The 56,931-nt window shown below is 64.7% G+C and carries 50 protein-coding genes, 2 tRNA genes and 3 rRNA genes (2 of these 55 only partly in view); 27 read left to right on the top strand and 28 right to left on the bottom strand.

Features of this window, described 5'->3' with window-relative positions; translation table 11 throughout:
- The 8 genes from R9B84_RS02620 to R9B84_RS02585 all read right to left on the bottom strand — a co-directional run.
- Positions 1 to 361 carry the start of a long-chain fatty acid--CoA ligase gene (locus tag R9B84_RS02620; RefSeq protein ID WP_423759107.1) on the bottom strand. The gene continues 1,313 nt to the left of window position 1, outside the view, so only the first 361 of its 1,674 coding nucleotides appear in the window; it begins with the start codon at positions 359 to 361; its stop codon lies beyond the left edge, outside the window.
- Between the two features lie 137 nt (positions 362 to 498).
- Positions 499 to 2,574 carry a molybdopterin-containing oxidoreductase family protein gene (locus R9B84_RS02615; RefSeq protein ID WP_423759106.1) on the bottom strand — a complete coding sequence of 692 codons (2,076 nt, stop codon included), beginning with the start codon at positions 2,572 to 2,574 and terminating at the stop codon, positions 499 to 501.
- A gap of 461 nt (positions 2,575 to 3,035) precedes the next feature.
- Positions 3,036 to 3,148, bottom strand: a 5S ribosomal RNA gene (rrf, locus tag R9B84_RS02610).
- Between the two features lie 182 nt (positions 3,149 to 3,330).
- Positions 3,331 to 6,212, bottom strand: a 23S ribosomal RNA gene (locus R9B84_RS02605).
- 290 nt (positions 6,213 to 6,502) lie between these two features.
- Positions 6,503 to 6,578 (bottom strand) — tRNA-Ala (locus R9B84_RS02600).
- A gap of 87 nt (positions 6,579 to 6,665) precedes the next feature.
- A tRNA-Ile gene (locus R9B84_RS02595) sits at positions 6,666 to 6,742 on the bottom strand.
- Positions 6,743 to 6,805: 63 nt separating this feature from the next.
- Positions 6,806 to 8,338 (bottom strand): 16S ribosomal RNA (locus R9B84_RS02590).
- The 16S, 23S and 5S rRNA genes sit together here with 2 tRNA genes alongside, the layout of an rRNA operon.
- A 571-nt stretch (positions 8,339 to 8,909) precedes the next feature.
- A complete protein-coding gene (locus R9B84_RS02585; protein ID WP_423759105.1) occupies positions 8,910 to 9,686 on the bottom strand; it encodes an enoyl-CoA hydratase in 777 nt (258 codons plus the stop codon).
- A gap of 129 nt (positions 9,687 to 9,815) precedes the next feature.
- Here R9B84_RS02585 and paaN point away from each other — a divergent pair, with 129 nt between their 5' ends.
- From paaN to R9B84_RS02555, 6 genes are all read left to right on the top strand, one after another.
- Positions 9,816 to 11,522: a phenylacetic acid degradation protein PaaN gene (paaN, locus tag R9B84_RS02580; protein WP_423759104.1), complete on the top strand. Its 1,707-nt coding sequence runs from the start codon at positions 9,816 to 9,818 to the stop codon at positions 11,520 to 11,522.
- 87 nt (positions 11,523 to 11,609) lie between these two features.
- Positions 11,610 to 12,812: a 3-oxoadipyl-CoA thiolase gene (gene pcaF / locus R9B84_RS02575; RefSeq protein ID WP_423759103.1), complete on the top strand. Its 1,203-nt coding sequence runs from the start codon at positions 11,610 to 11,612 to the stop codon at positions 12,810 to 12,812.
- Between the two features lie 43 nt (positions 12,813 to 12,855).
- A complete protein-coding gene (gene paaG / locus R9B84_RS02570; RefSeq protein WP_423759102.1) occupies positions 12,856 to 13,647 on the top strand; it encodes a 2-(1,2-epoxy-1,2-dihydrophenyl)acetyl-CoA isomerase PaaG in 792 nt (263 codons plus the stop codon).
- A gap of 1 nt (position 13,648) precedes the next feature.
- On the top strand, positions 13,649 to 14,101 hold the full coding sequence (paaI, locus tag R9B84_RS02565; protein WP_174382041.1) for a hydroxyphenylacetyl-CoA thioesterase PaaI: 453 nt from the start codon (positions 13,649 to 13,651) through the stop codon (positions 14,099 to 14,101).
- 38 nt (positions 14,102 to 14,139) lie between these two features.
- On the top strand, positions 14,140 to 15,438 hold the full coding sequence (gene paaK / locus R9B84_RS02560; RefSeq protein WP_423759101.1) for a phenylacetate--CoA ligase PaaK: 1,299 nt from the start codon (positions 14,140 to 14,142) through the stop codon (positions 15,436 to 15,438).
- Between the two features lie 112 nt (positions 15,439 to 15,550).
- A protein-coding gene (locus R9B84_RS02555) for an IS3 family transposase (protein ID WP_423759100.1) occupies positions 15,551 to 16,917 on the top strand; the annotation gives its coding sequence in 2 pieces (ribosomal slippage) (positions 15,551 to 16,025 and positions 16,025 to 16,917; 1,368 coding nt in all).
- A 214-nt stretch (positions 16,918 to 17,131) separates the two neighbouring features.
- Here R9B84_RS02555 and R9B84_RS02550 read toward each other — a convergent pair.
- A complete protein-coding gene (locus R9B84_RS02550) occupies positions 17,132 to 18,256 on the bottom strand; it encodes a murein transglycosylase A (RefSeq protein ID WP_423759099.1) in 1,125 nt (374 codons plus the stop codon).
- 28 nt (positions 18,257 to 18,284) lie between these two features.
- On the opposite strand from R9B84_RS02550, the gene R9B84_RS02545 reads away from it, so the two are divergent.
- Positions 18,285 to 18,428 (top strand): hypothetical protein, encoded by a 144-nt coding sequence (locus tag R9B84_RS02545; RefSeq protein ID WP_423759098.1) that lies wholly within the window; start codon positions 18,285 to 18,287, stop codon positions 18,426 to 18,428.
- Positions 18,429 to 18,442: 14 nt separating this feature from the next.
- Here the strand turns inward: R9B84_RS02545 and apaG are convergent, their stop codons facing one another.
- Positions 18,443 to 18,817, bottom strand: a complete 375-nt coding sequence (gene apaG / locus R9B84_RS02540) for a Co2+/Mg2+ efflux protein ApaG (protein WP_047899700.1) — start codon at positions 18,815 to 18,817, stop codon at positions 18,443 to 18,445.
- A 183-nt stretch (positions 18,818 to 19,000) separates the two neighbouring features.
- On the opposite strand from apaG, the gene rpe reads away from it, so the two are divergent.
- From rpe to R9B84_RS02500, 8 genes are all read left to right on the top strand, one after another.
- The gene (gene rpe, locus R9B84_RS02535) at positions 19,001 to 19,687 is read left to right on the top strand and encodes a ribulose-phosphate 3-epimerase (protein ID WP_069221879.1); all 687 of its coding nucleotides are present in this window, start codon (positions 19,001 to 19,003) and stop codon (positions 19,685 to 19,687) included.
- A 4-nt stretch (positions 19,688 to 19,691) separates the two neighbouring features.
- On the top strand, positions 19,692 to 20,456 hold the full coding sequence (locus R9B84_RS02530; RefSeq protein WP_423759097.1) for a phosphoglycolate phosphatase: 765 nt from the start codon (positions 19,692 to 19,694) through the stop codon (positions 20,454 to 20,456).
- A 358-nt stretch (positions 20,457 to 20,814) separates the two neighbouring features.
- Positions 20,815 to 22,308: an anthranilate synthase component I gene (trpE, locus tag R9B84_RS02525; RefSeq protein ID WP_423759096.1), complete on the top strand. Its 1,494-nt coding sequence runs from the start codon at positions 20,815 to 20,817 to the stop codon at positions 22,306 to 22,308.
- A 13-nt stretch (positions 22,309 to 22,321) separates the two neighbouring features.
- A complete protein-coding gene (locus tag R9B84_RS02520) occupies positions 22,322 to 22,912 on the top strand; it encodes an aminodeoxychorismate/anthranilate synthase component II (protein WP_423759095.1) in 591 nt (196 codons plus the stop codon).
- Between the two features lie 13 nt (positions 22,913 to 22,925).
- Positions 22,926 to 23,957, top strand: coding sequence for an anthranilate phosphoribosyltransferase (gene trpD, locus R9B84_RS02515; RefSeq protein WP_423759094.1), 1,032 nt, complete (start codon positions 22,926 to 22,928; stop codon positions 23,955 to 23,957).
- A gap of 29 nt (positions 23,958 to 23,986) precedes the next feature.
- Positions 23,987 to 24,772 carry an indole-3-glycerol phosphate synthase TrpC gene (gene trpC, locus R9B84_RS02510; RefSeq protein WP_423759093.1) on the top strand — a complete coding sequence of 262 codons (786 nt, stop codon included), beginning with the start codon at positions 23,987 to 23,989 and terminating at the stop codon, positions 24,770 to 24,772.
- Entirely contained in the window at positions 24,772 to 25,398 is a 627-nt protein-coding gene (locus R9B84_RS02505) for a CYTH domain-containing protein (RefSeq protein ID WP_423759092.1), read from the top strand. Before trpC ends, R9B84_RS02505 begins: the two co-directional genes overlap by 1 nt.
- 13 nt (positions 25,399 to 25,411) lie before the next feature.
- The gene (locus tag R9B84_RS02500; protein WP_423759091.1) at positions 25,412 to 26,311 is read left to right on the top strand and encodes a uracil-DNA glycosylase; all 900 of its coding nucleotides are present in this window, start codon (positions 25,412 to 25,414) and stop codon (positions 26,309 to 26,311) included.
- A 109-nt stretch (positions 26,312 to 26,420) separates the two neighbouring features.
- Here R9B84_RS02500 and R9B84_RS02495 read toward each other — a convergent pair whose 3' ends face one another.
- The 4 genes from R9B84_RS02495 to R9B84_RS02480 all read right to left on the bottom strand — a co-directional run bounded on the left by R9B84_RS02495 (position 26,421) and on the right by R9B84_RS02480 (position 31,064).
- Positions 26,421 to 27,017: an FMN-dependent NADH-azoreductase gene (locus R9B84_RS02495; RefSeq protein ID WP_423759090.1), complete on the bottom strand. Its 597-nt coding sequence runs from the start codon at positions 27,015 to 27,017 to the stop codon at positions 26,421 to 26,423.
- A 147-nt stretch (positions 27,018 to 27,164) separates the two neighbouring features.
- Positions 27,165 to 28,964: a M61 family metallopeptidase gene (locus tag R9B84_RS02490; RefSeq protein ID WP_423759089.1), complete on the bottom strand. Its 1,800-nt coding sequence runs from the start codon at positions 28,962 to 28,964 to the stop codon at positions 27,165 to 27,167.
- A 102-nt stretch (positions 28,965 to 29,066) separates the two neighbouring features.
- Positions 29,067 to 29,795, bottom strand: coding sequence for a DsbC family protein (locus R9B84_RS02485; protein ID WP_423759088.1), 729 nt, complete (start codon positions 29,793 to 29,795; stop codon positions 29,067 to 29,069).
- 90 nt (positions 29,796 to 29,885) lie between these two features.
- Positions 29,886 to 31,064 carry a UbiH/UbiF family hydroxylase gene (locus R9B84_RS02480; protein ID WP_423759087.1) on the bottom strand — a complete coding sequence of 393 codons (1,179 nt, stop codon included), beginning with the start codon at positions 31,062 to 31,064 and terminating at the stop codon, positions 29,886 to 29,888.
- A gap of 246 nt (positions 31,065 to 31,310) precedes the next feature.
- Here R9B84_RS02480 and ychF point away from each other — a divergent pair, with 246 nt between their 5' ends.
- Positions 31,311 to 32,405, top strand: a complete 1,095-nt coding sequence (gene ychF, locus R9B84_RS02475; protein ID WP_096472355.1) for a redox-regulated ATPase YchF — start codon at positions 31,311 to 31,313, stop codon at positions 32,403 to 32,405.
- 73 nt (positions 32,406 to 32,478) lie between these two features.
- Here the strand turns inward: ychF and R9B84_RS02470 are convergent, their stop codons facing one another.
- The 6 genes from R9B84_RS02470 to R9B84_RS02445 all read right to left on the bottom strand — a co-directional run bounded on the left by R9B84_RS02470 (position 32,479) and on the right by R9B84_RS02445 (position 38,246).
- Positions 32,479 to 33,498 (bottom strand): radical SAM protein, encoded by a 1,020-nt coding sequence (locus R9B84_RS02470; RefSeq protein WP_423759086.1) that lies wholly within the window; start codon positions 33,496 to 33,498, stop codon positions 32,479 to 32,481.
- On the bottom strand, positions 33,495 to 34,364 hold the full coding sequence (locus R9B84_RS02465; RefSeq protein ID WP_423759085.1) for an alpha/beta fold hydrolase: 870 nt from the start codon (positions 34,362 to 34,364) through the stop codon (positions 33,495 to 33,497). Before R9B84_RS02465 ends, R9B84_RS02470 begins: the two co-directional genes overlap by 4 nt.
- A gap of 172 nt (positions 34,365 to 34,536) precedes the next feature.
- A complete protein-coding gene (locus R9B84_RS02460) occupies positions 34,537 to 34,677 on the bottom strand; it encodes a hypothetical protein (protein WP_423759084.1) in 141 nt (46 codons plus the stop codon).
- 61 nt (positions 34,678 to 34,738) lie between these two features.
- Positions 34,739 to 36,130, bottom strand: a complete 1,392-nt coding sequence (gabP, locus tag R9B84_RS02455; RefSeq protein ID WP_423759083.1) for a GABA permease — start codon at positions 36,128 to 36,130, stop codon at positions 34,739 to 34,741.
- A gap of 415 nt (positions 36,131 to 36,545) precedes the next feature.
- Positions 36,546 to 36,890, bottom strand: a complete 345-nt coding sequence (locus R9B84_RS02450; protein ID WP_423759082.1) for an MmcQ/YjbR family DNA-binding protein — start codon at positions 36,888 to 36,890, stop codon at positions 36,546 to 36,548.
- An 81-nt stretch (positions 36,891 to 36,971) separates the two neighbouring features.
- Complete coding sequence (locus tag R9B84_RS02445) at positions 36,972 to 38,246, bottom strand: MFS transporter (protein WP_423759081.1); 1,275 nt, start codon at positions 38,244 to 38,246, stop codon at positions 36,972 to 36,974.
- 193 nt (positions 38,247 to 38,439) lie between these two features.
- Between R9B84_RS02445 and gcvA the strand changes: the two genes are divergently transcribed.
- From gcvA to ettA, 3 genes are all read left to right on the top strand, one after another.
- Positions 38,440 to 39,357 (top strand): transcriptional regulator GcvA, encoded by a 918-nt coding sequence (gene gcvA, locus R9B84_RS02440; protein ID WP_423759080.1) that lies wholly within the window; start codon positions 38,440 to 38,442, stop codon positions 39,355 to 39,357.
- A gap of 102 nt (positions 39,358 to 39,459) precedes the next feature.
- Entirely contained in the window at positions 39,460 to 39,768 is a 309-nt protein-coding gene (locus R9B84_RS02435; protein ID WP_065500859.1) for a DUF3761 domain-containing protein, read from the top strand.
- Between the two features lie 184 nt (positions 39,769 to 39,952).
- Positions 39,953 to 41,620 (top strand): energy-dependent translational throttle protein EttA, encoded by a 1,668-nt coding sequence (gene ettA, locus R9B84_RS02430; protein ID WP_423759079.1) that lies wholly within the window; start codon positions 39,953 to 39,955, stop codon positions 41,618 to 41,620.
- 139 nt (positions 41,621 to 41,759) lie between these two features.
- Here ettA and R9B84_RS02425 read toward each other — a convergent pair whose 3' ends face one another.
- Genes R9B84_RS02425 through R9B84_RS02410 form a run of 4 tightly spaced genes read right to left on the bottom strand, consistent with a single transcriptional unit; the run spans position 41,760 to position 45,074 of the window.
- Complete coding sequence (locus R9B84_RS02425; protein ID WP_423759078.1) at positions 41,760 to 42,383, bottom strand: HAD family hydrolase; 624 nt, start codon at positions 42,381 to 42,383, stop codon at positions 41,760 to 41,762.
- On the bottom strand, positions 42,380 to 42,931 hold the full coding sequence (locus R9B84_RS02420; RefSeq protein WP_423759077.1) for a cysteine hydrolase family protein: 552 nt from the start codon (positions 42,929 to 42,931) through the stop codon (positions 42,380 to 42,382). The genes R9B84_RS02425 and R9B84_RS02420 overlap by 4 nt, the downstream gene beginning before the upstream one ends.
- Positions 42,932 to 42,986: 55 nt before the next feature.
- Positions 42,987 to 44,801 (bottom strand): aminopeptidase P family protein, encoded by a 1,815-nt coding sequence (locus R9B84_RS02415; RefSeq protein ID WP_423759076.1) that lies wholly within the window; start codon positions 44,799 to 44,801, stop codon positions 42,987 to 42,989.
- An 18-nt stretch (positions 44,802 to 44,819) separates the two neighbouring features.
- Positions 44,820 to 45,074 (bottom strand): hypothetical protein, encoded by a 255-nt coding sequence (locus R9B84_RS02410; RefSeq protein ID WP_034183709.1) that lies wholly within the window; start codon positions 45,072 to 45,074, stop codon positions 44,820 to 44,822.
- A 171-nt stretch (positions 45,075 to 45,245) separates the two neighbouring features.
- Between R9B84_RS02410 and R9B84_RS02405 the strand changes: the two genes are divergently transcribed.
- The 7 genes from R9B84_RS02405 to R9B84_RS02375 all read left to right on the top strand — a co-directional run bounded on the left by R9B84_RS02405 (position 45,246) and on the right by R9B84_RS02375 (position 51,345).
- Positions 45,246 to 46,007, top strand: a complete 762-nt coding sequence (locus tag R9B84_RS02405) for a response regulator transcription factor (RefSeq protein WP_423759075.1) — start codon at positions 45,246 to 45,248, stop codon at positions 46,005 to 46,007.
- Positions 46,008 to 46,033: 26 nt separating this feature from the next.
- Positions 46,034 to 47,332 (top strand): glutamyl-tRNA reductase, encoded by a 1,299-nt coding sequence (gene hemA / locus R9B84_RS02400; RefSeq protein ID WP_047899676.1) that lies wholly within the window; start codon positions 46,034 to 46,036, stop codon positions 47,330 to 47,332.
- Positions 47,333 to 47,409: 77 nt separating this feature from the next.
- Positions 47,410 to 48,492: a peptide chain release factor 1 gene (gene prfA, locus R9B84_RS02395; RefSeq protein ID WP_423759074.1), complete on the top strand. Its 1,083-nt coding sequence runs from the start codon at positions 47,410 to 47,412 to the stop codon at positions 48,490 to 48,492.
- Between the two features lie 7 nt (positions 48,493 to 48,499).
- A complete protein-coding gene (gene prmC / locus R9B84_RS02390; protein WP_423759073.1) occupies positions 48,500 to 49,342 on the top strand; it encodes a peptide chain release factor N(5)-glutamine methyltransferase in 843 nt (280 codons plus the stop codon).
- Between the two features lie 67 nt (positions 49,343 to 49,409).
- Entirely contained in the window at positions 49,410 to 49,721 is a 312-nt protein-coding gene (gene grxD, locus R9B84_RS02385) for a Grx4 family monothiol glutaredoxin (protein WP_047899673.1), read from the top strand.
- A 24-nt stretch (positions 49,722 to 49,745) separates the two neighbouring features.
- Entirely contained in the window at positions 49,746 to 50,342 is a 597-nt protein-coding gene (locus R9B84_RS02380) for a UbiX family flavin prenyltransferase (RefSeq protein WP_047899672.1), read from the top strand.
- A 211-nt stretch (positions 50,343 to 50,553) separates the two neighbouring features.
- Positions 50,554 to 51,345, top strand: coding sequence for a DODA-type extradiol aromatic ring-opening family dioxygenase (locus R9B84_RS02375; protein WP_423759072.1), 792 nt, complete (start codon positions 50,554 to 50,556; stop codon positions 51,343 to 51,345).
- 110 nt (positions 51,346 to 51,455) lie between these two features.
- Here R9B84_RS02375 and R9B84_RS02370 read toward each other — a convergent pair whose 3' ends face one another.
- Positions 51,456 to 53,054, bottom strand: a complete 1,599-nt coding sequence (locus tag R9B84_RS02370; protein WP_423759071.1) for an APC family permease — start codon at positions 53,052 to 53,054, stop codon at positions 51,456 to 51,458.
- A 420-nt stretch (positions 53,055 to 53,474) separates the two neighbouring features.
- Here R9B84_RS02370 and R9B84_RS02365 point away from each other — a divergent pair, with 420 nt between their 5' ends.
- Entirely contained in the window at positions 53,475 to 53,678 is a 204-nt protein-coding gene (locus tag R9B84_RS02365; protein ID WP_006477070.1) for a cold-shock protein, read from the top strand.
- Positions 53,679 to 53,776: 98 nt separating this feature from the next.
- On the opposite strand, the gene R9B84_RS02360 is transcribed toward R9B84_RS02365, so the two are convergent.
- The 3 genes from R9B84_RS02360 to R9B84_RS02350 all read right to left on the bottom strand — a co-directional run.
- Entirely contained in the window at positions 53,777 to 55,027 is a 1,251-nt protein-coding gene (locus R9B84_RS02360; protein WP_423759070.1) for an Hsp70 family protein, read from the bottom strand.
- Between the two features lie 188 nt (positions 55,028 to 55,215).
- Positions 55,216 to 55,821: a nitroreductase family protein gene (locus R9B84_RS02355; RefSeq protein ID WP_423759069.1), complete on the bottom strand. Its 606-nt coding sequence runs from the start codon at positions 55,819 to 55,821 to the stop codon at positions 55,216 to 55,218.
- 156 nt (positions 55,822 to 55,977) lie between these two features.
- Positions 55,978 to 56,931: the 3' portion of an MFS transporter gene (locus tag R9B84_RS02350; protein WP_423759949.1), read on the bottom strand. Its footprint extends 330 nt past the window's final position; the window shows 954 of its 1,284 coding nt (coding positions 331-1,284); its start codon lies beyond the right edge, outside the window; the stop codon is at positions 55,978 to 55,980.

The following is a 56,931-nucleotide window of genomic DNA, read 5'->3' as shown; positions in this document are numbered from 1 at the left end:
CGCCGCTGTCCTTCAACTGATGTTCGAGCTCGCGCGGCGTGTAGAGCGGATTGACGTTGACGACGGTGTAGCCGGCGCGCAGTACCGCGGCAATCGTCACCGGGTACTGCAGCACGTTCGGCATCATGAGCGCGACGCGCGCACCGCGCGCGAGACCACGGGATTGCAGCCACGCGCCGAACTGGCGCGACAGCTTGTCGAGTTCGCCGTACGTGATGCCCTTTCCCATGCAGACGAACGCCGTGCGGTCGCGATACTGCCGGAAGCTTTCGTCGAGGAGGTCCGGGACAGACGGATAAGGAGACGCGTCAATTTCGGCTGGAACGCCGGGTGGGTACGATTTCAGCCAAATTTTTTCCATACTGCGCGTCTCCTCACAGATTTTCGAATGGTCGTGCTAAAACGCATCGTAACGGCTCGCCCGCCCCGATACAACAGGGTTAGATGTCCACTTCGAACTTCCGCGTCAATTTGTCTGATCATACGGAGGGTATTCGATCAAATTCGCTCAACTTCCACAAGGCAATCGTAAAACGTCGCCGAATTGCCGAGATCGGTCAACGCCTGGCTCGTCACCTCGTTTGCGTTCCGGCCGTCCGGCGACAGCTTCTTCCACCAGATCGACAGCCCGACAACGAGCCCTGCGCGTGCGCGATCGGTAATTCTCGCAAGCGCCTGCATGGATCCGCGGTCGTTGAAGATGCGTACGACGTCACCCTCCGCGATACCGCGCGCATCGGCGTCGGACGGGTGCATGTCGAGGTGCGGCTCACCCTCCGTGGTGCGCAGGCTATCGACGTTCACGAACGTGCTGTTCAGGAAGTGGCGCGCCGGCGGTGAAATCATTGCGAGCGGATAACGTGCGGCGAGTTCGGGCGCGGACTCTGCCGATTCGAATGGCGGCAGGTAATCGGGAACGGGATCCATGCCCATCTGCTCGAGCCGCGGGCTATAGAACTCGCACTTGCCTGACGGCGTACGGAACCCGCCATTCGCGAACGGCGCGTCCGGCAGCTTGAGCTTCAGCCAGCCTTCCCGCTTCAGCGTCTCCCAGTCGCTGTCGAGCGTTGGATCGTCCCACCTGAGCGCCGCACGCGCGACCTCTTCGTCGCTGTGATACAGCGCGGGCTCGTCGAGCCCCATGCTGTGCGCGATGCCGCGAAAAATCTCAGTGTTCGGCCGTGCGTCTCCGACCGGCGGAATCGACGGCAGGTTCGCCATCACGTAGGTGTGGCCGTACGATTTGTGGACATCCAGGTGCTCCAACTGCGTGGTCGCCGGCAGCACAATATCGGCGAAATCGACGGTATCTGTCTTGAAGTGCTCCAGAACGACCGTGAACAGATCTTCTCGCGCGAATCCTGCTGCGACCTTCGAAGAGTCCGGCGCGACTGCCACCGGATTCGAGTTGTACACGATCACCGCTTCGACCTTCGGCCCGAACGTTGCATCGCCAGCGTGCAACAACGCATCGCCGATCGCGTTCATATTGATGATGCGCGGCAGTTTGTGCGGCCAACCCGGCATCAAATCCGGGCGCAGCAGCGCTTCCTGGTTGACCGGCGCGGATTCCGACGACGAGAGCAACAGCCCGCCAGCCCGATCCCGCCATGCCCCCGTCAACGCCGGCAGGCTCGCAATCGCGCGAACGGCGTTGCCGCCGCCGCGTACGCGCTGCATGCCGTAGTTGAGGCGAATCGACGCCTTGCGGGTGGTGCCGTAGCGACACGCAAGGTCGATCAGTTCCGACGCGTCGATGTCGCAGATCTGCGCAACGCGTTCCGGCGGATAGGACATCGCCCGCGCCTTGAGCGCATCGAAGCCGAGCGTATGGCTGGCGATGTAGTCGTGATCGAGCAGGTCTTCGGCAATCAGCACGTGCATCATGCCGAGCGCAAATGCGCCGTCGGTACCCGGCTTTAACGCGATGTGCTGATGACATTTCTCCGCTGTCAGCGAGCGATACGGGTCGATCGCGACAAGACGCGCGCCGCGGCGCTTCGCTTCCTGCGCACGTGTCCAGAAATGCAGGCTCGAGGCGATCGGGTTCGCGCCCCAGATCAGAATCAGTTCACTTTCCTCGAAATGCTCGAGGTGCATGCCGAGCCTGCCGCCATACGTGTAATCCAGCCCCGCTGCACCGGCTGCCGCGCAGATCGTGCGCTCGAGCTGTGATGCGCCGATCTTGTGAAAGAACCGCTGGGCAATGCCCTCGCCCTGCACGAGCCCCATCGTCCCCGCGTAGCTGTACGGCAGGATCGCTTCCGGCGCGCGCGCGGCGATTTCGCCGAGGCGACGGCCGATCTCGTCGAAGGCTTCGCTCCAGCTAATCGGCACGAAGCGCCCTTCCCCCTTCGCGCCGACACGCTTGAGTGGAACCGTCAGGCGATCAGGATGATGAACCCGATCGGCATACCGGCTGACCTTCGTGCACAAGACGCCCTGCGTCGGCGGGTGGTCGGGATCGCCCGTGACCTTGATCGCCTTGCCGTTCTCGACGGTCACACGCATGGCGCACGTGTCCGGACAATCGTGCGGGCAAACGGCCCGGACTACCTGTGTGGCGGCGTTCATCGTTTTGAATGCAGAGATGGGGATTCGCAAATTTTACGTGGACACGCCGAATAAAGCGTTCCTTTCGTACGGATCTTGGGTTATTTGACCAGAGAGCGATGCGGGAGCGGGAGAGCTGGCTTTAGCGGCGATGCGCGTCTCTTGCAGAGGGAGAACTGTGCCGTCAACCCAGTACTCGTCGTGGACGATGGGAAATTGATCACGTCCGATCGCGCCCGTCGATGCATGAAGCGGAGGGAATTGCGACTATGATCGACGATGCAAGCAATAAGCCGATGAATCGCTAAAGATATCGACTATTGAGAAAATGTAGCACTGCAATTGGGCGTTAGGGGAGGGGCGACTTGGATGCCTTCGGCACCCCAGCTCCGAGCGCACTGCCCGTTGCCCGGCCAACCTGCATGTTGTCCGCGCCAATGCAAAAACCCCCGCCTTTCGGGCGGGGGTTCTTGGCTTAGGGAGCCTGACGATTACCTACTTTCACACGGGAATCCGCACTATCATCGGCGTAGAGTCGTTTCACGGTCCTGTTCGGGATGGGAAGGGGTGGGACCGACTCGCTATGGTCATCAGGCAAAGAGGGTTGTCGCGCTGCTTCGCAACGCGACCAATCGGGAAGAAGCAGTAATTTTGGGTTGTGAGCTGTATCTCACACGTACGCGGTTGCTCAACCGTCGTACGTCGAGTGCCTCGCACTCGACGCTCGATATCCGTAAAGCGCTGAAGCGCTAACGGCTATCGAGACAGACTTGTTATAGGATCAAGCCTTACGGGCAATTAGTATCAGTTAGCTGAACGCATTACTGCGCTTACACACCTGACCTATCAACGTCCTGGTCTCGAACGACCCTTCAAGGGGATCTAGTCCCCAGGGATATCTCATCTTAAGGCGAGTTTCCCGCTTAGATGCTTTCAGCGGTTATCTCTTCCGAACATAGCTACCCGGCGATGCCACTGGCGTGACAACCGGTACACCAGAGGTTCGTCCACTCCGGTCCTCTCGTACTAGGAGCAGCCCCCTTCAAATATCCAACGCCCACGGCAGATAGGGACCAAACTGTCTCACGACGTTTTAAACCCAGCTCACGTACCTCTTTAAATGGCGAACAGCCATACCCTTGGGACCGGCTACAGCCCCAGGATGAGATGAGCCGACATCGAGGTGCCAAACACCGCCGTCGATATGAACTCTTGGGCGGTATCAGCCTGTTATCCCCAGAGTACCTTTTATCCGTTGAGCGATGGCCCTTCCATACAGAACCACCGGATCACTATGACCTGCTTTCGCACCTGCTCGACTTGTCGGTCTCGCAGTTAAGCACGCTTATGCCATTGCACTATCAGCACGATTTCCGACCGTACCTAGCGTACCTTCGTACTCCTCCGTTACGCTTTGGGAGGAGACCGCCCCAGTCAAACTGCCTACCATGCACTGTCCCCGACCCGGATCACGGGCCAAGGTTAGAACCTCAAACAAACCAGGGTGGTATTTCAAGGACGGCTCCACCGAAACTAGCGTTCCGGTTTCATAGCCTCCCACCTATCCTACACAGATCGGTTCAAAGTCCAATGCAAAGCTACAGTAAAGGTTCATGGGGTCTTTCCGTCTAGCCGCGGGTAGATTGCATCATCACAAACACTTCAACTTCGCTGAGTCTCGGGAGGAGACAGTGTGGCCATCGTTACGCCATTCGTGCAGGTCGGAACTTACCCGACAAGGAATTTCGCTACCTTAGGACCGTTATAGTTACGGCCGCCGTTTACCGGGACTTCAATCAAGAGCTTGCACCCCATCATTTAATCTTCCGGCACCGGGCAGGCGTCACACCCTATACGTCCACTTTCGTGTTTGCAGAGTGCTGTGTTTTTATTAAACAGTCGCAGCCACCAGTTTATTGCAACCCCTTCACCCTTTGCCCGCAGGGGCATCAAGCTACAAGGGCGTACCTTATCCCGAAGTTACGGTACCAATTTGCCGAGTTCCTTCTCCCGAGTTCTCTCAAGCGCCTTAGAATACTCATCTCGCCCACCTGTGTCGGTTTGCGGTACGGTCATCGTTAGACTGAAGCTTAGAGGCTTTTCTTGGAACCACTTCCAATTGCTTCGCTCCCTAAGGAGCTCGCGCCACACCCTTGAATTCCGCGCCCGGATTTGCCTAAGCGCCTTCTCCAATGCAGCGACCGGGACTTCCAACACCCGGACAACCTTCCGCGATCCGTCCCCCCATCGCATCTAACAATGGTGCAGGAATATTGACCTGCTTCCCATCAGCTACGCATTTCTGCCTCGCCTTAGGGGCCGACTCACCCTACGCCGATGAACGTTGCGTAGGAAACCTTGGGCTTACGGCGAGGGGGCCTTTCACCCCCTTTATCGCTACTCATGTCAGCATTCGCACTTCCGATACCTCCAGCACGCTTTTCAACGCACCTTCGCAGGCTTACGGAACGCTCTCCTACCATGCGTGCAAAGCACGCATCCGCAGCTTCGGTATATAGCTTAGCCCCGTTACATCTTCCGCGCAGGACGACTCGATCAGTGAGCTATTACGCTTTCTTTAAAGGGTGGCTGCTTCTAAGCCAACCTCCTGACTGTTTTAGCCTTCCCACTTCGTTTCCCACTTAGCTATATTTGGGGACCTTAGCTGGCGGTCTGGGTTGTTTCCCTCTTGACACCGGACGTTAGCACCCGATGTCTGTCTCCCGTGATTGCACTCTTCGGTATTCGGAGTTTGCTATGGCGGGGTAATCCGCAATGGACCCCCCAACCATGACAGTGCTCTACCCCCGAAGGTGAGACACGAGGCACTACCTAAATAGTTTTCGGAGAGAACCAGCTATTTCCAAGTTTGTTTAGCCTTTCACCCCTATCCACAGCTCATCCCCTAACTTTTCAACGTTAGTGGGTTCGGACCTCCAGTACGTGTTACCGCACCTTCATCCTGGCCATGGATAGATCACTTGGTTTCGGGTCTACGCCCAGCAACTGAACGCCCTATTCGGACTCGCTTTCGCTACGCCTGCCCTATACGGTTAAGCTTGCTACTGAACGTAAGTCGCTGACCCATTATACAAAAGGTACGCCGTCACCCCTTACGAGGCTCCGACTGTTTGTATGCATGCGGTTTCAGGATCTATTTCACTCCCCTCCCGGGGTTCTTTTCGCCTTTCCCTCACGGTACTGGTTCACTATCGGTCGATCACGAGTATTTAGCCTTGGAGGATGGTCCCCCCATCTTCAGACAGGATTTCACGTGTCCCGCCCTACTTGTCGCACACCTAGTTCTTTCATACTGTTTTCGCCTACAGGGCTATCACCTGCTATGGCCGCACTTTCCAGAGCGTTCGGCTAACAATACAAATAAAGAGTGCAAGGCTCATCCCATTTCGCTCGCCACTACTTTGGGAATCTCGGTTGATTTCTTTTCCTGCGGTTACTTAGATGTTTCAGTTCACCGCGTTCGCTTCACTAGACCTATGTATTCAGTCTAGGATGACCCAAAAGGGCCGGGTTTCCCCATTCGGACATCTACGGATCAAAGCTCGTTTGCCAGCTCCCCGTAGCTTTTCGCAGGCTACCGCGTCCTTCATCGCCTGTGATCGCCAAGGCATCCACCACATGCACTTGTTCGCTTGACCCTATAACGAGTCTGTCTCTCCGACAGCCGTTACAGGTTGAGTTTTCGCGTTGTGCCGTATTCCAATTGAGTCAAACTTAGAGTTCGAATCATCTTGAGATACATCGATACAATCACAACCCGGATAACTTCCACGTCCATCTCGAGACGCTTCCGCTATCCAAATTACTTACTTCTTCCAGATTGTTAAAGAACGACAGCCGATACAACCTACGTATCACTCTGACTGGCTCAATCGCCAATGCAAAATTCTCGGTTCAGTGTCTGAACCAAGCCCTTAGCGTTGGTGATTGGTGGAGGCAGACGGGATCGAACCGACGACCCCCTGCTTGCAAAGCAGGTGCTCTCCCAGCTGAGCTATGCCCCCATGTACAGAATATCCTCAGGTGTTAGCCGGTCGGCTTGAGGTACTCATCAGCGCTGAAGCGCTAACGATCACCGACACGTCAGACAATGGTGGGTCTGGTTGGATTCGAACCAACGACCCCCGCCTTATCAAGACGGTGCTCTAACCGACTGAGCTACAGACCCCTGAGTCTGTCTTTAATTTACAGCCGATAAGCGTGAGCGCTCAACTTTGCGAGATAGCTCTGGAAAGGAGGTGATCCAGCCGCACCTTCCGATACGGCTACCTTGTTACGACTTCACCCCAGTCATGAATCCTACCGTGGTGACCGTCCTCCTTGCGGTTAGACTAGCCACTTCTGGTAAAACCCACTCCCATGGTGTGACGGGCGGTGTGTACAAGACCCGGGAACGTATTCACCGCGGCATGCTGATCCGCGATTACTAGCGATTCCAGCTTCATGCACTCGAGTTGCAGAGTGCAATCCGGACTACGATCGGTTTTCTGGGATTAGCTCCCCCTCGCGGGTTGGCAACCCTCTGTTCCGACCATTGTATGACGTGTGAAGCCCTACCCATAAGGGCCATGAGGACTTGACGTCATCCCCACCTTCCTCCGGTTTGTCACCGGCAGTCTCCTTAGAGTGCTCTTGCGTAGCAACTAAGGACAAGGGTTGCGCTCGTTGCGGGACTTAACCCAACATCTCACGACACGAGCTGACGACAGCCATGCAGCACCTGTGTATCGGTTCTCTTTCGAGCACTCCCACCTCTCAGCAGGATTCCGACCATGTCAAGGGTAGGTAAGGTTTTTCGCGTTGCATCGAATTAATCCACATCATCCACCGCTTGTGCGGGTCCCCGTCAATTCCTTTGAGTTTTAATCTTGCGACCGTACTCCCCAGGCGGTCAACTTCACGCGTTAGCTACGTTACTAAGGAAATGAATCCCCAACAACTAGTTGACATCGTTTAGGGCGTGGACTACCAGGGTATCTAATCCTGTTTGCTCCCCACGCTTTCGTGCATGAGCGTCAGTATTGGCCCAGGGGGCTGCCTTCGCCATCGGTATTCCTCCACATCTCTACGCATTTCACTGCTACACGTGGAATTCTACCCCCCTCTGCCATACTCTAGCCTGCCAGTCACCAATGCAGTTCCCAGGTTGAGCCCGGGGATTTCACATCGGTCTTAGCAAACCGCCTGCGCACGCTTTACGCCCAGTAATTCCGATTAACGCTCGCACCCTACGTATTACCGCGGCTGCTGGCACGTAGTTAGCCGGTGCTTATTCTTCCGGTACCGTCATCCCCCGGCTATATTAGAACCAAGGATTTCTTTCCGGACAAAAGTGCTTTACAACCCGAAGGCCTTCTTCACACACGCGGCATTGCTGGATCAGGCTTTCGCCCATTGTCCAAAATTCCCCACTGCTGCCTCCCGTAGGAGTCTGGGCCGTGTCTCAGTCCCAGTGTGGCTGGTCGTCCTCTCAGACCAGCTACTGATCGTCGCCTTGGTAGGCCTTTACCCCACCAACTAGCTAATCAGCCATCGGCCAACCCTATAGCGCGAGGCCCGAAGGTCCCCCGCTTTCATCCGTAGATCGTATGCGGTATTAATCCGGCTTTCGCCGGGCTATCCCCCACTACAGGACATGTTCCGATGTATTACTCACCCGTTCGCCACTCGCCACCAGGTGCAAGCACCCGTGCTGCCGTTCGACTTGCATGTGTAAGGCATGCCGCCAGCGTTCAATCTGAGCCAGGATCAAACTCTTCAGTTTAAACCTGTTACTGTTTTCGGTTCGGTTAAGAACCGGTCGCTCACTCAAAGCTGACAGGAATATGAATAACTTCATAAACCTGACTTACTTTAGTGTGAGACTCTTGATACTTTCGCTTTCTGATCCGAAGATCAGCTCGCTACCATCAAGCGCCCACACTTATCGGCTGTTAATTTTTAAAGAGCATTTCTGCAAGAAACCTGAAGTTTCTCAGCAGCGCTGCGTTTTCAGCAGCAGAGAAGCGAGATTATGAACCGTGTTTCGCAGATCGTCAACAACTTTTTAACCACTTCGTTGCGACTGCGGGGTTCTTCTTCCTTCGCCTGCCGTGCGCGGCAACCTGCTGCACACCACCGACTTCGCTTCCCCTCTCCCGCGCTGCGTTTCCGTTAGCGCGAAAGAGGCGTGATTCTATGCACCCGCCTCCATCTCCGCAAGCCCCTTTATGAAAATATTTTGCGAAAGCTTCCGTGCGCCGACGCGCACGGAAGCTTGGGGCTCGACGGGTCGGGTGACTGTGCCGGCCCCCGGTACCAACCAACCGCCAGACACCTGCCGCGGTGCAGCCCAATCAGCGGTTCTTGAACTCAGGCTTCCGTTTCTCGACGAATGCCGCCATCCCTTCCTTCTGGTCTTCGGTCGCAAACAGCGAATGGAACAGCCGGCGCTCGAAGTGGACACCTTCGGCCAGCGTCGTCTCGTACGCGCGGTTCACCGACTCCTTGACCATCATGACCGCCGGCAGCGAGAACTCGGCGATCGTCGCCGCAGCGGCAATCGCCTCGTCGAGCAGCTTGGCGGCCGGCAGCACACGCGACACGAGCCCGGCGCGCTCCGCTTCCGCGGCGTCCATGAAGCGCGCGGTCAGGCACATGTCCATCGCTTTCGCCTTCGACACCGCGCGCGGCAGGCGCTGCGTGCCGCCCGCACCCGGCATGACGCCCAGCTTGATCTCCGGCTGGCCGAACTTCGCCGTGTCCGCCGCGAAGATGATGTCGCACATCATCGCAAGCTCGCAGCCGCCGCCCAGCGCAAAACCCGAAACCGCAGCAATGATCGGCTTGCGGATCTGGCGGACCGTCTCCCAATTGCGCGTGATGTAGTCGCCCCGGTAAACATCCATATAGGAATAGGTCGCCATCATGCCGATGTCCGCGCCGGCCGCGAACGCCTTCTCGCTCCCCGTCACGACGATCGCGCCGATGTCGTCGTCCGCGTCGAACGCCTTCAGTGCGTCGCCCAACTCATCCATCAGCGCATCGTTCAGCGCGTTAAGCGCCTTCGGACGGTTCAGCGTAACCAGCCCGACACGCCCCCGGGTCTCCACCAGGATGTTCTCGTAAGCCATCTATTTCTCCTCGATCAATGAAATGAGAAACGCCTCGCACATGCGAATAGTTTGATGCTAACATTCTCCGACCAACCGGTCGGTTAATTAATCGATCCAACCCCTCTCAACGTCCACCAGGCTGCCGCCATGACCCATGCACTGTTCACGAAGCACGAAGACACGCTGAAGCACGCACTCGCCGCCATCGAGAGCCGCGGGTACTGGAGCCCGTTCGCCGAAATGCCGAGTCCCAAAGTGTACGGGGAAAGCGCAAGCGCAGACGGCGAAGCCGCGTTCAAGGCGCACCTCGACAAGACGTTCGCGCTCGACCAGCCGGCGTCCCGCGACACGGTCGGTGCGGAGCGGTCGCCGTACGGCATCGCACTGGGCACCCGGTATCCGAAGTCGACGCCCGACGCGCTGATCGCCGCCGCAGCCGCCGCGCAACGCTCGTGGCGCGAAGCCGGCCCGAGCGCCTGGATCGGCGTCAGCCTCGAAATCCTCGCGCGCCTGAATCGCGCGAGCTTCGAGATCGCCTACAGCGTGATGCACACCACGGGGCAGGCATTCATGATGGCGTTCCAGGCCGGCGGCCCGCACGCACAGGATCGTGCGCTCGAGGCTGTCGCCTATGCATGGGACGAACTGCGCCGCATCCCGGCCGATGCGCACTGGGAAAAGCCGCAAGGCAAGAACCCGCCGCTCGCGATGCACAAGCGCTACACGATCGTTCCGCGCGGCACGGGGCTCGTGCTCGGCTGCTGCACATTCCCGACCTGGAACGGCTACCCGGGCCTGTTCGCCGATCTCGCAACCGGTAACACCGTGATCGTCAAACCGCATCCGGGCGCGATCCTGCCGCTCGCGATCACGGTCCGGATCGCCCGCGACGTGCTGCGCGAAGCCGGGTTCGATCCGAACGTCGTCACGCTCCTCGCGACCGAGCCCAACGACGGCGCCCTCGTTCAGGATCTCGCGCTGCGCCCCGAAATCAAGCTGATCGACTTCACGGGCAGCACTCAGAACGGTACGTGGCTCGAACGCCATGCCCACCAGGCACAGGTCTACACCGAGAAGGCCGGCGTCAACCAGATCGTGATCGACTCGACCGACGACCTGAAAGCCGCAGCCAAGAACATCGCGTTCTCGCTGGCGCTGTACTCCGGCCAGATGTGCACCGCGCCGCAGAACATCTACGTGCCGCGCGACGGCATCCGGACGGCGGACGGCCATGCGAGCTTCGATGAAGTCGCGCAAGCCATCGCAGTGGCCGTGCAAAAACTCACCGGCGACCCGGCACGCTCGGTCGAACTGATCGGCGCAATCCAGAACGACGGCGTGACTGCGCGCATCGACGACGCCCGTCAGCTCGGCCGCGTGCTCGCCGACAGCCTGACCCTCCAGCACCCCGCGTTCCCCGATGCCCGCGTGCGCACGCCGCTCGTGCTGCAACTCGACGTGGCCGATCGCGAGAAATTCACGCAGGAGTGGTTCGGCCCGATCTCGTTCGTGATCGCGACCGACTCGACCGCGCAGTCGCTCGATCTCGCCGGTGAAATTGCGGCGGAACATGGTGCGCTGACCCTCTCCGTCTACAGTACCGACGACTCAATCGTCGACGCCGCATACGATGCAGCGGTGCGCGGCGGTGTCGCGCTGTCGATCAACCTGACGGGCGGCGTGTTCGTCAACCAGTCGGCCGCGTTCTCCGATTTCCACGGTACGGGGGCCAACCCGGCAGCCAACGCGGCGCTGGCTGACCCGGCGTTCGTCGCCAACCGGTTCCGCGTGGTGCAAAGCCGCGTCCATGTTGCCCCGAAGGCGGTACCTGCGGAAGCTGGCCAAACGGCATAACCCGAATGGCCGACGTGCAAACGCCGCCACGTTCTCTACCATGAACGAATCCGCTACCCGGCGGGTTCGTTGTTCATCGATACGCCCATGACAGACGCCTACATCTGCGACGCGATTCGCACCCCCATCGGCCGCTACGGCGGCGCCCTGAAAGATGTCCGTGCCGACGATCTCGGCGCGGTGCCGCTCAAGGCGCTGATCGAGAGCAACCGCGACGTCGACTGGACGGCGATCGACGACGTGATCTACGGTTGCGCGAACCAGGCCGGCGAAGACAACCGCAACGTCGCGCGCATGTCGGCGCTGCTCGCGGGCCTGCCGACCGCCGTACCGGGCACGACGCTGAACCGGCTGTGCGGCTCCGGGATGGACGCGGTCGGCACGGCCGCGCGCGCGATCAAGTCGGGCGAAGCACGCCTGATGATCGCGGGCGGCGTCGAGAGCATGACGCGCGCGCCGTTCGTGATGGGCAAGGCCGCGAGCGCATTCGCGCGTCAGACCGACATCTTCGACACGACGATTGGCTGGCGCTTCGTCAATCCGCTGATGAAACAGCTTCACGGCGTCGATTCGATGCCGGAGACGGCCGAGAACGTCGCGGTCGATTACAACATCAGCCGCGCCGATCAGGACCTGTTCGCGCTGCGCAGCCAGCAGAAGGCCGCGCGCGCGCAACAGGACGGCACGCTCGCCGAGGAAATCGTCGCCGTCACGATTCCGCAGAAGAAGGGCGATCCGGTCGTGGTGTCGCGCGACGAACATCCTCGCGAGACGTCGCTCGAAGCGCTCGCAAAGCTGAAGGGCGTCGTGCGCCCGGACGGCTCGGTGACGGCCGGCAACGCATCGGGCGTCAACGATGGCGCGTGTGCGCTGCTGCTCGCCAATGCGCAGGCAGCCGACCAGTACGGCCTGCGCCGCCGCGCGCGCGTCGTCGGCATGGCGACGGCCGGCGTCGAGCCACGCGTGATGGGCATCGGCCCCGCGCCGGCCACGCAGAAGCTGCTGCGCCAGCTCGGCATGACGATCGACCAGTTCGACGTGATCGAACTGAACGAGGCGTTTGCGTCGCAAGGTCTCGCGGTGCTGCGCATGCTCGGCGTCGCCGACGACGATCCGCGCGTGAACCCGAACGGCGGCGCGATCGCGCTCGGCCATCCCCTTGGTGCATCGGGTGCCCGGCTCGTGACCACGGCGCTCCATCAACTCGAGCGTACGGGCGGCCGCTTTGCGCTCTGTACGATGTGCATCGGCGTCGGCCAGGGCATCGCACTCGCGATCGAACGCGTGTAACCGACACGCCGCGCCTATATCGAAGTCAGGAAGGAGACACTGCATGTCCTATCAGGCGATTCAGCTGGATATCGATCAGGCCGCGCGCGTGGCCACGATCACCCTCAACCGCCCCGACAAGCTGAACAGCTTCACGCGGGCGATGCATCGCGAACTGCAGTCGGCACTCGATGACGTCGAAGCGGCCGGCGCACGCGCGCTGATTCTGACGGGTGCGGGGCGCGGTTTCTGCGCGGGCCAGGATCTGGCCGACCTCGACTTCACGCCGGGCGCGTCCACCGACCTCGGCACACTGATCGACGAGCATTTCAACCCGCTGATCCGCCGCCTGCAGCGTCTGCCGATTCCGGTGATCGCCGCCGTCAACGGCACGGCGGCCGGCGCCGGCGCGAATCTCGCGCTCGCATGCGATCTCGTGCTCGCCGCCCGTTCGAGCAGCTTCATCCAGGCCTTCGTCAAGATCGGGCTCGTGCCCGATTCGGGCGGCACGTGGTTCCTGCCGCAACGCGTCGGCATGGCACGCGCGCTGGGGCTCGCGCTGACCGGCGACAAGCTCGGCGCCGAACAGGCCGAACAATGGGGCCTGATCTGGCGTGCGGTCGACGACGACACACTCGCCGCGTCAGCCCGCCAGCTCGCGACCCAGCTCGCACAGCAGCCGACGCTCGCGATCACGTCGATCAAGCAAGCGATGCACGACAGCGTCACGAACACGCTCGACCAGCAGCTCGACCTGGAGCGCGACCTGCAGCGCAAGCTGGGCCAGTCGCACGACTATGCGGAAGGCGTGCAGGCATTCATCGAGAAGCGCGCACCGCGCTTCGAGGGGCGTTGACATGACGAACGCCACCGCCACGCTCGATCCCGATTCGCTCGCTCGCGCCACCGCGCGGGCCATGTACGACGCCGACGCATGCAGCCGCGCGTTCGGCATGGAGATCGCGGAAGTACGCGCGGGCTACGCACGCCTGCAGATGCGCGTACGGCCCGAATTCCTGAACGGGCATCAGACCTGCCATGGCGGGATCATCTTCACGCTCGCCGATTCGACGTTCGCGTTCGCGTGCAACTCGTACAACCTGAATACGGTCGCGGCCGGCTGCTCGATCGAGTTCCTGCGCCCCGTGCATGGCGACGACGTGCTGACGGCCGAGGCGATCGAACAGGCGCGAGCCGGCCGCCAGGGCATCTACGACATCCGCGTCACGAACCAGACAGGCGAAACAGTCGCGATGTTTCGCGGCAAATCCGCCCAGATCAAGGGCACGGTCATCCCGGAAGACCGCTGACGTCGACGGCTCGCACATAACAAACACTGGAGACATGCATGACTACCCCGCTACCGCTCGAGCCGATCGAGACCGCCTCACGCGACGAGCTGACCGCGCTGCAGCTCGAACGCCTCAAGTGGTCGCTCCGGCATGCGTATGAGCACTCCCCCGTCTATCGTCGCAAGTTCGACGAAGCGGGCGTGCATCCCGACGACCTGAAGACGCTCGCCGATCTGTCGCGCTTCCCGTTCACGACCAAGAGCGACCTGCGCGACAGTTACCCGTTCGGGATGTTCGCGGTGCCGCAGGATCAGATCTCGCGCATCCACGCGTCATCGGGCACGACCGGCAAGCCGACGGTCGTTGGCTATACGGCCGGCGACATCGACACGTGGGCGAATCTCGTCGCGCGCTCGATCCGCGCCGCCGGTGCGCGCCGCGGCGACAAGGTACACGTCAGCTACGGGTACGGCTTGTTCACCGGCGGGCTCGGCGCGCACTACGGCGCCGAACGTGCTGGACTGACCGTGATCCCGTTCGGCGGCGGCCAGACCGAGAAGCAGGTACAACTGATCCAGGATTTCCGGCCGGACATCATCATGGTGACGCCGAGCTACATGCTGTCGATTGCCGACGAAATAGAACGCCAGGGCCTCGATCCCGTGCAGAGCTCGCTGCGCATCGGCATCTTCGGCGCGGAGCCGTGGACCAACGACATGCGCGTCGCGATCGAGCAGCGGATGGGTATCGACGCAGTCGACATTTACGGGTTGTCCGAAGTGATGGGTCCCGGCGTCGCGTCCGAATGCGTCGAGACCAAGGACGGCCCGACCATCTGGGAAGATCACTTCTATCCGGAAATCATCGATCCGGAAACTGGCGAAGTGCTTCCGGACGGCGAACTCGGCGAACTAGTATTCACGTCGCTGACGAAGGAGGCGCTGCCGATCGTCCGCTACCGGACACGCGACCTCACGCGCCTGTTGCCCGGCACCGCTCGCACGATGCGCCGGATGGAAAAGATCACCGGCCGCTCGGACGACATGATGATCGTGCGCGGCGTCAACGTGTTCCCGACGCAAATCGAGGAACAGTTGCTCAAGCAGCGCGTGCTCGCACCGCACTATCAGATCGTGCTGACGAAGGAAGGCCCGCTCGACGTGCTGACGCTCAACGTCGAGCCGTGTCCCGACACCGCGCCGGACACGGCGGCGATCCACGCGGCGAAACAGGCGCTCGCGCACGACATCAAGTCGCTGATCGGCGTGACCGCCGTGATCAACGTGCTGCCCGTGAACGGAATCGAGCGCTCGGTCGGCAAAGCGCGCCGCGTCGTCGACAAGCGCAAGGGCTGACGTTACGCGTAGGCCGCGCGGAGCGGCAATCCGGTTGCGCAACAAAAGAAACAGCCCGACCTGAACTGCACCCCAAAAGTTGGATTCTGATCCGACCTTTGGGGTGTTTTTCATGACGAAGTACAGCGATGAGCTTCGACGACAAGTTGTTCAAGAGCATCTGGCGGAGGGGCTTGGCTCGATCCGACTGGCGAAGCGTCACGGTATTGGCCGATCGGCGATACGCCAATGGATCACGGCCTACCATGTGCATGGCGATGCCGGATTGCGCAGGAAGACAAGTCGGTACGATGCACAGTTCAAGCTCTCGGTGCTGCTCCATATGTGGCGGGCGGAGTTGTCGTACAGACAGGTGGCAGCCGTCTTCGACATCCGCAGCCCGGGGTGCATCGGGCAATGGGAGCGCCTGTATCATGACGGCGGTCTAGCCGCTTTGGCGCCCCGTCCGCGCGGGCGTCCCAGGAACATGCACGAATCTCTGCCGCCCCAATCTGCCAGTGAAGAACCCACGCCGGACGAGCGGCCCCGCGAGGAATTGCTCAAGGAGATCGAGTATCTGCGCGCGGAGGTGGCGTACCTAAAAAAACTCGATGCGCTGCTGCAATCAAAGAAGGCGGCAGCGCCAAAGAAAAAGCGCAAATAGTGCATGAGCTGAGGCAGCGCTATCCGGTGGCCGCGCTCCTGAGGGCAGCAGGTCTGGCGCGCAGCACGTTCTATTACCAGCTCAAGGCGCTGGACGTCGGTGATCGGTATGCGGAGCTCAAAGCAAAGATCCGGACCGTGTACGACCATCATCAAGGCCGCTACGGCTATCGACGGATCACCGCCACGATCCGGCAGGCAGGGCACGTCATCAACCACAAGACGGTGCAACGGCTGATAGAGCAGTTGCAGTTGAAGTCGCGGGTACGTCCAAAGAAATACCGTTCCTGGCGAGGTGAAGTCGGCCGGGTTGCGCCCAATCTGCTGCAGCGTCAGTTCGATGCCGAGCGGCCGAATCAAAAGTGGGTAACGGATGTGACCGAGTTCAACGTCGGCGGCCAGAAGTTATATCTGTCGCCGGTGATGGATCTGTACAACGCGGAGATCGTCGCCTACCAAATGGATCAGCGGCCAAGCTTTGAATTGGTCAGCGGCATGTTGAAGAAGGCGCTGACCAAACTCGGGCAGAAGGACCGGCCGCTATTGCACTCCGATCAAGGATGGCAGTATCAGATGCCCGCTTACCGCCGACTGCTCGCGCAGCACGCGCTGACTCAGAGCATGTCCCGTCGGGGAAATTGCCTTGATAATGCAGCGATGGAAAGCTTCTTCGGTACGCTGAAGTCCGAGTGCTACAGACTCAGCCGCTTTAGCAGCGTAGATCAGCTACGCGATGCGCTGACCCGCTACATCCATTACTACAACCACGAACGTATCAAGCTCAAACTGAAAGGGCTGAGTCCCGTGCAATACAGAACTCAGCCCTTCGGCGCTTAGCCTTTAACCGTCCAACTTCGTGGGGTCAGTTCACCCGGCCAACGCCGATCGGGCTGTTTTGTTCTGCCGCGTCGTTCAACGCGACCGGCACATTACACGAACCGAAACCACACGGGTGCACCGCGATCAGACCGACGCACCCCGGGCGCACCATCGCGCCCACGAATGCCGCGCCTCATGCGTGGGCGGCCCCCGGGCAGCCCACGCCGTCACGTCACGAATTCGGGAACAGCAGCCACATCCGGCCGACCTGCTTCATCCGGCCGGCCTGGTCGCCTGCGTCGTCGCCGAGCCCCCAGAAATAGTCGGCCCGCACGCCGCCCTTGATCGCGGAGCCCGTATCCTGCGCGAATACGAGCCGGTTCATCGGCGTATTCGTCAGCGGACGCGTGGTCTGCAGGAACACGGGCGTGCCGAGCGGGATCGACGACGGATCGACCGCGATCGAACGCTCCGGCGTCAGCGGCACGCCGAGCGCGCCGATCGGACCGTCCGCGCCGCCGTGCGGTGCATCTTCCTTGGTCGGCATGTCGCGGAAGAACACGAACCGCGGATTCGTGTCGAGCAACGCGTCGACGCGGTTCGGGTTCGCCTTCGCCCACGCCTTGATGCCCTGCATCGTCGCCTGCGCGGGTGTCAGCTCGCCGCGGTCGAGCAGCCACTTGCCGATCGAGCGGTACGGCTGGTTGTTGGTGCCGCCGAAACCGACCCGCATCACCGAACCGTCGTCGAGCAACACGCGCCCCGAGCCCTGCACCTGCAGGAAGAACGCCTCGATCGGATCGTCGACCCACACGAGTTCGTTGCCGCTCAGGAGGCCCGCGCGCTCGAGCTGCGCGCGCGCCGGCAGTGCGGTGCCTGCGCGATAACCGGCCGGCCAGCGATAGAGCGCGTACTGATACGGGCCGCGGCGCACGCGGGAGCCATGCAGCAGCGGCTCGTAATAGCCGGTCACGAGCCCGTCGAGCGTACCGTCGGTGTTCGCGAACTGGAACGGTGTGAAATACGTTTCGAAGAAGGTGCGTGCGCTGCTGACGTCGAGCTCGTCGAGCCGGTCCGCGGCTGCGCAAGCGCGCTGCCAGGCCGGCTGGCGCGCGAGCCGCACGCAGTTCTGCCGCAGCGCGGCCGTCGCGCCGAGCAGCGAATCGTCCTGCCAGCCCGGCACCTGCTGCCACGCAACCGGCGTGAGCCGCTTCGCGGCAACCTGCCCCGGCACGATCGCCGCGCCGGTCGGCGGCTTGAGCGTTGACGTTCGCGTCGGTGTACCACCGCACGCGGCAAGGAGTGCCGCCGCAGCAGCCGCCGCAATCCAGCCGGCCAACCGGGGCCCAAACCACATACAATGTTCGTTCTTGATGGAAACCGCCATGTCAGATTTTCTCGACCAATATCCGATGCTCATCTTCGCGCTCGAAGCCTTCGTCGCGCTTGCCCTGCTGATCTTCATCGTCGTGTGGACGTCGTCGGGCAGAAAGAAGCAGGCCCGCAACAACGATCGCCAGCCGCGCTGACGCGCTGCGCACGCTCAATGCAGCGTGCGCGGCATGTGCAGCGCAAACTCCTCGACCGGCGCCTCGAAACGCTCGCCGTCCTCCGCCACGCAGAAGTAGGCGCCACGCATCGTGCCGACCGGCGTCGCGATCACGGCCCAGCTCGTGTATTCGAACTGCTCGCCCGGCTGCAGCAGCGGCTGGTGCCCGACGACGCCGAGCCCCTTCACTTCCTGCACGTGGCTCTCGCTGTCCGTGATGATCCAGTGACGCGCGATCAGTTGCGCCGCGACCTGTCCCGTGTTGCGGATCGTCAGCGTGTACGCGAATGCGTATTGACGGCGATCGGGGTCGGATTGTTCCGGCAAGTAGCTGGTTTTCACCGAAACGGTGAACTGATACTGACTCATGGTGTTTCCACTGGAGGGTGACTGTCCGTGCCGGCGTGGGCGACGGGGCCGCGGACGCGCCGCTTTGGTTCGGCATTCTGCTTGATGCGGATTCGGGCCGCAACCGCACGGCCCGCCGCCGCGCGCCGGCCGCCGGGCGGTAGAATGTCGGTTTTGCGCCGCAACGTCCCCCGCTCCCCTGCCATGACCCAATTCCGCATCGCTCCCAGCATCCTGTCGGCCGATTTCGCACGGCTCGGTGAAGAAGTCCGCAACGTGGTCGCCGCCGGCGCCGACTGGATCCACTTCGACGTGATGGACAACCATTATGTGCCGAACCTGACGATCGGCCCGCTCGTGTGCGAAGCGATCCGCCCGCACGTGCAGGTGCCGATCGACGTGCACCTGATGGTGCGCCCGGTCGACCGGATCGTGCCCGATTTCGCGAAGGCCGGTGCGAACCTGATCAGCTTCCACCCGGAAGGCTCGGATCACATCGACCGCACGCTGTCGCTGATCCGCGACCACGGCTGCAAGGCCGGTCTCGTATTCAACCCGGCCACGCCGCTGAACTACCTCGACCACGTGATGGACCGCCTCGACTTCGTGCTGCTGATGTCGGTCAACCCCGGCTTCGGCGGCCAGTCGTTCATTCCGGAAACGCTGAACAAGCTGCGCGAAGCACGCGCGCGCATCGACGCATACACCGAACGCACGGGCCGCGAGATCCTGCTCGAGGTCGACGGCGGCGTGAAGACCGACAACATCGCGGAAATCGCGGCGGCCGGCGCCGACACCTTCGTCGCGGGTTCGGCGATCTTCGGCAAGCCCGACTACCGCAAGGTGATCGACGAGATGCGCGCCGCGCTCGCCACCGTCGAGCGGAACTGACGCCATGGCCGAATCCTCGCTCGCCGGCCATGCGCCGGCCGGGGCCGCCACGGACGCCGCCCCGATCCGCTTCGCCGCGCCGCGCATCGACGCGGCGCTGATCGATCTCGACGGCACGATGGTCGACACGGCCGACGATTTCACGGCCGGCCTGAACGGGATGCTCGCGCAGCTCGACGCGCCGGCCACGTCGCGCGACGAGGTGATCGGCTACGTCGGCAAAGGCTCCGAACACCTGATCCACAGCGTGTTGAAACCGCGCTTCACGGCCGACGAGGCGCACGCGCGCTTCGACGACGCGCTGGCGATCTACCAGACCGAATACGCGAAGATCAACGGCCGCCACACGCGCCTCTATCCGGACGTGGCTGCCGGTCTCGACGCGCTGCGCGCGGCCGGCATCCGGCTCGCATGCGTGACGAACAAGCCGCACCGTTTCGCGGTTGAGCTGCTCGAACAATACGGGCTGACCGATCGCTTCGGCATCGTGCTCGGCGGCGACAGCGTCGCGCGCAAGAAGCCCGATCCGCTGCCGATGCTGACGGCCTGCGACGCGCTCGGTGTCGCGCCGGACGCAGCGGTCGCGATCGGCGACTCGGAAAACGATGCGCTGGCGGGCCGTGCGGCCGGGATGGCGACGCTGACGGTGCCGTACGGCTACAACCACGGCAAAGCTATACAAACGATAAATTCGGATGGTATAGTCGATTCGTTGCTGGTCGCAGCCCGCGCGATCACCGCGCACAACGCCGGCCGGCCAACCCTCTGATTATTTCTTCCATCCGCATGTTTCTGAATAAAAAACGGAGTCTGAGCAGCATCGACCGGGGAGCCTGGCCCTGGCGTCGCTGGTCGCGCTAACCTCTTCGATGAGGTACGCTGAAGCACGTCTTCAGCGCCGTTTTTTATCTCGCTGCGCATCCGCGCGCCGATCGTCGCACCACCTCGAGTTCCACCGCGTCCGAACGCTTGCGTTCAGGATCGGCCGCAGGCTCGCGACGTTCACGCCCGGAGTGCCGGCCGGCAACAGGCACTTCTCGATCGACCGCCCTTTCGCCGACGGCAACCCGCGCAGCGTCAAGTGATCCCTGGCGCACGCCGCCGCTCGTCCCGAACAGGACCGGAACATGACCGAACTCGAATTCCAATCGCTCGCGAACGAAGGCTACAACCGTATCCCGCTGATCGCGGAAGCCCTCGCCGATCTCGAAACGCCGCTGTCCCTCTACCTGAAGCTGGCCCAGCCCGAACGCGCGGGCGCCAACTCGTTCCTGCTCGAATCGGTGGTCGGCGGCGAACGCTTCGGCCGCTACTCGTTCATCGGCCTGCCCGCACGCACGCTCGTGCGCACCCGCAACGGCGTGTCGGAAGTCGTGCGCGACGGCCAGGTCGTCGAGACGCATGACAGCGACCCGTTCCAGTTCATCGAATCGTTCCAGGCGCGCTTCAAGGTGGCACAGCGTCCGGGCCTGCCGCGCTTCTGCGGCGGTCTCGCCGGCTATTTCGGCTACGACGCGGTGCGCTATATCGAGAAGAAGCTCGCGAACTCCGCGCCGCGCGACGATCTCGGCCTGCCCGACATCCAGTTGCTGCTGACCGAGGAAGTCGCGGTGATCGACAACCTCGCCGGCAAGCTCTACCTGATCATCTACGCGGACCCGGGCCAGCCGGAAGCCTACGCGAAGGCGAAACAACGCCTGCGCGAACTGAAGCAGCGCCTGCGCACGACCGTGCAGCCGCCCGTCACGTCGGCGAGCGTGCGCACCGAGACGTTCCGCGAGTTCAAGAAGGAAGACTATCTGGCCGCCGTGCGCCAGGCGAAGGAATACATCGCGGCCGGCGAACTGATGCAGATCCAGGTCGGCCAGCGGCTGACGAAGCCGTACCGCGACAATCCGCTGTCGCTGTATCGCGCGCTGCGTTCGCTTAATCCGTCGCCATACATGTACTACTACAACTTCGGCGATTTCCATGTGGTCGGCGCGTCGCCGGAAATCCTCGTACGCCAGGAAAAGCGCGGCGAAGACCAGATCGTCACGATTCGCCCGCTCGCCGGCACGCGTCCGCGCGGCAACACGCCCGAGCGCGACGCGGAACTCGCGACCGAGCTGCTCAACGATCCGAAGGAGATCGCCGAGCACGTGATGCTGATCGACCTCGCGCGCAACGACGTCGGCCGCATCGCGGAAATCGGCTCGGTGCAGGTGACCGACAAGATGGTCATCGAGAAGTATTCGCACGTGCAGCACATCGTCAGCTCGGTCGAAGGCAAGCTGAAGCCCGGCATGACGAACTACGACGTTCTGCGCGCGACGTTCCCGGCCGGCACGCTGTCCGGTGCGCCGAAGGTGCGCGCGATGGAGCTGATCGACGAGCTCGAGCCGATCAAGCGCGGGCTGTACGGCGGTGCGGTGGGCTACCTGTCGTTCTCGGGCGAGATGGATCTCGCGATCGCGATCCGCACGGGCCTGATCCACAACGGCAACCTGTATGTGCAAGCGGCGGCCGGCGTCGTCGCCGATTCCGTGCCCGAATCCGAATGGCAAGAGACCGAGAACAAGGCGCGCGCGGTGCTGCGTGCGGCCGAACAGGTCCAAGACGGCCTCGATAGCGACTTCTGACCGGAGACTGACCATGCTGCTCATGATCGACAACTACGACTCGTTCACCTACAACCTGGTCCAGTACTTCGGCGAACTGGGCGAGGACGTGCACACGCACCGCAACGACGAAATCACGCTCGACGAGATCGCGCGCCTGAATCCCGCCGCTATCTGCCTGTCGCCGGGCCCGAGCAACCCGCAGCACGCGGGCATCACGCTCGACGTGCTGCGCGAATTTTCGGGCAAGAAGCCGATCCTCGGCGTCTGCCTCGGCCACCAGGCGATCGGCGAAGCATTCGGCGGCCGAGTCGTGCGCGCGAAGACCATCATGCACGGCAAGGTGAGCCGGATCGAAACGGACTGCCGCGGCGTATTCGCCGACCTGCCGAAGCATTTCGACGTCACGCGCTACCACTCGCTCGCGATCGAGCGCGAATCGCTGCCCGACTGCCTCGAGGTGTCCGCCTGGACCGACGACGGCGAAATCATGGGCGTACGCCACAAGACGCTGCCGATCGAAGGCGTGCAGTTCCACCCGGAATCGATCCTGTCCGAGCACGGCCATGCGCTGCTCGAAAATTTCCTGAAGCAGGCCCGCGCCGCGGCCGCGCAAGCCGCCTGACCGGAGCCTCACGATGACGATTACCCCGCAGGAAGCGCTGCAGCGCACGATCGAACACCGCGAGATCTTCCACGACGAGATGCTGCACCTGATGCGGCTCATCATGCGCGGCGACCTGTCGCCCGTGATGGCCGCCGCGATCATCACCGGGCTGCGCGTGAAGAAGGAGACGATCGGCGAGATCGCCGCCGCCGCGACCGTGATGCGCGAATTCGCGAACCACGTCGACGTGCAGGACAACTCGAACTTCGTCGACATCGTCGGCACCGGCGGCGACGGCTCGCACACGTTCAACATCTCGACCGCGTCGATGTTCGTCACGGCGGCGGCCGGCGCGAAGGTCGCGAAGCACGGCAACCGCGGCGTGTCGAGCAAGTCCGGCAGCGCCGACGTGCTCGAGGCGCTCGGCGTGAACATCGACCTGCAGTCGGACCAGGTGGCCGCGTCGATCGCCGAAACGGGCATGGGCTTCATGTTCGCGCCGAACCATCACCCGGCGATGAAGAACATCGCGGCCGTGCGTCGCGAGCTCGGCGTGCGCACGATCTTCAACATCCTCGGCCCGCTGACCAATCCGGCCGGCGCGCCGAACCAGTTGATGGGCGTGTTCCACCCCGACCTCGTCGGCATCCAGGTGCGCGTGATGCAGCGCCTCGGCGCGCAGCACGTGCTCGTCGTGTACGGCAAGGACGGGATGGACGAGGTCTCGCTCGGCGCCGCGACGCTCGTCGGCGAATTGCGCGACGGCAAGGTGCACGAATACGAGATCCATCCGGAGGACTTCGGCCTGCAGATGGTGTCGAACCGCACGCTGAAGGTGGAAAATGCCGACGAATCGCGCACGATGCTGCTCGGCGCGCTGGACAACCAGCCGGGCGTCGCGCGTGAAATCGTCACGCTGAACGCGGGCACCGCGCTTTATGCGGCGAACGTCGCCGAATCGATCGCGGACGGCATCCAGCTCGCCCGCGAAGCGATCGCAAGCGGCAAGGCCCGCGCGAAAGTCGACGAACTCGTGCGCTTCACGCAGCAGTTCAAGCGCTGACTCCCCTTACGACTCAAGCAGGAATCCACATGAGCGACATTCTCGACCGAATCATCGCCGTCAAGCGCGAAGAAGTCGCGGCGGCCATGCGCAGCACGCCGCTCGAGGCACTGAAGCTGGACGCATCCGCGCGCGACCTGCGCGACTTCGTCGGTGCGCTGCGTGCGAAGCATGCGGCCGGCGACGCCGCGGTGATCGCCGAAATCAAGAAGGCAAGCCCGTCGAAGGGCGTGCTGCGCGAGCATTTCGTGCCGGCCGACATCGCGCGCTCGTATGCGGCGCACGGCGCCGCGTGCCTGTCGGTGCTGACCGACGAACAGTTCTTCCAGGGCAGCGTCCGCTACCTCGAAGAGGCACGCGCGGCCTGCACGCTGCCGGTGCTGCGCAAGGACTTCATCGTCGACGCGTACCAGATCCTCGAGGCGCGCGCGATGGGCGCCGACGCGATCCTGCTGATCGCCGCCGCGCTCGATACGCCGCTGATGCAGGATCTCGAAGCGTATGCGCACTCGCTCGGCCTCGCCGTGCTGGTCGAAGTGCACGACCGCAACGAAATGGAACAGGCGCTGACGCTCAAGACGCCGCTGCTCGGCATCAACAACCGCAACCTGCGTACGTTCGAGACGTCGATCCAGACCACGCTCGACATGCTCGACATGATTCCGCAGGACCGCATCGTCGTCACCGAGTCGGGCATCCTGTCGCGCACCGACGTCGACACGATGCGCGCGGCGAACGTGAACACGTTCCTCGTCGGCGAAGCATTCATGCGCGCCGAGCAGCCGGGCGAGGAACTCGCGCGGATGTTCTTCTGATGGCGATCGAAAAGGAAATCAAGCTCGCGCTGCCGGCCGGCCAGGCCGAGGCCGCGCGGCGCTTCTTCGAGACGCTGACCGGCGAACCCGGCCACGACATCACGCTCGCGAACGTCTATTACGACACGCCCGATCTCGCGCTGGCCCGCTCGAAGAGCGCGGTGCGCGTGCGCCGCGCGCCGCACGGCTGGCTGCAGACGTTCAAGACGGTCGGCAGCGCGGAAGGCGGCCTGCATCGCCGCCACGAATGGGAACTGCCCGTCGCCGGCGACGCGCTCGAGATCGATGCGCTCGTCGCCGCCTGCGACGTGCCGGAAGCCGCCGCCGCGCTGAATCACGCGGCGGGCGCGCTGCACGCGCTGTTCCGCACGGATTTTTCGCGTACGCTGTGGCGCATCGCAATCGGCGGCGCAACCGTCGAAGCCGCGGTGGACCTCGGCGAGATCGTCGTCCAGGCGGAACACGAAACGCGCCGCGAACCGATCAGCGAAATCGAACTCGAACTGATCGACGGCCCGGAAGCGGCGCTCGCGACGCTCGCCGCCGAACTGCAGCAGGCGCTGCCGGGCCTCGCTCCCGAAAACATCAGCAAGGCGCAACGCGGCTACCGGCTGCGCGCGCAATAAACACGCATCACGCATGGCAACCCGCAAGACTCCCCGCGCGCCGCAACAGGCGTCGCTGTTCGACGATCCCGTGCCGGAAACGGCACCGGCCGATCTTCCGTCCCCGGCTTCCGCGTCGCCCGCGGCAGGGCGCAAGCCCGCGAAGAAAACCGCTGCCCCGGCCGTCGCTGTATCGCAGCCCGTTGCCGCCGACGTCCCGCACCTCGCCGCGCAATTCGACGCGCTGCCGACCGTCTGGCGCAACGTGCTGAAACCCTTTACCGACAGCGACGCGTACGCGCCGCTGTGCCGCTTCGTCGACGACGAGCGTGCGGCCGGCAAGACGGTCTACCCGACCGACGTATTCCGCGCGCTGCGCCTCACGAGCCCGGACGACGTGAAGGTCGTGATCCTCGGCCAGGACCCGTACCATGGCGACGATCGCGGCACGCCGCAGGCGCACGGCCTCGCGTTCTCGGTGCCGCCGGCCGTTCGCACGCCGCCGTCGCTGCGCAACATCTTCAAGGAAATCGCCGCGAACTTCGGCCACGACACGCCGCGCCACGGCTGCCTCGACACGTGGGCGCGCCAGGGCGTGCTGCTGCTCAACACCGTGCTGACGGTCGAGCGCGGCGCGGCCGCGAGCCACGCGAAGCGTGGCTGGGAGCAATGCACGGACACGCTGATCCGCGAACTCGCCGGCCGCCATCGCGGGCTCGTCTTCATGCTGTGGGGCGCGCACGCGCAGGCGAAGCGCGCTTTGTTCGACGCGAGCTCGCATTGTGTGCTCGAGGCGCCGCATCCGTCGCCGCTGTCCGCGCACCGCGGCTTCCTGGGCTGCCGCCATTTCACGCTCGCGAACGACTATCTGGTCGAAGCAGGCCGCGAACCGATCGACTGGCGCCTGCCGGAAGAGGCCGAGACGCTCGCGTAACGGCCGCGCCGGTTCTTACACCGGCAGGAATGCAAAAACGCCGCGCCCCTTCCGGGACGCGGCGTTTTTTTTCGGACGATGCAGCGGGTGCGTCGCACCCGCATCGACCTTACGCGGCAGCAATCGCTTCGCGTGCGCTGGCGAGCGCGGCGCTCTGCGCATCCGGCCCGAGGTTCAGGCCTTCCGCGAAGATGAAGCTCACGTCGGTCATGCCGACGAAGCCGAGGAACGTGCGCAGGTACGGCGTCTGGCTGTCGTTCGGCGTACCGGCGTACTTGCCGCCGCGGGCCGTCACCACGTGGACCTTCTTGCCCTTGATCAGGCCTTCCGGACCGTTCTCGGTGTAGCGGAACGTGACGCCTGCACGTGCGATCCAGTCGAAGTACGTCTTCAGTTGCGACGAGATGCCGAAGTTGTACATCGGCGCGCCGATCACGATGATGTCGGCGGCTTGCAGTTCGGCGATCAGCGCATCGCTCTTCGCGACGATCGCATTTTGCTCCGCACTGCGCTGGTCGGCCGGCGTGAAGAACGCGCCGAGCACCGATTCATCGAGGTGCGGCAGCGCATCGGCCAGCAGATCGCGAACCACGACGTTCGCGCCGGGGTTCGATTGTTGCAGCTTTGCCGTCAGTTCGTTGGCCAGCAGCGTGGATTGCGCACCTTGCGAACGCGCAGCGGAATTGATTTGCAGAATGGTCGTCATGTCAGGCTCCGGTTGGGCTGCGCTTCGGTAGCGCGAGTGACGCCATTGTGCGTGGCCGCATTGGCCGGAAAAAGCGGGTTCAGGGCGACGGATTGTTGCAGCAGTAGAACAATTACGCCTCGCGCCCCGATTCCCGCTACCGTCCACTCAGCCCTTCAGCCAGGCTTCCCGGGCCTTCGATGCCGCAGCCGGCTTCGCTGCGGCCGTCAGCCGGTAGCGCGTGACTTCCGGGCCGTCGAGCTTCAGTTTCGCGGTGCGCAGCTCGTCGCGGCGGAACGCGTGAACCTCGACCTTGTCGCCCGGCCGGTAGCGTGCGAGCAGCGCGTCAAGGTTCGTGCCGGTGACGCGCAACCCGTCGACCGCGATCAGCGTATCGCCGGCCGACAGCCCTGCGCGATGCGCTGCGCCGCCTTCATAGACAGCCGCGAACGTGCAGTCCACGCCGCCGCGCAGGCGCGCGCCGATCGTCGGCTTCGCGGCCGCGCCGTTCGCGACATCGGGCGCGAGCGTCACGCCGAACGGCGCGAGCAGCTCGCCGAGCGGCAGGTCGCGCGTGCCGTGCACGGCGTCGGCGAACAGGCGGCCGAGCGCGACGCCCGTCGCTTCTTCGATCAGCGCCTCGACTTCGTTTTCCTCGACACCCGCCTGCTTGCCGCGATAGAAATCGCGACCGTAGCGTTGCCACAGCAGGCGCATCACGTCGTCGAGCGACTTGCGGTTGCGCGTCTGCGCGCGGATCGCGAGATCGAACGCGAGCGCGACAAGCGAACCCTTCGTGTAGTAGCTGACGATCGCGTTGGTCGCGTTCTCGTCCTGACGGTAGTACTTGATCCACGCGTCGAACGAGCTTTCCGCGACGCTCTGCTTGAGCCGGCCCGTGCCGCGCAGCACGCTGCCGATTGTGCGGCCGAGCGCCGCGAAATATTCGTCCTGCGACATCAGCCCGCTGCGCACCAGCATCAGGTCGTCGTAATACGACGTGAAGCCTTCGAACAGCCACAGCAGCGACGTGTAGTTCTCGCGCGTCAGGTCGTACGGCACGAACGCCGCCGGCTTGATGCGCTTCACGTTCCACGTGTGGAAGTACTCGTGGCTGCAGAGGCCGAGGTACGTGCGATAGCCTTCCGTCGTCTCGGGCCGCCCCTTCACCGGCAGGTCGGTGCGGTTGCAGATCAGCGCGGTCGATGCGCGATGCTCGAGGCCGCCGTAGCCGTCGCTGACCGCGAGCGTCATGAACACGTAGCGGTCCATCGGCGCCTTCTTCGATTTCGGCTCGAACAGCGCGATCTGCGCTTCGCACACGCGTTTCAGGTCGGTCCGCAGCCGCTCCAGGTCGAGTTGCGTCACGCGCCCCGCGACCACGATGTCGTGCGGCGCGCCGTGCGCGTCGAATGTCGTGAGCGCGAATTCGCCGATCGTCACCGGATGGTCGGAAAGCTCGTCGTAGTTCGAAGCGCGATACGCACCGAAGCCGTAACGCTTCGTGCCGCGCGCCTCGGGCAGCGCGGTGCCGACGCGCCACGCGCGGAACGCCGCGCCGGCCGGCTTCGCGATGTCGACTTCGCACGGCGCGTCCTCGCGGCCGGCGACGCTCAGGAACACGGCCGTCGCGTTGAAAAAGCCGCCCGATTCGTCGAGATACGCGGAGCGCACCGACAGATCCCACGCATACACGTCGTAGCGCAGCGTCAGCGCGCCGGTCACGGGTGCAGCCTGCCACGTGTGCTTGTCGGTCTTCGCGATCCGCACCTTGCGGCCCGCGTCGTTGAACGCGCCGAGCGTCACGATATTGCGCGCGAACTCGCGCACGAGGTAGCTGCCCGGAATCCACACCGGCAGCGAGAAGCGCTGGCCTTCGGGATCGGGATCGGCGACCGTCACCGACACTTCGAACAGGTGCGCGGCAAGATCTTTCGGGACAATCGAATAGCGGATCGGCTGGGTCATCGTGGCAATCGGTCGAATACGGCGGCGAAAACGAAGAGAGGCGCCGGCAGATCATGCGGGCGCCCCTCGCTGGCAGGGCCTGCGGCCCGGCGTGTCGGTCGGTTACTTGCTCGAGGCGAGCGCCTGGTTGAGCTGGTCGGCCGATACCGCGCCCGGCAGGCGGCGGCCGTCCGGCAGGAAGATCGTCGGCGTACCCGTGACGTTCATCCCGCGGCCAAGCGCGAGATTCTTGTCGAGCGCGCTGGTATCGCAGGTACCGGCGCCGGACGGCGCACGGTGGTCGAGCATCCAGCCCTCCCACGTCTTCGCGCGGTCGGTCGCGCACCAGATCGCCTTCGACTTCACGGTCGAATCCGGCGACAGCACCGGGTACAGGAACGTGTAGACGGTGACGTTGTCGACCGACTGCAGCGTCGTCTCGAGCTTCTTGCAATACGGGCAGTTCGGATCGGAGAACACCGCGATCTTGCGTGCGCCGTTGCCCTTGACGACCTTGATCGCATTCGCGAACGGCAGGCTCGCGAAGTCGATCTTGTTGATTTCAGACAGGCGTGCGTCGGTCAGGTTCTTGTGCGTCTTGGTGTCGACGAGATCGCCGAGCAGCACGTAGTCGCCCGCCGCGTCGCTATAGATGATCTGCGAGCCGAGGTTTACTTCGTACAGGCCCGCGACCGGCGATTTCGACACGCTCTTGATCGGCGCGTCGCTGCCGAGACGGGCCTGCAGCGTGGCTTTCAGCTTGTCGGTGGTCTGGTCGGCCTGCGCGGTGCAGCCCAGCGTCGCCATCGTGACGGCCAGCGCCAGCGACGCGATCCGGATCGTTTTTTTCATCGAAATCTTCCTTCAGCTCAATCGGTATGCACGGCACAGTGTACGCCGTAACGGAACCGAGTCCGACCGGCGAAGCGGCCGAAGGTTCGATCAGCCGAGCGCGGCCGACACGAGCCAGCGCTTCACGAGCGGCTGCGCGCCGACGAAGGCCATGCCCGCATTGCGCACCGCCTTCGCGAGCGAGCCCGGCACCGCGAACAGTCGCTGCAGCCCGTCGGTCGCGACCATCAGCGCGCGGATGTCCTCGCGGCGCGAACGCTCGTAGCGGCGCAGCAGCACCGTATCGCCGAGGTTGCGGAAACTTTCCTTGGCAGCGATCGCGTCGGCGAGCGCCGCGACGTCGCGCAGCCCGAGGTTCATCCCCTGCCCCGCGAGCGGGTGGATCAGGTGCGCGGCATCGCCGACGAGCGCGACGCGCGGCGCGATCAGCTTGTCGACCGTCTGCAGCGCCAGCGGGAAGCCGGCGGCCGGCGTCACGCATTCGAGCGTGCCGACCTGGCCGTGCGACACGCGCTCGACCTCGGCCGCAAGCTGCGCCGGATCGAGTGCGAGCAGTTTGTCCGCATGCGCGGTGTGCGCGGACCACACGAGCGACACGTGGCCGTCCGGCAGCGGCAGCAGCGCGACGATCTCGCCTTCGTGGAACCATTGGTAGGCCGTCTCGCGGTGCGGCAGCGACGCCTTGAAGTTCGCGACGACGCCCGTCTGCCGATAGTCGCGCCGTTCGACCTTGGCCCCCATTTGGGAGCGTACCCACGAATGCGCGCCGTCCGCGCCGACGACGAGGTCCGCTTCCAGCACCTGCCCCGACGACAGCGTGAGCACGGCCGCATCGTCGCGCACGTCGAAGCCCTGCGCGCGCGCATCGAACCACATGAGGTTCGGCTGGAACCGCAGCGCGGCGTCGAGCGACGTCTCGACCAGCGACGATTCGGCGATCCACGCGAGCTGCGGCACGGAGGCCTGGTACGCGGAGAAATGCAGTTCGGCGTGCGCATCGCCGTACACGCGCATGTCGTAGACGGGCGCGAGCCGGCTGTGGTCGAGCGCCTGCCAGACCCGCAGCCGCTCGAGCAAGGCCTGCGAGCTGGACGACAGCGCGTAGACGCGTGTGTCGAACGCGAGATCGGCGGGGCGCGGCGTGGCCGGCTGGGCGAGCAAGGCAGTCTTGTAGCCGGACTGGGTCAGCGCGAGCGCGGCCGTCTTGCCGACGAGCCCGCCGCCGACCACGGCGACGTCGAAGGAATGGTGGGCAGTCATGGCGGGCATTATAGCCGCGGGGCCAAACCCTTACGCGGCCGGACTTTGCGGGAAATCAGCAGAATCGCAGGCCGATGCGGCGGCGCGGCGGCCCGCCGCATCGGCCGTTCGGCGCAACCCCGGAATCCGGGGCGTCGGCACGGTACAATAGCGTCTTTGACCGTCGGCCTGCCGCGCCCCAGGCGCCAGCTGCCCTTTTTTCCCGCGCCGCCGTGCCCTGTCCGGCCGCGCCGCCTTACCCGTCCGAAGGATTCCATGAGTCTCAAATGCGGCATCGTTGGCTTGCCCAACGTCGGCAAGTCCACCCTGTTCAATGCGCTGACCAAGGCCGGCATCGCCGCCGAGAACTACCCGTTCTGCACGATCGAGCCGAACGTCGGCATCGTCGAAGTGCCCGATACGCGCCTGAAGGGGCTCTCCGAGATCGTCAAGCCCGAGCGCGTCGTGCCGGCCGTCGTCGAATTCGTCGACATCGCGGGCCTCGTCGCGGGCGCGAGCAAGGGTGAAGGTCTCGGCAACCAGTTCCTCGCGAACATCCGCGAAACCGATGCGATCACGCACGTCGTGCGCTGCTTCGAGGACGAGAACGTCATTCACGTCGCAGGCAAGGTCAGCCCGATCGACGACATCGAAGTGATCAACACCGAACTCGCGCTCGCCGACCTGAGCACCGTCGAGAAAGCGCTCACGCGCTATTCGAAGGCCGCGAAGTCGGGCAACGACAAGGAAGCGGCCAAGCTCGTCGCGGTGCTCGACAAGGTGCGCGCGCAGCTCGACCAGGGCAAGGCCGTGCGCGGCCTCGCGCTGTCGGACGACGAAGAGGCGCTGCTCAAGCCGTTCTGCCTGATCACCGCGAAGCCGGCGATGTACGTCGCCAACGTGAAGGACGACGGCTTCGAGAACAATCCGCACCTCGATGCGGTGCGCAAGTACGCGGAAAGCGAGAATGCGCCGGTGGTCGCCGTGTGCGCGGCAATCGAGGCGGAAATCGCCGATCTCGACGACGCGGACAAGGAAGCGTTCCTCGCCGACATGGGCATGGCAGAGCCGGGCCTCGACCGCGTGATCCGCGCGGGCTTCAAGCTGCTCGGCCTGCAGACCTACTTCACCGCGGGCGTGAAGGAAGTGCGCGCGTGGACGATCCATATCGGCGACACGGCGCCGCAAGCGGCCGGCGTGATCCACACCGACTTCGAGCGCGGCTTCATCCGCGCGCAGACGATCGCGTTCGACGACTTCATCACCTACAAGGGTGAACAGGGTGCGAAGGAAGCCGGCAAGATGCGCGCGGAAGGGAAGGAATATGTCGTGCACGACGGCGACGTGATGAACTTCCTGTTCAACGTCTGAGCGTTAAATCAGGGTCTCAATGAAAAGCCCGCTGCCGCGGGCTTTTTCTTTTCCGGACGAGCCGCCCATCGCGTCATTGCATCGTACGACTCGACACATGCTCAAGACGATTACGCGGATGGTATCTCGACCAGACAAACTGACTGAAATAGCTCTCCGCCACTTCCGTCCACGTTCTAAGCCCGTCGTCTTCCTGCATCACGTGCTTGGCATTGACCAGCAACCATGACATCACGGCCTGGCTGTCGCGACACTTCGCACATTCTCCCGATGTGCAACAGCGCGCCAGCGTATGCATGTTTGCGCGATACGCGTTGAATTTCGGCAACGCGGGCCACCCCGACGCGAATCGCGTGGCGTTCTGCGGATGAGCTTCGCTGACGCTCGGGCAACTGGTATGGTCGAACGCTCCCCAAATGGTCTCCCCGCGCATGAGTGCAGCCAGATAGTAAGGATGGCTCGCCACTGTTTCCGGATACTTCGCCTTCAATTCGAGCAACACATCCAGGAGCCGCTCCTCACCACGTCGGCGAAGCGGCCCGGCAATATCGTATGGACTGTAGAAATTGAACAGCAGGCGATTTCCGTTATCTCGGATCTTGCGCACCGTTTCTTCGATATAAGCAATTCCGTCGATCGACGCGGCGTAGACGAAACCTGCCCGCTCGTCGTCGCGATAATTCAGCAGCGCCTTGTCGAACAAGCCGGTGAAACGCTTCCCATTCGGACCAATCGCTCGCAGTTCGTCATCGAGCGGCCCGCCACCGAATACAGAGACCGCGATGGTGATATCTTCGAAGCCCTCGAAAGGGATTCGTCGGAGGCCGTTCGTCGAAACGGACACCTTCGGCATGTGCTTCCGGAATATTCTTATCCGGTCGAGATACAACGCGGGCTCGCCGCCTATCAGCAATGGCGCGTTGATCCCGCGCTCGGCCTCATCCTTCACGCGCGCCTCGAGATGCGACGTATCGTTTAACTCATCCGATGCGACGTCGAATTCGTTTTCGAAGAACCAGCACCCTTTGCATCGCAGGTTGAATCGTCCATCCTGGTCTCCTGATACGAGGACGCAAGCGCGCCTGAGCGTCAACTCCGCAATCCCCTGGTGAGTTCCGGCCACAGCGACGAATGCTGGCGACGGAACATGCCGACGTGACCGATTGCTCGGCCATCGCAGTTTTCCGGGCTGATGAAATGGAGGGTGCTTCTGGCTTGCGGCAACCGTCGGAGCCAGTCTTCGATATTGGCCGGCGTTGCAAGCGGGTCGTCGGTCGCGGCGACTACCGTGACGGGAGCGGTGAATTCGTTGTAGTAGTGGCGCGCAACGCCGACCCCGAACTCGTTCGCCATATATCCGGGGCGGCGGCACCATCGAGCCCACTGAAGCCCGACGCGTGCAGGCAGATCGTCGCCCCAGCCGAGCGCCCTGGCAGGCACATAGCCGAGCAGATGCGCGGTAACCGGGACGTAGAGATTCGCCAGCGACAACGCGGCAATTCGCTTCGGCCACCGGATGTTGCCGACGTATCCGGACGACGCGGAAATTGCGCATAGCGAACGGATCGACGCGTGATTCGGCATCAGTCCGACCAGTTGCGCTCCGGCGCTATGGCCGATCAGATGCGCATTGCTCGCACCGGTTTCTCCAAGGAGCCACGCGAGCGCAGCGGGCATGTCAAGTTGGCCCCAGTCCTGCTTCCGCGCGCGCGACTGGCGTACATGGCGCACACCGAGCGATGCGCCAATTCCCCGGTAATCGAATACGAACGTCGGATATCCTGCATCGCGCAGCCAATCCGCGAACGGAAAGTAAAAGGACTGCCGAAGCCCCGTTGCGGGACAGATGAGCACCGGGAAACGGGTTGTGCAGGCAGCAGGGAAATAGGTGCCGTGCAACGGGAATCCGTCGCCGGCTCGAAAAGCAATGCGCACGCGGGACATCGGCTGCCCGTTCATCGTTCAGCACCCGGCGCAATGATCCAGCAAAGACGCGATCCGTAATCGAGAATGAACGAACCATCTCGCTTCCAGATTCGGCTGGGTAACAAAGAATTCCAAATCGATTCGCCCATCGATTCACCCCGGTTATCGGAGTGGTCAATGTATTAAGTTGTTGCCGCCGGCGAAATCAGACAAGTTCGATTTTTTGACCACAAATTTCAATGCCGTAAGTTGTTGCCGAACAACCCGTGTCGAACCGGGAACGGCATCCGCTTGCCCCGAAAAGCAAATGGCCCGATCGGCTTTCGCCGATCAGGCCATTTTTCATGACGGGAATCTCCCCGCCAGCCGACGGCGAACACTCAGTCCGCCGCCGCTTCGTCACTTCATCACATCGCCGACACCCGCCGCCCCGCGTTCGCCTGCGCATCGCGACCGCGCTTGTTCAGCCACGACGCGAGCAGCACGATCAACGCCAGCACGGCCGTCGCACCGACTTCCATCCGGTGATCCTCGCTGACGAACATCACGGTCAGCGTGCCGCAGATGAACAGGATCACCGCCCACGTGAGCCACGGGAACATCCACATCCGCAGCGTCAGGTCGGCGCCGCTCGATTCGAGCGTCTTGCGCATCCGCAGCTGCGAGATCGCGATCACGAGATACACGAGCAGCGCGATCGCGCCCGACGTCGCGAGCAGGAAGCCGAACACCTGCTCCGGCATCAGGTAGTTCGCGATCACGGTCACGAAGCCGAATGCGGTCGACGCGAGCACCGCCGCACGCGGCGTACCGGTCGAATCGGTGCGGTGCAGGAACGCAGGCGCGTCCTTGCGCTTCGACAGCGAGAACAGCATCCGCGACGCCGTGTACAGCGCCGAATTCAGACAGCTCGCGACCGATACGAGCACGATCACGTCGATGATCGCCTTCGCGTTCGGGATGCCGATCAGCTCCATCGCGCGCTGATACGAGCCGTGCTTCGGCAGCAGCGGGTCGTTCCACGGCACGATGGCCGCGACGACGAGAATCGAGCCGAGATAGAACAGCGTGATGCGCCAGATCACCGAGTTCGTCGCACGCACGATCTGGCGTTGCGGGTTGTCCGATTCGGCGGCCGCGATCGTCACGATCTCGGTGCCGAGGAACGAGAACATCGTCGTCAGCATCGCCGCCAGCACCGCGCCGGCACCATTCGGCATGAAACCTTGATGCGCGAACAGGTTCGACACGCCCGATACAGCAGGCGCCGGAATGATCCCGACGATCGCCGCGCCGCCGATGCACAGGAACACGACGATCGCGACGACCTTGATCAGCGCGAACCAGAATTCGAATTCGCCGTAGTTCTTGACGGAAAAGAGGTTGGTGATGGTGAGTAGCAGCGTGATGCCGAGCGCGAAGATCCAGGTCGCGATGCCCGGGAACCAGGCATTGAGGATGGTTGCCGCAGCCGTTGCCTCGATCGGGATCACGAGCACCCAGAACCACCAGTACAGCCAGCCGATCGAGAAGCCGGCCCAGTGGCCGATCGCGCGATCGGCATAGGTCGAGAACGAGCCGCTGTCCGGATGCGCGACGGCCATCTCGCCGAGCATGCGCATCACCAGGACGACCAGCACGCCCGCGATCGCATACGCGAGTATCGATGCCGGGCCGGCTTCCGCGATTGCGTGGCCGGAGCCGACGAACAAACCCGCGCCGATGACGCCGGCAATCGACATCATCGTCACGTGACGCTGCTTCAGGCCCGTGCCGAGGCCTGTGTTGCTTCCACTCATCTGTCTCTCTCCAAAAATCGGTGGCGGTCTGACCGGATATCGCGTGAAGGCGGCGCGGGGAGTTGTCGTTCTTGAATCCGGCTGCGACCGCGCGTGTATCGCACGTGCGGCATGAGGCCGGATGGGGCCGTTCGGGTCGGTGCGCCGCGCAGTCTGCGAAGCTGCGGGTGCGATGCGGCGCGCAGGGCGCCGGCGCATCGCGTGCGCCCTTTCCATCGGCTGTCGTCAGCCGCCTTCGAAGCGAAGGAGTGTAAGCATCAAACGGTTCTTCACTAAGAACCAATTGAAGAATTTCGATGGGACCACTTGTTGCATCGATGCGAACCGATGCAACGCCTGGTTCGGTCGACGCCGGCTCGCGTGCCGTTGGGCCGCTTCTGTCGAACGCATTCCGGCCGTGTGGCGTGCCGGACGTTCAGTTCCCGCCGCGCGCCGCTTCGCCCCGCCATTTGGCAGGCACGATCGCGTGCCATTCTCGCAGAAGCAGGTTTTTCACGGCGTCGGGATGCGCGGCGGACAGGCGTACCAGCACGATCGGCCAGCCCGCGTAATGATCGGTCACGTAATACACGTCGGGCTCCGACTCGATCAGCCACGCACGCTCGTCGGGGCCGACGCCCTTCACGACGAGCGTGTCGCCGTCCTCGCGCAGCCGCGCGAGCATCTTGCCCTTCACCTTGAGTGCGGGCGTGCCGTAGGACGTACCGTCCTCGACACCCCGCCACGCCAGTGCGATCTGCCGGACTTCGTCGAATGTCACGATGCCTCCCCGACCGTTGGTCGATGGTTGACGGTCCGGCCACCCTATCGGAAATCGTGCGACTCGCCCAGCGGCGCGTGCCTATCCGCCGGCCGCACGCGCGGCCACCGGCGTGCGTCCGGTGGTCGCGACGATGGCGAATGCGATCGCGTTCGCGACGGCGCTCGCGAGGATCGGCACGAGATAGCCGCCTCCCGCATCGTAGATGAAGCCGGCGGCGGCCGGCCCGATCAGCGTGCCGAACGCGACGCTCGTGTACAGGATGCCGATGATCGCGCTCACGTTGCGGCCACCGAAGTAGTCCATCACGACTGCCGGCAACACGGCGACCCAGCCGCCGTAGAACACGCCGAACACGAGCGCGAACGCGGCAAGCGTCGCGACGGTGCCGGCGCCCGCCCACGCGACGAGCGCAACGGCCATGCCCGCGAACATCGCGAGCAGCGATGCGCGGCGGCCGAAGCGGTCGGCAAGGCCGCCGAGGAAAAAGCGGCCGGCCGTGCTGCCGACGCCGATCGCACCGAGCAGCAGCACGGCCGTCGACGGCGCGACGCCATGATCGAGCGCGTACGGCACGAGGTGAACGAACGGGACGAACACGCCGAACGAGCACACGAGACATGCGGCGTAGAGGCTCGCGAACGGCCGCGACGTCACGGCCTCGCGCACCGTCGCGCCAGCGTGCACGGCCGCGGCAGCCGCGCCGGCTACGGAAGCACCGGCATTCCGGCCGCCGTCGCCGGCGGCATCGCCGTCCGGCAGCAACCCGCGCCCGCGCGGATCGTTCTCGATCAGCAGCGACATGCCTGCCCCCAGGACCACCGCGATCACTGCCAACGTGAAATACGCGCCGCGCCAGCCGACATGCGCGATCAGCGCGGACGCGAGCGGCGGCATCACGAGCGTGCCGACGCCGATCCCCGCGACCGCGAGCCCCGACGCGAAACCGCGCCGCCGCACGAACCAGCGCTGCACGGCACCGACGGCCGGCACGTACGCACAGCCGACGCCGAGGCCGACGCCAAGCCCGTACGCGACATAAACCTGCAGCAGCGTGTGCGCGGCGCCGGCGGCCGCGAGCCCGGCGCCCGTCAGCAGCATGCCGGCGATGGCGAGCCGCCGCGAGCCGAAGCGATCGGCAAGCGGCCCGCTGACGATGCCGAAGCCGAAATACAGGAAGCCGGCGAGCGAGAACACGAGCGAGATCTGCCCGCGCGATGCGGCGAAATCGCGCTGCAGCGACTCGACGAACGCGCTGAACGTATACGCGCTGCCGAACCCGACGAACGTGACGGCGAACGCGGCCGCGACCACGTACCAGCCGTAGAAGAGGCGCGATGCACCCGGGCGGTTCATGACAATGCTCCTCTCAGGTCCCACCGAACGCCGCGCGGCATCCGGATTGCCTCATGGATATAGTTGAACTATGTTGATCGCATCGGCCACCGCAAGGCAGCCCTGAAGCACACGATCCGATGCGACAACGGTACTCGCGCGTACGCGTCGCCTCAAACGATATTTCGTCGGCCTTTCGATTTAGAAAAACTGAATGAATCGTTCCCGCCTGCCGCCGCTCAACGCGCTGCGCGCATTCGAAGCGGCCGCCCGCCACCTGTCGGTGAAGTCGGCGGCCGAAGAACTGTCGGTCACGCCCGGCGCGGTGAGCCAGATGATCCGCACGCTCGAGTCGCATCTCGGCGTGCAACTGTTCGAGCGCGTCAACCGCGGCATCCTGCTGACGGCCGCCGGTCGCGACTACCTGCCGCCGGTGCGCAACGCGTTCCGGCAGATCGCCGATGCGTCGCAGCGCGTGTCGGGCGCCGCCGACAGCGGTGTGCTGACGGTGAGCGTCACGCCGTTTTTCGCATCCGCGTGGCTCGTACCGCGCCTCGCGCAGTTCCGGCACGCCTGCCCGGACGTCGACCTGCAGATCGTCACGAGCCATGCACTCGCGGATTTCGCGCGCGACGGCGTGGACGTCGCGATCCGTCACGGCCTCGGTCGCTACATCGGGCTGTGCAGCGAGCGCCTGCTGACGGTGGAGATCGTCGCGCTTGCGTCGCCCGAACTCGTCGCACGGCTCGGCATGCCGGCGACCCCGGCCGATCTCGTCGGCTGGCCGCACCTGCACGACGCCGAGCGCAAGGGCTGGCACATCTGGTTCGGCGCACAGCGGATCGACGATTTCGGCCCGCCGCGCGGCCCCGCGTTCGACGACTCGGGCCTGTTGATGCAGGCAATCGTCGCCGGCCAGGGCGCCGGGCTGCTGCCGGCAGCAATGGTGCGCGGCGAGCTCGAAAGCGGCCGGCTCGTGCAGCTCGCCGACGTCGCGTGGCTCGACGATTTCGCGTACTACCTCGTCTATCCGCCGCATCACGCCGAACGGCCGAAGGTCGCCGCGTTCCGCCGGTGGATTCTCGACGCCGCGCAGGCCGACGGCGCGGCATCGATGTCCGGCGCGGCGTAACGTCGCTTCACCGCGAGGCGCTGGCGCCGCCCGCTGGCCGATCGGCTAACATGCGGCGCGGGCCACCGGCTCGACATCGACAACAACAGACCGAGAGAGACCATGCCTGCCCTGCTCCGCCGCGCGACGCGCGTTGCGACGCTGTCGATCGCGCTCTTCGTCGCCTGCGCCGCCCTGCCTCCTTCCGCATATGCGTACCGCGCGCCACCCGGTTACGGTAACGAAGCCGATCTCGACCGTCACGACACGTATCGCAACCGCGACGGCGAAACCGTGCATGCGCCCGCGCGTTCGAAATCGGGCCGCGTGCCCGACGGTGCAAGCGCGCGCTGCCGCGACGGCACGTACAGCTTCAGCCGCCACCGGCGCGGCACGTGCTCGGGGCACGGTGGCGTCGCCGCGTGGCTGTGACCGCCGCGCGCCCGAATGCCTGCGTCGTGCCAGCGACACCCGGCGGCGAAGTACAATAGCCGCTCGCGCCGCCGACACACGGCGACGCCGCCGCGCCTCGCGCGGCACGCTCCGTACCGAATCACCCGACGCCGCCATGCCAGCGCGCTGCGCGGCCGTCTCAACTTCTGACTTTCACACCCAAATGGCCCAATACGTTTTCACGATGAACCGGGTCGGCAAGATCGTGCCGCCCAAGCGCCAGATCCTGAAGGACATCTCGCTGTCGTTCTTTCCCGGCGCGAAGATCGGCGTGCTCGGCCTGAACGGCTCGGGCAAGTCGACGCTGATCCGCATCATGGCGGGCGTCGACAAGGACATCGAAGGCGAAGCGACGCCGATGCCGAACCTGAACATCGGCTACCTGCCGCAGGAACCGCAGCTCGACCCGACGAAGACGGTTCGCGAAGCCGTCGAGGAAGGGCTCGGCGACCTGTTCCAGGCCAACAAGAAGCTTGAAGAAATCTACGCGGCGTATGCCGAGCCGGACGCCGACTTCGACGCGCTCGCGGCCGAACAGGCGAAGTACGAGGCGATCCTCGCATCGAGCGACGGCGGCAGCCCCGAGCAGCAGCTCGAAGTGGCCGCCGATGCGTTGCGCCTGCCGGCGTGGGACGCGAAAGTCGAGCACCTGTCGGGCGGCGAAAAGCGCCGCGTCGCATTGTGCAAGCTGCTGCTCGAAAAGCCCGACATGCTGCTGCTCGACGAACCGACCAACCACCTCGACGCCGAATCGGTCGACTGGCTCGAGCAGTTCCTGGTGCGCTTCCCGGGCACCGTCGTCGCCGTCACGCACGATCGCTACTTCCTCGACAACGCGGCCGAGTGGATTCTCGAACTCGACCGCGGCCACGGCATTCCGTGGAAGGGCAACTACAGCAGCTGGCTCGACCAGAAGGAAGAGCGCCTGAAGCAGGAAGAAGCGTCGGAATCGGCACGCCAGAAGGCGATCAAGAAAGAACTGGAGTGGGTGCGCCAGAACCCGAAGGGCCGCCAGGCGAAGTCGAAGGCGCGTATCGCGCGCTTCGAGGAGCTGAACAGCCAGGAATACCAGAAGCGCAACGAGACGCAGGAAATCTTCATTCCGGTCGGCGACCGCCTCGGCAATGAAGTGATCGAGTTCAAGAACGTCAGCAAGGCGTTTGGCGACCGCCTGCTGATCGACAACCTGAACCTGAAGATCCCGGCCGGCGCGATCGTCGGCATCATCGGCCCGAACGGCGCCGGCAAGTCGACGCTGTTCCGGATGCTGACGGGCAAGGAGCAGCCGGATTCGGGCGAGGTCGTGATGGGCCCGACGGTGAAGCTCGCGTACGTCGACCAGAGCCGCGATGCGCTCGACGGCTCGAAGACGGTGTTCGAGGAAATCTCGGGCGGCGCCGACGTGCTGACGGTCGGCAAGTACGAGACGCCGTCGCGCGCGTACATCGGCCGCTTCAACTTCAAGGGCGGCGACCAGCAGAAGATCGTCGGCAACCTGTCCGGCGGCGAACGCGGTCGCCTGCATCTCGCGAAGACGCTGATCTCGGGCGGCAACGTGCTGCTGCTCGACGAACCGTCGAACGACCTCGACGTCGAAACGCTGCGCGCGCTGGAAGACGCACTGCTCGAATTCGCGGGCTCGGTGATGGTGATCTCGCACGATCGCTGGTTCCTCGACCGGATCGCGACGCACATCCTCGCGTTCGAAGGCGATTCGCAGGTCACGTTCTTCGACGGCAACTACCAGGAGTACGAAGCCGACAAGCGCGCGCGCCTCGGCGAGGAAGCCGCGAAGCCGCACCGACTGCGCTACAAGCCGATCAGCCGCTGACCGGCGCGGCCCGGGCGCCCGGCACTGCGGCAACGCGGGGCCGGATGCCGAAAGTGGCCGCATCCGGATCGGCACAACGAAAAAGCGGGCCCGCGTGCGGCCCGCTTTTTTTATCCGCAGGGCGTTCGCCCGCTGCTTGTCATGCGAGCGCGCCCAGTTCGCGCAACCGCGCCTCGGTCTCCGCCGCGCTCGTGTGATGAATGCCGTGCCAGCCGAGCGCCGTCGCGGCCGCGGCGTTCTTCGCGTTGTCGTCGATGAACACGAGCTCGTGCGGCGCAATACCCGGCAGGTGCGGTTCGATCCGCGCATGCATCTCGCGGTAGATCGCCGGATCGGGTTTCACGAGCTTCACGCGACCCGACACGACGATGTCCTTGAACCGCCGCAGCACCGGGAAGTTGTCCCACGCATACGGAAACGTCTGCGCGGACCAGTTCGTCAGCCCGAACAGCGGCACCCCCTGCGCGTCGAGCCGGTCGACGAGCGCGGCGCCTTCGTCCAGCACGCCGCCGATCATCTCGTGCCAGCGTGCGTAGAACGCACGGATCAGCGCCTCGTGCTCCGGAAACTTCGCGACGAGTTCGGCCGTGCCTTCCTCGATCGTCTGCCCGCCGTCCTGGCGGATCACCCAGTCCATCGCGCAGACATGCGTGAGGAACCAGCGACGCTCTGCCTCGTCGGGAATCAGTTGCCGGTAAAGGTAGTCGGGGCTCCAGTCGATCAGCACGCCGCCGAAATCGAACACCACGGCCTTGATCGTCATGCGAACTCCGTCGCGAGCACGTCGGCGAGCGGACGCGGCGTGACCGCGTTGCCCGACAGCGAATTGTTTGTCCAGATGAAGTGGTGATGCGCGACGATCTGCGCGGCCGACAGGTGCGCGCGCTCGTTCGTCGTATGCAGGTCGGACACGACGGTCGTCCGGTAGCCGAGCAACGCCGCACGGCGCGCGGCCGAATCGACGCAGAACTCGGTCGCATAGCCGCAGATCAGCACCGAACGGATACCGTGGCGGTCGAGCTCCGCCGCGAGCGGCGTGTCGTGGAACGAGTCACTCACCTGCTTGCGCACGCGCCAGTCGTCGCTCCCGACGACCAGCCCCGCATGCAGCTCCCAGCCCGCCGTGCCGGGCACGATGTCGTCGTCAGCATCGCCGTCGTGCTGCACGAAGCACACGGGCGCGTTCGCCGCGCGTGCCGCCGCCGTCAACCGGTTGATGCCCGACACGACGTCGTCGAGCCGGTACGCGGGCTGCGCCCGCTCCACCAGCCCGCGCTGCATGTCGACCACGATCACTGCGGTGTCCGCCATTTGTTGCCCTCGCTGTTGTGGTTCGGCCGTCGTCCGGCCGTTATTGCACGTCGCGTCAGATCGGCTGCGTGCGCGCGTCGAGCCACGCCTTCGCAGCGCCGCTCAGGTGCCGGCCGACGCGCTCGCGCACCGTCGCGTGATACGTGTTCAGCCACGCGCGCTCTTCGTCATGCAGCATCGCGATCAGCACGCAACGCGTGTCGATCGGGCACAGCGTCAGCGTCTCGAACGCAAGGAAATCGCCGAACTCGGTCTTCCCGGCCGCACGGTTCACGACCAGGTTCTCGATCCGGATGCCCCACTGGCCGGGCCGGTACACGCCCGGCTCGATCGACGTGATCATCCCCTCTTCCATCGCCGTGTGCGGCTCGGCCGGCGCGTAGTGCGAGATGACCTGCGGGCCTTCGTGCACGTTCAGGAAGTAGCCGACGCCATGCCCCGTGCCGTGGCCGTAGTCGAGCCCGGCCGCCCACATCGGCGCACGCGCGATCGCGTCGAGCATCGGCGAGCGGATGCCGCGCGGGAAGCGTGCGCGCGACAGCGCCATCATCGATTTCAGCACGATCGTGAAATCGCGCCGCTGCAGGTCGCTGACGGTGCCGACCGGCACGACGCGCGTGACGTCGGTCGTGCCCGTCACGTACTGGCCACCCGAATCGATCAGCAGCAACCCGTTGCCGGCGATCGTCGCGTGCGACTCGGGCGTTGCGTGGTAATGCGGCATCGCGCCGTTCGCGTTGAAGCCGGCGATCGTCGCGAAACTCGGCGACACATAGCCGGGGCGCCGTGCGCGCGCGGCCGTGAGCTGCTCCTCGATCGTCAGTTCGGTGATCGTCTCGCGATTCACCGCCTGCTCGAACCATGCGAAGAATTCCGCGAGCGCGGCGCCGTCGTGCTCCATCGTCACGCGCACGTGCTCGATCTCGGCGGACGTCTTGCGCGACTTCGCGAACGTCGACGGATTCACGGCCTCGACGAGCTTCACGCCGGCCGGCACGGCCTCGAGCGTGCCGAACGTCACGCGGCGCGGGTCGACCAGCAGCGTCGCGCCGTCGGGCAGCGCAGCGAGCGATGCGCGTGCGGCATCGTAGGCACGGACGTCGACGCCGTCCTGCGCGAGCGACGCGGCCAGCGCCGGCGACACCTTGCCGTCGGCGACGAACAGCGTCGCACGATCGGCGCCGATCATTGCGTGCGCAACGAACACGGGATTGAAGTTGACGTCGGCGCCGCGCAGGTTGAACAGCCAGGCCAGATCGTCGAGTGTCGACACGAAATGCCACTGCGCGCCCTGCGCGTGCATCGCGCGGCGCACTTCGGCCAGCTTGCTCGCGCGCGTCGTGTCGGCCTGCGGCGCCGCGTGCTCGAACACCGCGTCGCCGGGCAGCCCCGGCCGCTCGGGCCAGATCGCGTCGAGCAGGTCGAGATCGGTGCGCAGCGCGATGCCGCGCGCGCTCAGCGCGGCCGTCAGCCCACGCGCGGCCGCGACGCCGAGCACGGCGCCGTCGACACCGACCGTCGTGCCCGCCGCCACGTTCTGCGCGAGCCAGTCGACGTGCGGCGCGCTCTGCTGCCCGCCCGTCATCTTCATCAACTGCACGCCCGTGCCGGCCAGTTCGGCATCGGCCTGCACCCAGTAGCGGCTGTCGACCCACAACCCCGCGAAATCCGCGGTCACGACCAGCGTGCCGACCGAGCCCGTGAAGCCGGACAGCCAGCGGCGGGCCTGCCAGCGCTCGGGCAGGTATTCGGACAGATGGGGATCGGCGGACGGCACGAGATAGGCGGCCAGGTCCTCGCGGGCCATGGCGCCGCGCAGCAGCGCGAGGCGGGCCGGCACCGACGGGACTTCGGGAAGACGGGCATTCATGATTTCACCTGAGAGCATTCAGCGACGGGCCGACAGCGCGACCGTCACGGCTACGGCAAGGAACGCGACGCCGGTGCAGACCGGCCATTCGAGCGTCTCGCCATCGTAAAACAGTCCAGAGAGATTGCCGGCCATGCGGGCGGCAGCCGCGCCCACGATGCCGACGAGCACCGCGATCCACCAGGCCGGCCGGCCCGTGCGCCGCATCGGGTGCAGCCATCGGCCGAACAGCCCGACGGCCGCTCCCAGGACAAGGATTCCAAACCAGTTCATTCGACGCCTTCTATAAATTCGGATTCGTCCAATAGGCGTGAACGTTGCCAGCGGCTAGCATCGATTCATCCATCGAACCCGAGACCAGCCGGGCGCCGCGAACATTCGAGTGTAGGGGCCGACTCGACGTTATGGCAAGCGCGCACCGGCTACCGTATTGAAGAAACTCTCATGCGAATCGCTCTGATCGATCCGGAGGCGCGTCATGCCGCACTCCTGAACCGCCTGCTCTTTGCGGGCGGTCACGTGTGCCACGCGTTTTCGTCCAGCACGGCGTTCTTCGAATGGCTCGCCACCGACACCTGCGACATGCTGATCACCGGCAACTGGGCCGGCGACCAGCCTGCCGAGGAAGTCATTCCGCGCGCGCAGGCGATCCTGCCCGGGCTGCCGGCCATCGCCGTGATGCAATTGCCGCGCGAAAGCGAAATCGTATCGTGCCTGCACGCGGGCGCCGACGATTGCCTCGTGCGCCCCGTCAGCGGGCCCGAGCTGCTCGCGCGCGTCAACGCACTGAGCCGGCGCGCCGGCGTGCGCCGGCCGCCGACCCGCTCGCGCGAAATGTATGGCGAATATGCATTCGACGCCACGCACTGCCTTGTGCGCTTCGGCGACGCAATCGTTTCACTCACGCCCAAGGAGTTCCGCTTCGCGCAGTTGCTGTTCGCGAACCTGTCGCGGCCCGTGTCGCGCGCCCATATCCTCGAAACGGTGTGGGCGCGCCGCCGCGACATGAAGTCGCGCACGCTCGACACGCACGCGTCCCGGCTGCGCAGCAAGTTGCAGTTGCTTCCGGAGCGTGGTTACCGCCTGTTGCCGCTCTACGGCTACGGCTATCAGCTCGACCGCGTACCGATCGAGCCCCCAAATTCCCGGCCCCGGCACGCCGATGCCCGGTATGCAGCGAGTGAGGAAATCGCTGAAACGCTATAATATGGGGCTAAACGATAGCCCTCGATATGCAACTCCTCACGATCGGAATCAATCACCACACTGCGCCAGTCGCCTTGCGCGAACGCGTGGCGTTTCCGCTCGAGCAAATCAAGCCGGCTCTCGTCACGTTCAAGAACGTGCTTCTCGGGCCCCAGGCGCCCAATACGCCCGAAGCAGCGATCCTCTCCACCTGCAACCGCACCGAACTGTATTGCGCGACCGATGATCGCGCGGCACGTGAAGGCGCGGTCCGCTGGCTGTCGGAGTATCACCGGATTCCGGTCGACGAGCTCGCGCCGCACGTGTATGCGCTGCCGCAGTCGGAAGCGGTCCGTCACGCCTTCCGCGTTGCATCCGGCCTCGATTCGATGGTGCTCGGCGAAACGCAGATTCTGGGCCAGATGAAAGACGCCGTGCGCACCGCGACGGAAGCCGGCGCGCTCGGTACCTATCTGAACCAGTTGTTCCAGCGCACGTTCGCGGTGGCGAAGGAAGTGCGCGGCACGACGGAGATCGGTACGCAGTCGGTGTCGATGGCTGCCGCCGCCGTTCGCCTCGCGCAGCGGATCTTCGAAAAGGTGTCCGACCAGCGCGTGCTGTTCATCGGCGCCGGCGAGATGATCGAGCTGTGCGCGACGCACTTCGCCGCGCAAGGCCCGCGCGAACTCGTGGTCGCGAACCGCACGGCCGAACGCGGCCAGCGGCTCGCCGAACGCTTCAACGGCCGCGCGATGCCGCTCGCGGATCTGCCGGCCCGCATGCAGGAATTCGACATCATCGTGTCGTGCACGGCGTCGACGCTGCCGATCATCGGCCTCGGCGCAGTCGAGCGTGCGGTGAAGGCGCGCCGCCACCGGCCGATCTTCATGGTCGACCTCGCTGTGCCGCGCGATATCGAGCCGGAAGTCGGCAAGCTGAAGGACGTGTTCCTCTACACCGTCGACGATCTCGGCGCGATCGTGCGCGAAGGCAACGCATCGCGCCAGGCCGCGGTCGCGCAGGCGGAGGCGATCATCGAGACGCGCGTGCAGAATTTCATGCAATGGCTCGACACGCGCAGCGTCGTGCCGGTGATCCGTCACATGCATACGCAGGCCGACGCGCTGCGCCGTGCCGAAGTCGACAAGGCGCAGAAGCTGCTCGCGCGCGGCGACGATCCCGCCGCCGTGCTCGAAGCGCTGTCGCAGGCGCTGACCAACAAGCTGATCCACGGCCCGACGAGCGCGCTCAACCGCGTGAACGGCGCCGATCGCGATTCGCTGATCGACCTGATGCGCGGCTTCTACCAGCACGCGCCGCGCTCGAACGACCAGTCCGGCCACTAGCGCCGCGAGCCCTGCCGCCGGCCGCGAGCCGGCCTATCCTTTCCGAATACCCTTGCCCGGGAGCGCCGCTCCACACCATGAAGACGAGCATGCAACGCAAGCTCGACCAGCTGTCCACACGGCTGGCCGAACTGAACGACCTGCTGAGCCGCGAAAACGTCACGGCCGATCTCGACCAGTACCGCAAGCTGACGCGCGAACATGCGGAACTCGGCCCGGTCGTCGAGCAGTACGCGCTGTGGCGCCAGTCGCGCAGCGATGAAACAGCCGCGCAGGAGCTGCTTGCCGATCCGTCGATGCGCGATTTCGCCGAGGACGAGATCCGCAGCGCGCGCGAGGGCATGGCCCGCCTCGAGGTCGAGCTGCAGAAGATGCTGCTGCCCAAGGATCCGAACGACGACCGCAACATCTTCCTCGAAATCCGCGCGGGCACGGGCGGCGACGAATCGGCGCTGTTCGCAGGCGACCTGCTGCGCATGTACCTGCGCTTCGCGGAACGCCAGCGCTGGCAGGTCGAGATGATGTCGGAGAGCGCGTCGGATCTCGGCGGCTACAAGGAAGTGATCGTGCGGATCGCGGGCCAGGGCGCGTATTCGCGCCTGAAGTTCGAATCGGGCGGCCATCGCGTGCAACGCGTGCCGGCGACCGAGACGCAGGGGCGCATCCATACGTCCGCGTGCACGGTCGCGGTGATGCCGGAAGCCGACGAGATCAGCGAGGTCGAGATCAATCCGGCCGACCTGCGGATCGACACGTTCCGCGCATCCGGCGCGGGCGGCCAGCACATCAACAAGACCGATTCGGCGGTGCGGGTCACGCACATCCCGACCGGAATCGTCGTCGAGTGCCAGGACGACCGTTCGCAGCACAAGAACAAGGATCGCGCGCTGAAAGTGCTCGCCGCGCGCATCAAGGACAAGCAGTATCACGAGCAGCACGCGAAGGAAGCCGCGACGCGCAAGAGCCTGATCGGCTCCGGCGACCGCTCGGAACGGATCCGCACGTACAACTTCCCGCAGGGCCGGATGACCGACCACCGGATCAACCTGACGCTGTACCGGCTCGAGGCGATCATGGACGGCGATCTCGACGAACTGATCGGCGTGCTCGTCACCGAGCACCAGGCCGAACTGCTCGCGTCGCTCGGCGACGCCGACTGAGGCCGCGATGCCCGACACCACCGCCGACGATCTGCTGCGCGCGTCGCCGCTCGACGCGGTCGATGCGCGCGTGCTGCTCGCGCACGCGCTCGGCTGGACCCGCACGCAACTGATCACGCGCGGCGACGCGCCGCTCGACGCTGCCGCGGTCGAACGCTATCGCGCGCTCGAAGCGCGCCGCGTGGCCGGCGAGCCGGTCGCGCAGCTCGTCGGGATGCGCGAATTCTTCGGCCGGCCGTTCGACGTGACGCCCGACGTGCTGATCCCGCGCCCCGAAACCGAACTGCTCGTCGAAGCCGCACTCGATGCGATCGACGGCTTGCCGTATCCGGCCGTGCTCGATCTCGGCACCGGCAGCGGCGCGATTGCCGTGTCGATTGCGGCCGAGCGTCCCGATGCACGCGTGTGGGCGCTCGACCGTTCGCCGGCCGCGCTCGCGGTCGCGCAACGCAACGCGGACAAGCTGCTCGACGCGCACCGCCCCGGCGGCCCGCTGCACTGGTTGCAGAGCGACTGGTACGCTGCGCTCGATCCGGCGCTCGCATTCGACACGATCGTCAGCAACCCGCCGTACATCGCGCAGCACGATCCGCACCTCGCGCAGGGCGACCTGCGTTTCGAGCCGCGCGGCGCACTCACCGACGACGCCGACGGCCTCAGCGCGATCCGCACGATCGTCGCGGGCGCCGGCGCCCACCTGAAACCGGGCGGCACGCTCTGGATCGAGCACGGCTACGACCAGGCCGAAGCCGTCCGTGCGATGCTGTCGTCGCACGGCTTCGCCGCGGTCGAATCGCTCGCCGATCTGGCTGCGATCGAACGCACGACCGGCGGCCGCCTGCCGGGCTGATGCCCGGCCCGACCGGTTGAAATCCGCTATCATTTCGATCTAACGCCCCGCAAACGCAAGGTCAGTCATGGACACCCAACAACGTATCAAGCAAATCGTCGACGAAAACCAGGTCGTGCTCTTCATGAAGGGCAACGCGCAATTCCCGATGTGCGGCTTCTCGGGCCGCGCCGTGCAAGTGCTGAAGGCCTGCGGCGTCGACCAGTTCAAGACGGTCAACGTGCTGGAAGACGACGAAATCCGCCAGGGCATCAAGGAATTCTCGAACTGGCCGACCATCCCGCAGCTCTACTTCAAGGGCGAATTCATCGGCGGCTCGGACATCATGATGGAGATGTACCAGTCGGGCGAGCTGCAGCAACTGTTCGCCGCCGCTTAACACGCCCCACCCGCCCCCCTTTCGATGGCATCTCCCAGCGCGCCGCCACGCCGGCTGATCGTCGCGATCACCGGCGCCACCGGCGCGATCTACGGCGTGCGGCTGCTCGACCTGCTGCGTGCCGCCGGCGGCGTCGAAACGCATCTGCTGATTTCGAACGCCGGCTGGCTCAACATCCAGCATGAACTGAAGCTGCCGAAGGCCGATGTCGAAAGCCGTGCGGACGTCGTGCACTCGGTGCGCGACGTCGGCGCGACGATCGCGTCGGGCTCGTTCGCGACCGACGGGATGGTGATCGCGCCATGCTCGATGAAGACGCTCGCGAGCATCGCGCACGGGCTGTCCGACAACCTGATCACGCGCGCGGCCGACGTCACGCTGAAGGAACGCCGCCGTCTCGTGCTGATGGTGCGCGAAACGCCGTTCAACCTCGCGCATCTGCGCAACATGACCGCCGTCACCGAAATGGGCGGCATCGTCTTTCCGCCGTTGCCCGCGTTCTACGCGATGCCGAAGACGATCGAGGAACTCGTCGACCAGACCGTCACGCGCGTGCTCGACCTGTTCGCGCTCAGCGCGCCGCTGACGACGCCGTGGGCCGGCATCCGGCACGCGCAGTAAGCCGACCGCCGCGACTCCATTCTTCGCGCATCTTCGCCGATTCCGCCGGCAATTCATTCGATTTCGCGCGCACTGACACCTACCCGCGCCAGCACGCGTTGCATCGCGCCGATTATCAACAAACACGCACCAATCAAATTCATGGACGCGGATTTATCAATGCTCGGTGCGCGCCTATAGTCACAGGCAAACCCTTTTGCAGGCCACCACCATGAACCGCTTGCCTTCGCTGTACCTGTCCCACGGCGCTCCGACGCTGCCGATCGACCCGACGCTGCCGTCCGGTGCATTCACGCACCTCGGCGCCGAATTGCCGCGCCCGCGCGCGGTGCTGATGCTGTCCGCGCACTGGGGCACGCAACAACCGGTCGCGAGCATCGCCGCACACCCGGAAACGATCCACGACTTCTACGGCTTTCCGCGCGCGCTGTATGAGATCCGCTATCCGGCACCCGGCGCCCCCGACGTCGCCGAGCGTGCGGCCGCGCTGCTGAACGCGGCCGGCATCGCGACCGCGACGTCCGAGCATGGCCTCGACCACGGCGCGTGGGTGCCGATGCTGCTGATGTTCCCGGAGGCTGACGTGCCCGTCGCGCAGTTGTCGATCCAGCCGCGCGCGGATGCGGCCCACCACTTCGCGCTCGGCCGCGCGCTGCGGCCGCTGCGCGACGAAGGCGTGATGGTGATCGGCTCGGGCCAGATCACGCACAACCTGCGTGCCGCCGATTTCAGCGCGGCGCCCGAGGATGCGGACCCGCGCGTCGCGGAATTCACCGACTGGTTCGAGACGAAGCTCGCCGCGCGCGACGTCGACGCGCTGCTCGACTACCGCCGGCAGGCACCGCATGCGGCGCTGATGCACCCGACCGACGAGCATCTGCTGCCGGTGTTCACGGCGCTCGGCGCGGCGGACGACGACTACCAGCTCGGCATCCAGTCGCTCGGCACCTACCAGCGCGTGCTCGCGATGACGAACTACGTGTTCGCGAGCGCGGCCGCCTGAATTCCGCGAGACAACCGGCGGCGACAAACAAAAAGCCCGCCCGAGCATCGCTCGGGCGGGCTTTTTTTCGCTGCTTCCTGCCGCCGCCGAATCCGGCGGCAGGTCAGGCGTCAGGCACCGACGCCTTCGAGAATCTCGTCGTGCGACTCGCGCTCGTCGAGATACTGGGTCCGGTAGCCGGAATTCGCGCCCCAGAAGTAGAACACCAGCGCGATGGCAGCGACGATCAGCATGTCCCAGCCGTACGGCAGGACGCCATGACCGCCGAACTCCTTGCTGCCGATCAGCGACAGCACGGCCATCGTCGGCAGGTAGGCGACGAGCCACCATGCGGCCTTCAGGTCGGCACCCCAGCCGCCCCAGCCGGCCTTGGCCTGGAAGAAGAAGTACACCGGCAGCGCGACGATCATCAGCAGGATGATTTCGCCGGTCAGCGGCCACTTCGCCCAGTACAGGATCAGCGATGCGCAGACGAACGCGAACGGTGCAATCAGCTTCATGCCCGGGATCGACAGCGGCCGCTCGATGTCGGTCGCCGCGCGGCGCAGTGCCATCAGGCTGATCGGGCCGGTCAGGTACGAGATCACCGTCGCAACCGAGATCACTGCCGCGAGCGAGCTCCAGCCGCGGAAGAAGAACAGGAAGATGAACGACACGAGCAGGTTGAACCACATCGCCTGGCGCGGCACGCCGTAGAGCGGGTGCACGTTGCCGAACATCTTCGGCATCGTGTTGTTGCGCTCCATCGCGTAGATCATGCGGGTGGTCGTCGCCATGTAGGTCGTGCCGGTGCCGCTCGGGCTGATGAACGCGTCGACGTACAGCAGGATCGCGAGCCAGTTCAGGTTCAGCGCGATCGCGAGTTCCGCGAACGGCGACGAGAAGTTGAAGTGCGACCAGCCCTTCGCGACGTCAGCCGGATTCACCGAGCCGATGTAGGCCACCTGCAGCAGCACGTAGATCACGAGCGCGAGCAGGATCGACGTGATCACGGCGAACGGCACGCTGCGCGACGGATTGCGCGCTTCACCCGCGAGGTTGACCGGGCTCTGGAAGCCGTTGAACGCAAACACGATGCCGCTCGTCGCGACCGCGGTCAGCACCGCCGACCAGCCGTACGGCGCGAAGCTCGCGTTCGTCGCGGTGCCGAGGTTCTCGGCGTGGAAGCTCGAGAACATCAGGCCGGCGATCGTGAGGCCGGGGATCAGGAACTTGAAGATCGTGATCGCGGTGTTCGCACGCGCGAAGGCCTTCACACCCCAGTAGTTCAGCAAGAAATAGATGACGACCAGCACGGCCGACAGCAGCAGCCCGGGTGTCGTCAACTCGCCGTTCACAAACAGCGCATGCGCCCACGGATATGGCCACGTGCTCATGTACTGGATCGACGCTTCAGCCTCGATCGGGATCACGGAAACGATCGCGATCCAGTTGGCCCAAGCGCTGATGAAGCCCACCAGCGAACCGTGCGAGTAGCGCGCGTAGCGCACCATGCCGCCCGACTCGGGGAACATCGCGCCCAGTTCGGCATACGTCAGTGCAATCGCGAGAATCACGACCGCGCCGATGATCCATGCGCAAATCGCCGCCGGACCGGCGATCTTCGCGGCCTTCCAGGCGCCGAACAGCCAGCCCGAGCCGATAATCGAACCCAGCCCCGTCAGCATCAATGCAAACGGGCCGATGTTCCGTTGAATAGAACTCTTCACATCCTCTCCTGTGTCTCAAAAAGCATGGTCGGCCTGCGGTCCGGGATCGGCTCGGACAGCACCGCGCACGCATTCTTGGGGGGACGAGTTATCCGATCGGGGCAACCCGTCCGCGCGGCGCGTAGTTTAACGGTTGCACCTCAAACGTGCCGCCAAAATCGTTCGGCCCCTACAAAAAATTCGCATCGCCTGCAAGCTTTGTAAACCTGATCTACGCAATAACCCTGAGACCATGGAAATACGGTTGACCACGCGTGTGATTAGCCGTATAAAGGACTTCGCAGGATTTCAAGTGGCGAGTGAATTGGTTCTTTCGTAGTTCGCCCATCAACGGTACTCCGGTTGGTCCTATTACCCCTTCCTTGATTTTCCGCACCCCATGGGCTTCGGCCCCGTTTTATCTTTTTAGGAACAAGTAACATGGCAACCGGTACCGTCAAGTGGTTCAATGACGCAAAGGGCTTCGGCTTCATCACCCCGGAAGGCGGCGGCGACGATCTGTTCGCGCACTTCTCGGAAATCCGCGTCGAAGGCTTCAAGACGCTGCAAGAAAACCAGAAGGTTGAATTCGAAGTGAAGACGGGCCCGAAGGGTCTGCAAGCTGCGAACATCCGTCCGGTTTAAGCTTGGCGCGATAATTCGTGTAAAAAAGCCCCGCTTCGGCGGGGCTTTTTGTTTTTCTGCGCTAAGTCCGGCATGGCGGCCATGCAGCCGCCCGCCGTTCAGCCAAAGAGGCGCTGCGCGTGAATGCCGAGCCCCGTCGCGACGCTCGCGAGGCGATCGCCGAACACCGGTTGCGCCTCCGGAAACGCACCCGCAAGCGCGCCCGACAGGAATGCGAGGCCCGTCGAGCCGCCGGTGAAATACAGCGCGCCGACATCGCGCGGCGCGATGCCCGCAAGCCGCACCGTCTCGCGCGCGGCATCGACGATGCGCGCGGTGTCATCGTGACTCGCATCGACGAGACGATCGGAATCGAACGCGATCAGCAGGTCCTCCTCCACGTCGTTCAGGTCGATCATCGTCTCCCCGCCCGCCGCGACGCCGATCTTCGCTTCTTCCGCGCGCGCCATCAGCGCATGCCCGAGCCGCTGCTCGACCACGCTCGTGAGCCGGTCGTACTGCCGCACATCCTGGTACAGGTGCTTCATCAGTTTCAGCTCGCCGAGCCGCTTCGGCGTGTAGACCGTGTTGATCAGGTGCCAGGTCGCGAGATCGAAGTAGATCTTGTTCGGCAGTTCGCGCCCTTCGGGGTCGAGCGAACGGTAGCCGAACGCGGGCAGGATCGCCGCCAGCTCGACACGCCGGTCGTAGTCGGTGCCCGCGACGTGCACGCCATGGTGGGCCAGCACGTCGTCCTTGCGCTCGAGCCGCGCCATCCGCTCGGGCCCGACGCGCACCAGCGAGAAGTCGGACGTACCGCCGCCGATGTCGGCGACGAGCACGAGGCGCTCGGCCTGCTGGCGCGATTCGTAGTCGAACGCGGCGGCAATCGGTTCGTACTGGAAGTGAACGTCCGCGAAGCCGACCGACTGCGCGGCCGCCTCGAGCTGATCCTGCGCGAGGCGGTCGGCGCGCGGATCGTCGTCGACGAAGAACACGGGCCGGCCGAGCACCGCGCGGCCGATCGGCGCGCCCGCGCGGGCTTCGGCCTTGCGCTTCAGGTGCGTCAGGAAGCGCGCGATGATTTCGGTGTACGCGATCGCGCTGCCGTCGCCGAGATCGGTCGTCGTTTCCGCGAGCGGCGAGCCGAGGATGCTCTTCATCGAACGCATCAGCCGGCCGTCGAAACCGTCGATATAGGAGGCCAGCGCCGCACGGCCGTATTCGACCGTCTCTTCGTCATTGTTGAAGAAGATCGCGGTGGGCAGTGTCAGGTGGTCGCCCTCGACGGGCGCGAGGCGCATGCCGTCGCCGTCGGGCAGCGCCACGGCCGAATTGGACGTGCCGAAATCGATCGCGCAGTAAGTCATGGGAAGTTGCCGCAGCAGGGCCGGCGCGAAAACGGAAAGGACGGGCTTTTTAACATGAAGCCCGCGGGATCACAACCGGGGCCGGCCACCAGTGCCGCGGGACGGGCGTCGGTGGCGACGGCGCGCGGCCTGGCGCGCCGGGGAGTCGCACGGACGGGATGCACGACGCATGCCGCCCGCTTCACAGGTCAGGCTGCCGCGTCGAAGCTCTTCTTCCACGCGCCCGCATACACGACCTCGCCGATCGCATGGCGCGTACGCGGCGCCTTCTCGCGATCGCGCAGCACGGGATCGAGCTTGTCGACGTTGCCGTAGTGGCCGAGCGAGATGATCGACAGGATCGCGACGTCGGACGGAATCGCGAACGCGTCGCGGAACGCCTTCGTGTCGAATCCGCTCATCTGGTGCGCGGCGAGGCCCAGCGCATGCGCCTGCAGCACCAGCGACATCGCGGCTGCGCCCGCGTCGTACAGCGCGGTCGGCGCCGGTTCGCCCTTCGGCGTGAGCGTGTGCGAGGTTACCGCGATCAGCACCGGCGCCGGCGCATTCCAGCCCTGGTTGAACGGCACCAGCGTCGCGAACGCGCGCTTGAATGCATCTTCGTCCTGCGTGCGATCGAATACGACGAAGCGCCACGGCTGCGCGTTGTACGCGGACGGCGCCCAGCGCGCCGCTTCGAGCACCGCGTGCAGATCGCCGGCGCTGATGGACTCGTCGGAATACGCACGCGGGCTCCAGCGGCCTGCGATCAGATCGTGAATCGAAACAGTGGTGGGAGCAGGTTTGACGGACATGCGGTTCCTCGCTGACATCGATGAAGGGGCGCGAACGCCTGGCGAACCGCAAGCATACCCGCTTGAGCGGTTGCGCGCCCGATCCTCCCGCGCTATGCAAATCACCGTGCCTGCAATGGCCGGCCGCATGCGGTGCGGCCGGCCGGGCCACCGTGCTCAGGCCGCCTGCGCAGTTGCGCGCGACGGGCCGCGGTTGATCCGCAGCACGATCAGCGCGCCGACGATACACAGTCCGCCCGAGATCATCGACGCGATCGTGTAGGTGCCGAGGCTCGCGCGCAGCAGCCCCGCGCCGAGCGCCGCGAACGCCGCGCCGAGCTGGTGGCCGGCGACGATCCAGCCGAACACGACCGGCGCCGCAGCCTTGCCGAACACGTCGGTCGCGAGGCGCACGGTCGGCGGCACGGTCGCGATCCAGTCGAGCCCGTAGAACATCGCGAACAGCGGCAGCCCGAAGAAATCGATCCCGAACGCATGCGGCAGGTAGATCAGCGACAGCCCGCGCAGCCCGTAGTACCAGAACAGCAGCACGCGGTTGTCGTAACGGTCGGACAGCCAGCCCGACAGCGTCGTGCCGAACAGGTCGAACACGCCCATCGCCGCGAGCAGCGACGCACCCTGCACTTCGGTCATCCCGTAGTCGCTGCACATCGCGATCAGGTGCGTGCCGACATAACCGTTGGTGCTCGCGCCGCAGATGAAGAAGCTGAAGAACAGCAGCCAGAAGTCGCGCGAACGGCTCGCCATCAGCAGCGTGCGGAACGCGACCGCGAGCGGGTTGTCCTTCGTCGCTTCGGGTGCGGGCGGCGCATCGGCCGGCTCGCCGTACGGGCGCAACTGCACGTCGGCCGGCCGTTCGGGCAGCAGGAACGCGACGAGCGGAATCACGATCGCCGCGGCCACCGCGACGACCAGCACGACCGGCCGCCAGCCATGGCGCTGCGCGATCGCCGCGAGCATCGGCAGGAACACGAGCTGGCCGGTGGCCGTGCTCGCGGTCAGGATGCCCATGATCAGCCCGCGTCGCGCATGGAACCAGCGCGTGACGAAGGTCGCGGACAGCGTCAGTGCGACGACACCCGTCGAGCAGCCAACCATCAGGCCCCAGAT

Origin of the sequence: Burkholderia sp. NLJ2 (genome assembly GCF_049487195.1) — a bacterium.
GTDB lineage: Bacteria > Pseudomonadota > Gammaproteobacteria > Burkholderiales > Burkholderiaceae > Burkholderia > Burkholderia pyrrocinia.
Note: the sequence above shows the minus strand (reverse complement) of the source record. Positions and strands in the feature narration are given on the sequence as shown.

Excerpts from the sequence above, each read along its gene's own strand:
- paaG (WP_423759102.1), top strand. The coding sequence starts at position 12,856 with ATGTCCTATCAGGCGATTCAGCTGGATATCGATCAGGCCGCGCGCGTG.
- R9B84_RS02500 (WP_423759091.1), top strand. The coding sequence starts at position 25,412 with ATGGCAACCCGCAAGACTCCCCGCGCGCCGCAACAGGCGTCGCTGTTC.
- paaI (WP_174382041.1), top strand. The coding sequence starts at position 13,649 with ATGACGAACGCCACCGCCACGCTCGATCCCGATTCGCTCGCTCGCGCC.
- prfA (WP_423759074.1), top strand. The coding sequence starts at position 47,410 with ATGAAGACGAGCATGCAACGCAAGCTCGACCAGCTGTCCACACGGCTG.
- R9B84_RS02415 (WP_423759076.1), bottom strand. The coding sequence starts at position 44,801 with ATGAATGCCCGTCTTCCCGAAGTCCCGTCGGTGCCGGCCCGCCTCGCG.
- R9B84_RS02380 (WP_047899672.1), top strand. The coding sequence starts at position 49,746 with ATGGCATCTCCCAGCGCGCCGCCACGCCGGCTGATCGTCGCGATCACC.
- R9B84_RS02435 (WP_065500859.1), top strand. The coding sequence starts at position 39,460 with ATGCCTGCCCTGCTCCGCCGCGCGACGCGCGTTGCGACGCTGTCGATC.
- R9B84_RS02425 (WP_423759078.1), bottom strand. The coding sequence starts at position 42,383 with ATGACGATCAAGGCCGTGGTGTTCGATTTCGGCGGCGTGCTGATCGAC.
- ychF (WP_096472355.1), top strand. The coding sequence starts at position 31,311 with ATGAGTCTCAAATGCGGCATCGTTGGCTTGCCCAACGTCGGCAAGTCC.
- R9B84_RS02485 (WP_423759088.1), bottom strand. The coding sequence starts at position 29,795 with ATGAAAAAAACGATCCGGATCGCGTCGCTGGCGCTGGCCGTCACGATG.
- R9B84_RS02460 (WP_423759084.1), bottom strand. The coding sequence starts at position 34,677 with ATGAAAAATGGCCTGATCGGCGAAAGCCGATCGGGCCATTTGCTTTTC.
- R9B84_RS02375 (WP_423759072.1), top strand. The coding sequence starts at position 50,554 with ATGAACCGCTTGCCTTCGCTGTACCTGTCCCACGGCGCTCCGACGCTG.
- R9B84_RS02545 (WP_423759098.1), top strand. The coding sequence starts at position 18,285 with ATGTCAGATTTTCTCGACCAATATCCGATGCTCATCTTCGCGCTCGAA.
- apaG (WP_047899700.1), bottom strand. The coding sequence starts at position 18,817 with ATGAGTCAGTATCAGTTCACCGTTTCGGTGAAAACCAGCTACTTGCCG.
- R9B84_RS02550 (WP_423759099.1), bottom strand. The coding sequence starts at position 18,256 with ATGTGGTTTGGGCCCCGGTTGGCCGGCTGGATTGCGGCGGCTGCTGCG.
- R9B84_RS02490 (WP_423759089.1), bottom strand. The coding sequence starts at position 28,964 with ATGACCCAGCCGATCCGCTATTCGATTGTCCCGAAAGATCTTGCCGCG.
- R9B84_RS02520 (WP_423759095.1), top strand. The coding sequence starts at position 22,322 with ATGCTGCTCATGATCGACAACTACGACTCGTTCACCTACAACCTGGTC.
- trpE (WP_423759096.1), top strand. The coding sequence starts at position 20,815 with ATGACCGAACTCGAATTCCAATCGCTCGCGAACGAAGGCTACAACCGT.
- R9B84_RS02355 (WP_423759069.1), bottom strand. The coding sequence starts at position 55,821 with ATGTCCGTCAAACCTGCTCCCACCACTGTTTCGATTCACGATCTGATC.
- R9B84_RS02615 (WP_423759106.1), bottom strand. The coding sequence starts at position 2,574 with ATGAACGCCGCCACACAGGTAGTCCGGGCCGTTTGCCCGCACGATTGT.
- R9B84_RS02465 (WP_423759085.1), bottom strand. The coding sequence starts at position 34,364 with ATGAACGGGCAGCCGATGTCCCGCGTGCGCATTGCTTTTCGAGCCGGC.
- R9B84_RS02420 (WP_423759077.1), bottom strand. The coding sequence starts at position 42,931 with ATGGCGGACACCGCAGTGATCGTGGTCGACATGCAGCGCGGGCTGGTG.
- trpC (WP_423759093.1), top strand. The coding sequence starts at position 23,987 with ATGAGCGACATTCTCGACCGAATCATCGCCGTCAAGCGCGAAGAAGTC.
- R9B84_RS02480 (WP_423759087.1), bottom strand. The coding sequence starts at position 31,064 with ATGCCCGCCATGACTGCCCACCATTCCTTCGACGTCGCCGTGGTCGGC.
- R9B84_RS02530 (WP_423759097.1), top strand. The coding sequence starts at position 19,692 with ATGGCCGAATCCTCGCTCGCCGGCCATGCGCCGGCCGGGGCCGCCACG.
- prmC (WP_423759073.1), top strand. The coding sequence starts at position 48,500 with ATGCCCGACACCACCGCCGACGATCTGCTGCGCGCGTCGCCGCTCGAC.
- ettA (WP_423759079.1), top strand. The coding sequence starts at position 39,953 with ATGGCCCAATACGTTTTCACGATGAACCGGGTCGGCAAGATCGTGCCG.
- grxD (WP_047899673.1), top strand. The coding sequence starts at position 49,410 with ATGGACACCCAACAACGTATCAAGCAAATCGTCGACGAAAACCAGGTC.
- gcvA (WP_423759080.1), top strand. The coding sequence starts at position 38,440 with ATGAATCGTTCCCGCCTGCCGCCGCTCAACGCGCTGCGCGCATTCGAA.
- R9B84_RS02365 (WP_006477070.1), top strand. The coding sequence starts at position 53,475 with ATGGCAACCGGTACCGTCAAGTGGTTCAATGACGCAAAGGGCTTCGGC.
- pcaF (WP_423759103.1), top strand. The coding sequence starts at position 11,610 with ATGACAGACGCCTACATCTGCGACGCGATTCGCACCCCCATCGGCCGC.
- gabP (WP_423759083.1), bottom strand. The coding sequence starts at position 36,130 with ATGAGTGGAAGCAACACAGGCCTCGGCACGGGCCTGAAGCAGCGTCAC.
- rpe (WP_069221879.1), top strand. The coding sequence starts at position 19,001 with ATGACCCAATTCCGCATCGCTCCCAGCATCCTGTCGGCCGATTTCGCA.
- paaN (WP_423759104.1), top strand. The coding sequence starts at position 9,816 with ATGACCCATGCACTGTTCACGAAGCACGAAGACACGCTGAAGCACGCA.
- R9B84_RS02585 (WP_423759105.1), bottom strand. The coding sequence starts at position 9,686 with ATGGCTTACGAGAACATCCTGGTGGAGACCCGGGGGCGTGTCGGGCTG.
- R9B84_RS02360 (WP_423759070.1), bottom strand. The coding sequence starts at position 55,027 with ATGACTTACTGCGCGATCGATTTCGGCACGTCCAATTCGGCCGTGGCG.
- paaK (WP_423759101.1), top strand. The coding sequence starts at position 14,140 with ATGACTACCCCGCTACCGCTCGAGCCGATCGAGACCGCCTCACGCGAC.
- trpD (WP_423759094.1), top strand. The coding sequence starts at position 22,926 with ATGACGATTACCCCGCAGGAAGCGCTGCAGCGCACGATCGAACACCGC.
- R9B84_RS02445 (WP_423759081.1), bottom strand. The coding sequence starts at position 38,246 with ATGAACCGCCCGGGTGCATCGCGCCTCTTCTACGGCTGGTACGTGGTC.
- R9B84_RS02405 (WP_423759075.1), top strand. The coding sequence starts at position 45,246 with ATGCGAATCGCTCTGATCGATCCGGAGGCGCGTCATGCCGCACTCCTG.
- R9B84_RS02495 (WP_423759090.1), bottom strand. The coding sequence starts at position 27,017 with ATGACGACCATTCTGCAAATCAATTCCGCTGCGCGTTCGCAAGGTGCG.
- R9B84_RS02410 (WP_034183709.1), bottom strand. The coding sequence starts at position 45,074 with ATGAACTGGTTTGGAATCCTTGTCCTGGGAGCGGCCGTCGGGCTGTTC.
- hemA (WP_047899676.1), top strand. The coding sequence starts at position 46,034 with ATGCAACTCCTCACGATCGGAATCAATCACCACACTGCGCCAGTCGCC.
- R9B84_RS02505 (WP_423759092.1), top strand. The coding sequence starts at position 24,772 with ATGGCGATCGAAAAGGAAATCAAGCTCGCGCTGCCGGCCGGCCAGGCC.